The sequence below is a fragment of the Echinicola marina genome (assembly GCF_020463795.1).
Taxonomy (GTDB): Bacteria; Bacteroidota; Bacteroidia; order Cytophagales; family Cyclobacteriaceae; genus Echinicola; species Echinicola marina.
This window is the reverse complement of sequence record NZ_CP080025.1, coordinates 3,090,245-3,147,915: the sequence shown is the minus strand read 5'-3', so window position 1 is coordinate 3,147,915 and position 57,671 is coordinate 3,090,245. Positions and strand designations below refer to the sequence as shown.

Below are 57,671 nucleotides of genomic sequence, written 5' to 3'. Positions count from 1 at the left end.
ACTGCTGCCGTCATTTACATCATAACCTCGAGATCCACTGTTGTTTTCCATTTTTGATTGATTTATGATTATTATAAAAATTAAAAGGAATTGTAATTCTTAATTTCTTATACCTGTTTATCCATAATTGCTCCATCAATTGATGCCATTCAAAACACACCTTCGATATACTCGAAAAACTGATCAATATTGATCACTTAATCCTGTCCAAGGTCTGGCATATCCATGGAAATCCGCTAGAAATAAGGCTACTGATGTAAAAACCAAAATCAAATATCCTTACTTTCAAACCTCTTTAAATTAAAAATTTATACGCATTTAACCAAGTTATTGGAAGTTTTGGAAGCCTTACCAATCGGTTTTATTAAGCTGTAAAAATATTCCCTCTCATGCCTGTTAGTCAAATACCAGTATCATAAAGGAGTTTTATTGCGAAGAGGCCATAAAGAGATGTTCCATGGACTAGATTGCCTACCTCCTGCAGGCGCCGAAGTTTGACCATTAAAACTATTCTATCACTGAATAAAAGAACATAAAAATCGCCAAATAAAATTTGGACGTTCCCTAGACGTTCCCACCACGTCTCCTCGATGTTCCCTCTATATCTCCTCTTAGTCCCCTTACCGAACTCCCCTCCCAATTCACAATTCCCCAATCCCTCGATTCGACAGCCTGGCTGCCATAATCTTTTTTTAGCTGGCTATAATCCTGTACCCCCAAACAAGTTGCCACTTTATTGCTCCGGGCCGTTGCGATCAGGTTATCCATACCATTAAAATAAATGGTGGGAAATTCATCGAAAATCAGGCTGGATTTTAGTTTTCCCTTTTGGTTGACCAGCTTGGTAATCCTTGAAATATACAAACTCAACACTGCTCCATATACCTGCTGCTTTTGGGGATTGTTGCCCATGCAGACTACTTTGGGTTCCTTGGGATGATTGATATCCAGGGTAAATTCACTTTCAGAAAGCACATAATAAAGCTGTGGTGAGGAAAGCCTGGCCATGGTGATCTTGGCACTGGCAATCTGCCCTTCCAGTTGTTCGGCAGCCCCTTGGAGATAAGCCGAAACAAATGGATTGATCAGCACTTCTATTTCCGGTTCCGTTCTTAATACAGAAAACAACTTATCATAATCCACTTGCATCATTTCAATGACATGGGGCAGGGTGCAAAATTTACCCTTTTGGTATTTCTTCAAAAACCAGATGACCGCAGTCAAAAAATTGATGGGGGATTCCACAAAGAAGTCCCCCTGCTTTTTTATCCATTCCCTGTTGAGTCCCATCATAATGGTTCGGGAAGATTCACTGGCATCAGTGATATCCAGCATGGTAGAAGGTTCAAGGGGATTGCAGCGGTGACTATGTTCCAGGTCATCAAAATTGATGGTATAGAACGATGGAAGTATTTTATAGGCTCCTTTGTTTTTGATCAGTGCATTATAGGCAATCCTTGATAGGTCATCGTATTTAAAGTCATAGACGAACATGGAAAAACCCTTGGCAATATGCTGGGTTATCACATGACGGATCACAAAATAACTTTTCCCCGATCCGGGTGTCCCCAGTACCAGTAATGCACGGAAAGGGTTGATGATATTGATCCAGCTGTTTCTGATTTTATTTTTCAGTTGGTATTTGGCTGGCAGATTTATGGAATAGGCATTGACCAGCTTTCTTTCCTCTTGGGGGAAGGTTTCATTTTCCCTGTTGAAGACACCTTTGCTGCCTTGGTCTTTCAGGAATCTGGACAACCTCCCTCCTCCCCATAGCACCATCAGGTAGCCGATAATCATGGAAATACCATAAGAAAATTCCAAGGTCAAAGGATCCATTGTCAGTCTCCTCCAATAATTTGAAAACAAAAAGAGATTCCCGCCCAGAAAAAGGCAAATCAATGCAGAGGACCATTTCACCTTTATATCCTTTTTACCCTTTGCTCCCATATGACTGATAAAAAGCAGGCCCAGGGACAGGGATTTGGCATAAAGTGTATTTCCCAGAAATGGCAGCTCGCCCACTTTCTGGATAAAGTTGTCCCAAAGTGGTTTTACCAAGCCCCACCGATCAAAGAGAATGGGAAGCTCCAAATATAAATGGATCATTAATACTGCTAGACTGGCCTTTCGGGTAAGTTCCAAAATTTTACTCAACGCCTGCGTGTTTTCTCCTGTGGCCATGTCAAAGTTTTTTTCTTCGTTTTCTCCTCTTTTTCCTTTTATCAAAAGGATCGGCTAGCTCCTCCCATTCTGGACGCAAAATTGCTTCGACCTTACTTATGAAAGAAGCTAAAGCGCCCTTACCATCTTCCTTCCACAAATAAGGATCTGCATTTGGCCCATCCTTATTTGTGGAATAACGAAAAGGCCCCTTTTCATACCTAGGTGGATTAACCGTCACTTTAGTCAGTTTTTTATCCCCCTCCTTTGGATGAAGCTGGGCATAGACCTTTTGGCCACTTAGCGATCTGGATAATTCCGATGCCTTGAAAGCAGATCTATTGACATGATCTATGATAGTAAGGCCAAAAACCTTCCCATCTTTGGAATAATGAAAATCAGCTGCCAAACCAGCCATTTTAAGATTTTCCTCGAATGCCCCTTTCCCCTTCCCTTTGGAAATCTTCAGGGCTCCAAACACCTTATTTCGAGTGGTTGAAACCAAAGCCTCCTTTTTCATTTTGCTGTGCTCCATCCTCTTTTGGAGTCTGGAGAAGGTTGGTTTCGAATAAAAGGCGCTTGCTTTAATGGGGACACCAATCCGTTTTCCCTTATTATCCAATGCGCTATAGGCCAAGCCCTTATTTTCATACATCTTGGTTCCCTTTTCTCCCTGAATCAATACAATATTGAATTGCCGCAATATGGAAGCAAACTCACCAATCGAGCCATAGGAATAAGTCCTCATTACCTCCGTGATAATATTGCCTATTGCAGCTTTGCTTTCCTTCTTTCCATATTTCAGGCTTTCCAAAGGCTGGATACTTAGCACCTGTTCTTTTTGTTGTTCCGCCACCACTAAGCCCAGCTCTTTTTCCAGTTCCTTTCGGGCTTTTTCAGATTTCTCCCTTCCGAGATTATGCGTTTCTATTCGCTTTCCTTCCCGCGTAATATTGGTACTGACAATATGCAGGTGCGGGTGTCCGGCATCCATATGTTCATAGACCAAATAGGGCTGGCTTCCAAAACCGATACGATTCATATATTCCTGTGCGATAAAGGCCTTTTGGGCCTCATCCAATTGATCTTTAGGTGAAAAGTTCAGGGAAACATGAAAGGCATTCAGCTTGGCCCTGGAATTCTTTTGAGTATAGTAGAGAAACCTTTGGTTCTTATATTTCAGTGAGCCACTTTCCCCATTTGTTCCAAAACCATTGGCCATTAAAACGCTCGCCTTTTTTTCCTTCACCTTATCCTCATTATAATACAACAGGCCAAGGATATTTCTTCCCAAGCTGATCCGGGCTACCATTACCGAAAGGACTTTTGTAAAACCCTTTCGAGTTCTTCCATTTTGTTTCCTACCAAGGACAACTGCTTTTCCACTTGTTTTACCAAAGCCTTTTTCCGTAAAGGGTCTTTCAGGCTGTTGAAATATCGGGTTACCTGATTGATGTTTACTCCTATGGAATGGATCTCCATTTGAATGGATTGCATTTGATCGAGCAACAGTTCATAGGTTTCATCATGGGTTTTACAAACAATGCTTTTATTAGATAGAATATCCCTGATCAGGGCACTCATGGTAACATTTTGAGACTTAGAAAGCAGGTTGACCAATTCTTGGTACCGTTTTTCAGGTATCCTTGACTCCACCTGCTTGAGCCTTGATTTTTTCCTTGCCCCCATCACAGATCAATCTTCAAGATTGTACAACCATTCGTGAGCAGCCTCTTTCCAATTATGGATGGGGATTCCACCTTCCGTATGCCATCCCGTGGCTTGGTAATAATAGAAAAATACTTCCGCCTCTGCCACAGGAACAGCCATATCGCAAAAGAAGGTTTTGATTTCATCGAGTTGGGGCGGTACGATATGCCCAAAGCTGAACTGGGATTGAAAAGTATCCATGATTTCTTCCTTTTTGGTTCATGACCAAATTGAAAAACCATTAAAATATAAATTCACCAGTTATACCCCAGTTGGGTGAAATAACCAGTAAGGGCAAATAAAATCAACTCCTTCCACAATTCCAGAACTCAGCCCTAAAATAGGATCTGATACAACAATTCCAGAGGAAGCGGTATCTATAGAATTAAACCATCGGTTTATAATTTAATACCCATGTACCCATAACACCTTGATGAATTCAACATCCAAGGACCCCACCTCCCCATTCACTTCTCTTGGATGCCACTTAATAACGGGAAGGAATAAAGGTCAAGGGTGCTGACGACAGGAAGCATTCACTTGCCCTTGACCATTTTCCTGACCGGAATATCTTTGCAGGAAGGGGAAGTGGATACCTATGAAATTATCCTTTAGGATATGAAATCCTTACTGCTCCAACTAACCGATTACCTGATTAAAAAATTGATCTTTTCATACGAAGATAAAAGCCAAGTTCCCACCATAAAACCAATAGTTTCCTCTCATAAAAAGGCTGCGAGTCCCGAGCACCTTTCCCCCGACTTTGGAGGCAGAAAAGATGGTTTTGTATACAAAACTACATCTTGCTGATTGCTCCACCGCAATCCATTCTAGTACTCAAATATTAATTCTAGTTTAAAAAGGTTTGATATTTACTTCCCCCAAGTAGGCTTTCTCTTTATTCATAATAGAGTTTTTCCCCTTAGCCTTTTTTATCTATGTAGAGACATACAAGAGCCAGAAGAGGAGGTTCTTATCAATGTTTGAACAACATAATGTGGATTTTCGGAGGTATCACGAAGGCTGTGGTATCAGACAACTGGAGTTACTAAAAAGACGGATGTGAAATAGGTGGTAGTTTCCTTTATGTTAAAGAAAAAAGCCAGCATTGATTTCATGAAAGTAGCTGGCTTTTTTCTGTTGAATAATTTAGAAGTTCACTCCGAAGCTGATTCCAAAGGATTTTACTGTTAATGAACGAGGCTTTTCATCGTTTGCAGGTAAACCCAGCAAAGGATTTGCTCCATCTAACTTGAAATAATTTTGTTCAAAGAAAATGTTTGCATTAAGATTAAACTGTTCCCTTTTAAGAAAAGGGAACCCTAACCCCAATCTAAGGTTGTTCCCATTTTTAAATTTTTCCTTGTTCAATGAAAAATTGTGTGCATCCTGAAGATAAATATATACGTTGTTGGGATCCACAAAATAGTACCTCAGAATTCCCCCTAGTTTCAGCATCATGTAGTCGGGGTCTGAAAGTGTCTGAAAACCTCCCAGAGCACCTATACTTAATTTTTTAAACAGTAAATAATTGTAGTCTCCATGTATTCCGAATGACTTTAGTAAAAAACCATAATTTTATAGCTCTACATCATTGATTTTATTATCACTGTCATTATAGAAAAAATCTTTTTTGTTAGGGAATACAAAATCCAATTCCACATTGGAAATCCATTTTCCCTGTGCATAGGTACAGGTGTATGCACTGCACATAAGTAGTAATGTAATAACAAATATTTTCATAGTGCTACAAAATTTATAAAGGACGTAAAATTATATTAACCGGGTAATAAAGAAAAATAGAGTTACAGTTAAATTCCAACCAGGACTAACAGCTAAACTATTTAGCAGTTTGACATGGTTTTGAATCATTATTTTTATGTTTTTACTGCAAAAATATGCCAATTTGGGTATTTCATACTCTTTTTTCAGCACTTACCTTTATTAATTAATCGTATTCAACCAGCTATGAAAAGTTCATTTTTGCCAATTATTGTACTATTCGTACTTTTATCTGAGATTGTAAATGCACAAGGCATTCAGGATCACAAAACCATTAAAGGAAACTGGTTTGCAAGATTTGGAACAACCATAAATAGTCACAGTTATTTTGACGGAGATAATAAACTATATAAGGAATTAGCTGTTGACTATGGGGTTGGTAATTTTATTTCTGTAGGTGCTTACATTGGTCATCAGCAAAGAGATTATATGTTTATATTCAGTAATGTCGAATCTGGTGTAAAACACCTAGATTACAGCCAAACATTTATTCCAATTGGCCTAAGAGGGTCTTTTGTTTTAACTCCCTTTGTCTATGATTATTTGGGGATTAAATTAGACGATAATAAATGGAATGTCTACCTAACTTATTTTTGGGGAATAACGATGAATAAGGTGAAGGATGACTTCAATAGATCAGTTTCCTCATCTGGAGAAATAATAGATTATACACATTATTTAACAGATGAGGATCTTTCGTATAAAGCCGGAATATTAACAGGCGTTTCCTATTACCCATTAAGAAATTTTGGACTATTTGTGGAAGGAGGGATAGGACCTATAGGAAATATTAATTTCGGTATCACAACTCGGTATTAACAAATATTAAAGAGCGGTCAGTGACCGCTCTTTGTTTTTTTGGAGAGGGCTATTTAAATGCTAAAAATCAAATAAGGCAAATTGTTAGATATATCTATTAATCACCCATCTCAGGAGCTTTTGAAGGCTGAAATATTACTCCATTGATCCTGCTTATTGTCCAACTATCAACTAAATAGAAATATCCCAGCAACCTGACAACATACTGTTATTATGGCCGTAAAGTATATATTATTAGTTTTTTTCCAAAGATCAAGTAAACACCTATTACTGGTAAGCCAATTATTTACTTTACCTTATAACCAAAGCTCCATGAACCCTTATTTCACGCTTCCCCAAATAAAGTATTTCCTTTTTTCATTTTTAACCGTCTTGATAATCTCTTGTCAGGAAGATACTGAAATGCCTTCTATTGCTCCATCGACAGATCTAATTGAAATGGAAGCCGAAGGTGGTCATTCCGTGGTTAATTTCCCAACCGGTAACTGGAGCATTTCCAGTATAGAAAACACCAATGGCAACAACCTCAGGATATTTGGGGATATTTATTTCTCAGAGGATAATGAACCAAAGCAGAATGTCCTGCTGGAATTAGAAGGTGAAGGAAGGTTAATAACCAATTGGACTAATAAAGGATTTACCATTAACCGAAGCGACTCAAATTCCCTAGAAATAATCCTACGGGAAAACAGCACAAATAAACAGTTTGGTTTCAGAATCCTGCTCACATCGGATTACAGCCATGCAGAAATCACTGTAATGCAAAAACCATCCCAGGGCTATTCTTTTAAAGATATCAACTACGCTGTCGATGAAGGTGATGGGGACTCTCTTTACTGGAAAAGTGGCACCACCTACCAATTCAATTTCCAATCCCAACAAGAGGTTGAATTTCAGCCCATAGGTGGTATAGATATCCATACCAGCTATTCATTTGATAGCAAGGCCCCTGATGCCTTTGTCTGGACAACATCAGACAGCCTCCGGGTAAAGATCCCTTCACATATCCAGGGACAGGAAATTTTCTTTGATACTGAAAAGGGACTCTATTCCGATCATACCCAATCCAGAAAAAGCCCCTATTCCGAAATGCGGGAATCCATCATGGTTCCATCGGGATATTCCGAACTCGGAAAGTCATTGGAAATGAGGAAAAGGACCCTGAGCTATACATTGGTGCTGACCAATAATAGGACAAATGAAGAAAAACACATTGAAGGTAAATGGATAGAAATCAGTCCTACGGGTAACTACAAAGTAAGCTGGAAAGAGTAATCCATATATTAGGCTTATTCTTTCCAGCGTCTTGCTCTCGATAAAGCCTACTAGGCAACCGGTCGAACAATTTGCTCAATAAAACAACGAAACCATCAAAACTTATTTAAGGTAAGGTTCCATTACATTTGCCCATATATCGTACCCTTTTGAATTAAGATGTACACCATCTTTTACATATATCCCCTTCATTGGGTCTCCCGCTTTGTTCAGTGTCGCAGAATTGGTATCAATATAAGAAACATGCTTTCTATCACTCAAAAACGCTTTAATAAGCGCATTGGCCTTCTCAACCTGAGGTATATACTTTGACCTTCCCGGACAAGATTTTATGGAAACAAAAGAAATTTCAACTTTTGGAAGATCCTTCCTGATGAGACTTTCTACTTCTTGAAATCGCTTTAATACTACTTCAGGACTATTTCCAGCGGCTATATCATTATCTCCTGCATAAATAACAATTTGCTTTAATTTTTTAGGGAATACAGTTTCCTCAAAATACAACTTAACATCCGGTAATTGTGATCCTCCAAACCCTCGATTGATGACAGTATGTTTTGGAAAAGCATCTTGCATATTTCTCCATTTGGTAAAAGTAGAACTACCTACAAATAATATGGCCTTTTTTGGAGGAGTATGTAAACTGTCTTGTTTCTTAAACCCTTGAATTGTATTCCAATAATTGGGCAAATTTTGTGCTAGGCTCACTGATGAAATTGTCAATATCAATAACAGTGTGTGGATTATAATCTTATATTTCATTGCTATATCTTTTATTTTTTTGATTTCACTTTATTAAATTGATTTTTCTTTCTAACCAGTTCAATACTTCCTATAACAGATTCAAAGAAACCTCTTGCTTTATTTCTTGGGACGATGAACCGATAAGTACTTTGAAAAGGCCAGGTTCATAAATCCACTTCTTTTCTTTTTCACTGTAAAATTCAAAGGCTTCTCTGGGAAGTTCAAAAACAACTATTTCCTCATCCCCAGGCTCAAGGAAAACCTTCGTAAATGCTTTCAATTCTTTATAGGGTCTTTTAACCGAGGATTCTACATCATGAACATAAACCTGAACTACTTCAGCTCCTGATCTTTTCCCAATATTCTTTAAAGGAACTTTTATTATCGGATTTTCCTGAGATTTTATATTTCGCTTGACAGCACGAGCCTTTCCATAAGAAAAAGAGGTATAACTCAGTCCATGTCCAAAAGGGAAAAGAGGTTCCATTAACTTTAGGTCGTTCCACCTGTACCCAACAAAAATATCCTCCTTATATTCAACATTTTCTGAATCACCGGGAAAACTTCCCAAGGCATGGGCACTGTAGTCATCCAATGAGTGGTTTATGGTAAAAGGCAATTTTCCTGAGGGGTTAATATCTCCTGCTAAGATATTGGCCAATGCATTCCCGGCTTCAGAACCACCGTACCATGCTTGTACAATTGTAGAAACTTCAGAAGCCCAAGGCATTGCTGTCGCATTTCCGCTAAGAAGTATCACCACAATGTTCTTATTAACTTTTGCTAGGTCTACTATCAATTTATCCTGATCATAGGGTAGGCCATATTCCTTACGGTCGCGGCTCTCGCTATCTTGTCCCTTATCCTTGTTCAATCCTCCAACGAAGATGACCAAATCAGATTTAGATGCATTTTCAATGGCCTCATCATATAACACTGCGCTTTCTTTTTTTGATGAATATCCTGCACTAAACGATATTTTCATATTACCCCCAAACTTGTTTTGTAAACCTTCTAATGGGGAAATTTCCGTTTTAACTTTTAGATTAGAACTTCCTCCACCAACAGTTAATTTTTTAACAGCGTTTTCTCCAATTACTGCTATTGATTTAACTTCAGATTTTATAGGTAATACCTGATTTTTATTTTTCAGCAAAACAATTCCTTCTTCTGCTATTTTCCTTGCAGTCATCGCATGTTCTTTAGTTGCAAATGAACCCCAAGGCCGATCACTATTCATAGCGGTCTTAAAATTCAATCTGAGTATTCTTCTGACCTTGTCATCAAGCTCATCTATTGATGCCTGTCCCGATTTCAATACCTTCAGATAAGGATCTGCAAAATAAAAATCCTGATAAGATTTTCCTTTCGGGACATTAGTTCCCATTTCAATATCCAATCCATTTTTTGCAGCCAACAAAGTGTTATGGACCGCATCCCAATCTGAAATCACTACACCTTTAAAGTCCCAGCTATCTTTAAGAATATCATTTAAAAGAATATTGTTTTGGGCACACCATTCTCCTAGATACTTATTGTACCCAGCCATCACCGACCATACATTTCCATCAATGACCGCCGCTTTGAATGCTGGCAAATAAATTTCGTGTAAAGCCCTTTCTGAAACCTTTACATTAATATGATTACGATTAGTTTCTTGATTATTTAAGGCAAAGTGCTTAATACAGGCAGCTACACCATTTTCCTGGACCCCTTGGATATATGGCACTACGAGTTGAGATGCGAGATAAGGGTCTTCCCCCATATATTCAAAATTTCTACCATTTAGTGGACTTCTATATATATTAACTCCAGGTCCTAATAACACATCTTTTTTGCGATACCTTGCTTCGGCACCAATTGATTTACCATATAAGTAAGCTATATCGACATTCCATGTTGCTGCTAAAGCGGTTAACGCCGGAAAAGCGGTAGTAGAATCATTTGTCCAACCCGCTGGTTGCCATGCATTCCAAAGAAGCTCTTCTCTTATTCCATGAGGACCGTCTGCCATCCATAACTCTGGTACGCCCAAGCGAGGGACACCACGGACACTAAACTTCGATTGGGCATGAGTCAAAGCTACTTTCTCCTCAAGTGTCATCAATGAAAGGGCATGGTCTACTCTTGCTTCTAAGGACCTTGTATTATCAAGGTAGATTGGAAAATCTTCTTGCCCTAATAGGGGCAAAGCAATGCTCAACACTAATACAGAAAGACACAAAAAGAATTTGTAAAATTTAGATATCATAATTGTTAAGGGTTTTGGTTCGGTATTTATATTTAAGTACCACATCTAGCCCAATACCCTATAATTTTTTTTTAAAAAAACTCAACGAAATATTGTATTATTTAGCTTTAAAATGAAAATCTGCAAACTTAATAAAGTTCTCCCAATCATAAAGCGCTAAACTATGCTTACCCTCCTTAATATGATATCCTAAATATGAATTAATAATTGGTTCATTTAATTCAGGAAGGTTATCAGGCAAAGCGGATTTCAGCTTGTAAAGATTATAGGCAGGTTCTGCATTTTTCATGGCAAGGAATGTTCCCTTGGGATCAGCCCATAAGTCTTCAGAAGCGCTAGTTGCATATACTGGCCTTGGGGCAACCAAGGCAATAAGCATATGCTGATCTACAGGTAAAAGGTCTTCATGATCATTGAATTTCTTGTAATTATCCGTAAACCAATGAGGAAATGAAGTATTGATTTTTCTAATAGTTTCACCAAACCACCTTCGTGACAATGCAGCCCCAGTATTTCCAGAGCAATTTGTAAAACAAATGGCAAATCGCTGGTCCTGGGCAGCAGCCCATAGTGCTGTCTTTCCTCCGCGGGAATGTCCTACTACACCTACTTTTTCAGCATCAATATCCTGATCATCCATAAAATAATCCATTACCCTACTTGCTCCCCAAGCCCATGCGCCAATGGTTCTCATACCATTTTCGGCTTCCAATTGAGACGGAAAAAGTTGAAATGCACCATTCATAAAGGTGTCTTTATTATCAGGAGCTAAATCTCCAACACCAAAAGTTGCCACCGCATACCCATTGTCTATTATCTTTTCTGCAGGCCAAAAGGAACTAGGGGTGTTGTCCCAGCTTACACTTCTTTCCTTCCGTCTATTATGGATTAACAAAAAGGCAGGCACTGGATTCGTCTCCTTATTGGGAACATATAAGGATAATCGGATATCAATTGATTTGTTATGATTGAATATGGTAATCAAAACCTGCTTCAATGTGGCCTTCCCATTAAAAGCATTATGATCTATCCGATCAAGTGAAAAATTAATGCTGTCAAAACTATCAGGGGTATGGCCATATACATTCTCTTCAAAAGCACTCAAAATTTCGGGTCTTCTTTTCCCCTCCCATCTTTTGACGGTCTTAACCTGTTTATTTGAATAGGTTTTGAGAACTTCAGGTAATGTATAGGGAGGCACTTTAGACTCATCAAAATTCTGGGCACCAACTGATAATGCGCTACTGGCTAAAATTAGTACCAAATAAAATTTCCAAATCATTGTTTTTTCTATTCTCATAATCATCTATTGTTTTATTCAACTGGAGTTATAATTAGTGTACCTCCTTTATTGGTCTTTGGAAAAGTAATCTCTAGTAAACCGTCATATGGAGAATTAAAAGGTAGGACTTTACCTGAAAATATCACCTCATACTTAAATAAAGGATTCATACATAATAACATGCTTCTTGGGTGTGGTTTAGTAGTATCATCAAATGAAATTTCTGCTTGATATTTACTATCATTCTCTTCAAACTTTTGTGATTCCAACCATATTTCGAAACCAGCGGTGGCAGTCCCAGGCTGATAGTAAGCGGGGAACCAAGACAATACAGGAGATGACAAACCCGAAAACTGATGCCAACCTGCTCCCCTTCCAGTTTTCGCGAAAAAATGTTCGAAAGTATAGTATGAAGCATCCGTCTCTTTAGAATAAACTTCCAACGCCTTTTCACCAATTTTAAATGCCAGATCGGGACGGCCAATATCCAGCATCGTTTTCCACATAAACCACTGGTGAGGCATCCAAACTGACCCGTTCCAATATCCGTCCTCTCTATAATAGGGAGCTGATTGATCTACGGCAGTAATCCCTGCAGGTGTCCACATATGCTTATCCGAAAAAATTTTATTGATCAGGATCTCTTGTTGATCATTTGAACAGATACCTGAAAGAAGTGGATAAACACCATCTAATCCCATATTATATTCAGTATTCCCTCCGTAATGAAAGGGACCAACTGGATCTCCACTTTCATCATGCATCACATAACTAAAATAACCGCTTTGCTGATTCCAGGAATATTTTTGGAGCGCCTTACTCAAACGTGTAATATCTTTCTCGTAAATTGAAGCATCCAGTTCATTATTGAGCTTCAATGCAACCATTCTCAACATTTTGGCAACTCTGATACATTGGGCTGTAGTAATCACTGGAGTAACTAAAGGTCTTAGCCCATTATTATGAACACCATTTTGTGCGGGATAATCATCCCAACCTCCTGAATTATAAAAGTAGTCCCAGGTCTTCAACAAACCTGAATTAAGATCAGCCGTAGTAGAACTCCCCAAATAACCAGCTAAAAACTGATAATATCTTTTTAGCCTTGGATAAAAATAGTCCAAGAGTTCTTCTGATTGGGTTTTATTCCATAGATCATAAAACGCATACATTTGTACAGGAACTGGTGAACCATGATGAATGAAAGCCGCAGGATTTTCTGCAGTAGTTGTATAAGCATTTATACATTCTATCGCTCTGTTTACATCAATTTCAGACAATCCCAGTGCTATAAATCCTGCATCCCATGTATACAGACTGTTCCACCATTTCCCAGGAGTAAAATGCCTGATAAAGGAACGTTCATTATATACAGGATAAACCACATTTGTCAGTAAAGTTGCCTGGAGTAATTGCTGACTAAACTGGTATTTTTCGCCTTGTGGGAGAACAGGGCTTTTCATTCCATTCTTTTCAGATTTTTTTTTCTCAAAAAAATCAAAATCCCTCAAATTTTGTTCTACAGTAGATTTTGTTCCAGTAGAAATCAACACTTTTACCGACTTGCTGGAATTTGGTGCTAGCTCTATTGGGCCCAAATAAATATTCTGATAATGCCCTTTCCGATTCCCCCATAATGTCTTCCCTACATGGTTATGTACTGACTTTCTCATAAAAACATCCAGCTCATCATTCTTTACTTCACGCACTCGGAATTTTTCAGTTTCCCACTTAATTCCATAAAACTGATCTAAATCCTCATATTTTAGAATCAGCTGCCTTGTTTCTTCATCGACTAAAGTCTCTGGAACAAATGACTTTTCCTGAGATAGAATTTCAAACTCATCCCCTAATCCGGATGGAGAAAAAAGTAATCCGTTCAAATCCACTTTAGCCCCCCCCTTAGAAATGAGAACAATGCTATTACTCCTAATATCCTTAGGCAATGGGATCGTCAATTGTGTCAGACCATCACCTCCTATAAAGGTAATTTCCTTATTTAATGCTCCTTCTATTTTGAAATCAGATTCTTCCTCTTTATTCATCTTAAAAATGAAAGTGAGGAAACCACCAGAAAACTCTTCTCTATTAGGTATTTTATAAGTAAGACGATCCCCCTCATTTTTACCAAAACCATGACCTATAGCGGATGCGTCTATAAAGTTTGAACTTCTAAATTCACCTTTTCGAAGTCCATCAGGGGGTAAATTATCTTTTGCTGATTTCGCAACAGTTTTTAAATCCAAATAATCGACTGCATTTACCCATTTGCTTGACGAAGAATGTTTTAATTTTACATTGGGGTAGTAATCTGCATAATCAAGGAAGGCTACTAAATTCAATACAATATTTTGGGGTAAATCTGTATTATTTTCACACTCCACAGTAAGTAATGTACTGTTAGTATCAATCACCTTATAATTTGCGTCAGTGAAGACTTTATCCTTCCATTCTAATTCGTAACGGTAAGTCCAGGAAGTTAAATCTGAATTGGCTTTCCAAGGGAAAAATCCAGATTCAAAAAGAACATTTGGAACAAGTAACCTATTTCTATAAAAACCAGGAAGAACAGAAAAGTCAAACTTGATCCCTCTCTTATCATCCGCAATATGTGATACCCCTGCATATTTTTTCCCATATGGCCCCCATGGTGATAGGCGGAGGTCATGTGAATTATCTAAATCTGCAAAATTGGGCTGTGCGTACCTACTCTTCTGAGCCAAAAGGTCTCCAGAGAATGAGACCAAAAAGATCAAAATTATGTATGTTATTTTTTGAAATTTCATTTTTTATGTAATTCTATGTTTGTGCATTCCTTATTATTTGTCCAAGCCATCAATCATTCTCAGTAAATAATTCATACCCAGAAGGAATTCTCAGACCACATTGTCTATAATATAATTCTAGAAAGTATGGAATACCTATATTGGAACCTTGATGTTTAATACCAACATTAATATGTCAGTGATTCTTAATATTAGAGATTCCTCCTAAGCACGGCTTTTCACACCTTGAGACCTTTAGACTATTACTGATCATTTACCACCAAAAACACAGGTTTACAATAGGTTTATGGAGTAATTAAAATATTAATCAATTCCGAACCGGAATTAACTTAAAGGTATAGGTATATGCTTGATAAGGTATTCTGTATTTTTCTAAGGGCATGGCACCCCAACTATCAATACTGCCAACGCCCATTTGCAAATGGTCAATATTAACTTGCACCTGCTCTCGAGGGGTCAATTCTCCTGAATGCCTTTGGCTTTTTGCTTCTCCGTCATCCAAATCTTCTGTAAAAAAGTGAAGGGCTTTTGTATTTAATAAGCTATTTGTAGCTTCTATTTTCACTCCTCTTCCTTCCTTATTCAAAATTTTAAACCACCTGATACCTGAACGATTTCCAGTTTCTTGTGGCCTGATATAAGGATAATATTGATCATCAACGGTTTGCTTATAGATCCCTACATGAGCACTATATTTTCGATCTTCATAATTTTCATATGGTCCCCTTCCATAATATTCGACTTTTTCGAATCCACTTGGCATAATATATTTCATCCCAAATTTGGGTAGTATGGGAGCATTTTTTGTTTTGTCAATTATCAATTCCTCCCTTACTTTGAGGCTCCCGTCAAGAGAAATTTCATATTCCATGCTTAATTGTGCAGGAATATTTTCTAAGGAATACAATGCCTTTACAATATGAAAATTGGACTGGGATTTTGAAGAAAAAGACACTAATTGGAAACTATCCACTGCTGTTCTCCAAACTGCTAATTTATTTTGAAGATTTGCTCCCATATCATTATCTGTCGGTGCTCTCCAAAAATCCGGCATTAGGGAATAATTTTTTTCTATAAAATCAAGGTCTCCTACTTTATACGTTTGCAAAAAGCCTGTTTCCTTATTAAATACAAATTCAACATCAGCTACTAACACTTTATAACCTCCATCTAACGATTTGATGCTACCTAGTTTATTAAAATCATTATCACTATCAGATGCATAATCTCCTCCTAGGTATAACTGCTCTGTAGCTACAATATGCCCTGCTGGAATAGCTGATGTAGCTTTTCGCTGCGTGTAAGTAATATTCAGGAACTTTTCCCCATTATAAGCATCAGGTAATAACAAGGGGAGAATTTGGGCATCTCCTGCAGGGACTGAAAGATTTTCTACTTTACCTGTATGGAATATTTTTCCATCTACCTGCAATTCATAGTTCAATTCTAATTCAGAAAGGTCTTTGAATGCATGCTCATTTATGATTTCTATTGTGTTTTTTCCAGCAAGCCTAGTAATCACAGGTTGATATACTTTCTTCATTTCCCAAGCATGGGGATTTGGTAGCCTTTCTGGGTTAAATATGCCGTTGTTCAAAAAGTTATTATCACTAGGTGTTCCCTCTGGCCCATAATCTCCACCATATGCATATATTTGATTATCCTCCTTTGTCGTTTTTATCAAACTTTGATCAACAAAATCCCAAATAAACCCACCCTGAAGGGCATGTTTATTGGCCCTTATGATATCCCAGTAATCTTTAAAATTACCCAGTGAGTTCCCCATAGCGTGGGCGTATTCACACATGATCAAAGGTCTATTGGGATTCAGGGTTTTCTCAGCGTACCTCCTTAATCCCTCAGGACTTGGATACATTGGACAAATAATATCGGTATTCCATTCTGCATCCAGTGTAGAGTAATCCACAGTACGTTCGTACTGAATTGGTCTTGAATTATCTTTATCTTTCAACCATTGATATAGATGGTAAAAATTATAGCCATTACCTGCTTCATTTCCCAAACTCCAAATAATTACTGAAGCATGATTTTTATCCCTCTCATACATCCGTTTTACCCTCATCAAATGAGCATCATACCAATTTGGACGGTTACCAAGTGTACGGGTAAGTTTATACCCTATACCATGCGATTCAATATTAGCCTCATCTACCACATAAATCCCATACTCATCACATAATTGATACCAATACTCATCATTAGGATAATGGCTAGTTCGTACAGCATTTATATTGAATTGTTTCATCAATAAGATATCCTTTAGCATATCTTCCTTGCTAATAACCTGGCCTGTAACCGGGTGTGTTTCATGCCTATTGACCCCCTTTATCAAAACCGTTTCGCCATTGACCAGTAACTGACCATTTTTGATTTCCACTTTTCTAAATCCAATACGTTGAGGAATTACTTCCAAAATCCGACCATTCTTATTCTTCAGTCTTATGACCACATCATAAAGATTGGGGATTTCTGCACTCCAAAGGTGTGGTTTGAGGATAGTTAAAGACACCTCTTGTATCTCATGATTAACCTTAACAGACTTTTTAGCAATCATTTCATCATGAAACCTAACTTCAATCTCAATTTCTCCTGCTTTTTTGGGAACCCTATTTAATTGGAACAGTGCCTTGAGGTTTCCCTTGTTAAAATCATCTTCAAGTATTGGATTTAGAGCAAAATCAAATATATGCAGAGGCTGCCTTGCCATAAGGTAACAATCCCTGGTTACCCCACTCACTCTCCAAAAATCCTGGCCTTCTAAATAGGTACCATCACTCCACTGCATCACCTTCATCACAATTGTATTTTTTCCTGGCTTAAGGTACTCAGATACATTAAATTCAGATGCTAACTTCCCATCTTCCCCATAGCCAACATAAACCCCATTTATCCAAACTGTTAGATTGGACTTTGCAGCACCAATATGAAGAAAAACCTGTTTGTTTTCCAGCCATTCACTTTCTATATCCAGCTCCTTTCTATAAACTCCTGTAGGATTTCTATTTTCAGGTACCAAAGGAGGATTAGGCTTGAATATGTGTTGAAATTCATAGCCAATATTGACATAAACTGGATAGCCGTATCCATTAACCTCCCAATTTGCCGGAACTCGAATTTCACCCCAATTATTGTCCTGGTAATCTATAAACTCATAACCCTCTGGCAAATCCAATGGTGATTCAAAGTATTTGAATTTCCATTTTCCATTTAATGATTTATAACGACTTGATTTTTCCCAATCCGCTATATTTGCTTCCTCATTAGAGGCATATGAAAAAAAGGAAGCCCTCATTGGAAGTCTGTTATCCTCACTTTTTCCTTCATCTTGCCAGAAAGCGACTTGACCCTTTGATGATGAAATTATAAATAGAAAGGAAAATATTAATAGATATTTATTCATTAAAACTGATCGATTATAATTCAAGCTTAAATTCTTTTGCTCCGGAAGGTATATTAAAAAGCATTTTTCCTTTTTGGGGGTGATAAACTTTCAGTTGAACACCAGTTTTAATATTACTTGTCTGATTGTCACAATCGGCCATAATATATTCACCTGAGGCATCTCTTTGATAGATAAGAGAAACGAAGGCATCTCCGCACAATAGGTTTTTAATACCGTGGCTGTCTGTCCTGGATAATCTCCAACTTATCTCATGATTTGCTCCGTGAACATCTATGCCAATTATATTTTCGATCAATAATGAAATTGGTCCTAATCCAGTCCATCCAACAAAGTCCCTCGCTACTATTTCACCATTCTCCTTGGTGGCAGGCCGCGCAAAATCGGGAGAATAACACTCCCAAAAAGTACCTGTATTATTATATACTTGTTCTATACCTTTCAAATAACGCAATGCACACTCACGGGCAAAATCAGCATAACCATTTTTCTCTAGTCCCTTGATAATAGCATAATTAGTCGGGGCCCATACACTTCCTAGCCAATAGCCACCCTTTGGATTGTATTTTTCCTGATCAGCTGCCAAGCTAGGAAAGATGATTTTTCTCCAAAAACTACTAGGGTCTTTGAGGTTGGCTATTAATCTTTCATTTTGCTCTTCTGAACTTACCCCGGCAAGCATGGGCCAAAAACAGGCTACAGTTTTAATTTTCACCTGTTCACCCTCAGGACTTACATCATAATAAAGACCATCCTCTTCATTCCACATCCATTCATTGATCCTTTCGGAAATTTCTTTTGCGCTCCTTTTGAATTTTTTAGCCTTCTTTTTTTCTCCCAATTCTTCACATATAAATGCCAAATAATTATAATTCATAACCATTTGTGCACTCATATCCACCCAGCCCATAGGAGATGTACTGCTATGACCTCCGGGCCTGCCTGTATCCCTTAAAGTATTATCCATTCCTGAAGCCTGTCCATTTGACCAATACAATCGATGAGGTGTATTTTGATCAACTTTATGTTTATCTATCCATTCCACATATTTTTCCAATACAGGCAGTACCATACGAAAGCGGGTTTTATCACCAGTCACTTGATAATTAAGATATTCAGACCAAGAAAACAGTGGTGGGTTAATACTCCTTGCAAAGTTTTCTCCTCCACCCCATGGATGTTCTGCGCCGTCTTCTTCTTTATATATCCTCCAGATCAATCCATCTTTTCGTTGTCTTGCATAAAAGTTATCATTAGATTGTATTCCTGGGAAAATATGGTGTATATATCTACTGAACATCACCATAAAATTGGTGTCCCATTGGTAGATATTATCATCGAGGCCTTCATCCAAGAAATTGGAGACAAGTGGCGATCCGGGAGGAGGACTTTTCATCCTTTTAAAAGCAATTTCCCAAGCTTTCCAGTACATTTCTACCCAAACGGGGTTTTCCTCTAGAACAGGTTGTGGAATCAAAGCCCTAACCTTTTCAAACCGAGGCAAGGGTTTATCTTCGTATTGTTTTTTCGAGAAATATTCCCCATATGTTTCTTGGCTATAGGCATAGAAGCCCTGGGTCACTATAAAAATGACAATCAAATATCTCATTCGTAAACTGTTTATAGATTATTAAAACATGGTTTGGAGCCTTTCTATATCCTCTTCGAGCTTTCTTCCCTGACCAAACTTTTTACCTCCGTATCTATCAAACTCCCCAAGGAATTCCTCAACGGCAATTGAAGGGTTCTCAGGACCAAGAAAAGGCAGGTTCTTTTCTTCAGATTCTTGCTTTAATAAGGTATAAAGTTCAATCCAAGCAAGGTTTAAAGAAAGTCTTTCTTTACGCACCCGATCTAAAAGCTCATCATTGTTTTTTACAGCCTCAGAAGCCTCATTAAAAAGCGTAGTAGCTTCATTCATCACATTTAGTGAGAGAAAGGAAAATCCTTTTTCACCATTATTATAGGTAGAAAGTTTTTGCTCCTTACTCTTGAAGGATTTTTCTATCAATTCCAAATATTTGATTAATGGATCAGCTGCCTTTCCATAATATGCATGCATAAACTCAGACATCAATTCTTGTTGATCCAAATCCGGATTCCACATTAGTTTAGCTAATAGCCAAGTCCTCATATCAATAAAATCACCTATGTTATTAGTAAAATTATTTCCTTCCTCATATATACCTTGAACTTTATTTGCACGAAAAAACTGCAGATCCTCTGCAAAACTCGCCATATTCGGATGAGGCATTAAGGTGTTCTTAAAATTGGTAACGTAATTCCAAATGAAAAGCCTAGGAGAAATCTCTGACCAACTAGTAACTGCCGAACGATCCTTTTCATTCCATTCACTATCAATTGGATGCCCAAAGTCAGCTCCAATGGGAGCCAAGCGAATTACGACATTTTCGGCTGGACGTACTGTCTTTGGTGCTTTTCTGGTACCCTGAAAGGCAAGTGTCTCTATTAAGAAATCCGGGTATTTGTTTCGAATGCTCCTTGCCACTTGGTTTACACCTTTTAATAATGGCCCTGCATAAGAACCTTCAGATTCGGCAAGTTGGGAACAGTCAGTACAACTACAATAATTTCCATTATCATTTTGCGAGATAGAAATATAACCAGCAGTAGGTTCCTTTTCTATCCATTTTAAAGCAGCTTCCGTTAAAACCTTTATCACTTCGGGATTGCTCATACAAAGCTGTGTTTTATCCGCCTCCGGCATTTTGGAAGAAGTTGTACAAGGAAGATTATGGTTATCCGGATCACTGAACCATTCCGGATGCTCTTTAAAATATTCTTTGACAGGCACCAACCACATAAAGGTATGTACAAAGCCTAGTATCTTATATTTCCCCCCCCACTCTTTTGTTTGCTTTTGAAAATAGCCATTTTCACGCATTTTAGTAGCAAAAATTGGATCTTTAGCAACAGATGTAGCAAAATTTTCTCGATATTTAAAATAAGGGATATAAACCTTATCTATAAAGGAAACTTTCAGCTTATCCTTTCTAGGAACAATTTCCACCCTAGGAGTAAGCCACATACATCCTGCCGTATTTTCTAAAAACTCATAAACGGCATATAATGTTCCTCTCGATCTTCCCCCTGCAAGGATCAAATCATCTCCAACGGTTTTAATGACTATACCATCTTCTCCTAAGGCCTCCCAGTTAACATCAGAAGCTAGTTTCTTTACTTCTTTTCCTGCTCCCACCCATATTTTGGGCTTATCTCCTAACACTGTTTCTTCTTCATCAATTTTAAAAGATGCTCCAGTGATTTTATCAAGGTATTTTTTCAGCTCACCTGCTGCCGTTTTTTCTGCTGGAATGGCATCATTTGCTATAACGATCGTATAAGATGTTAATCCTTTATTAGCTATGGTTATGGAAGAGTTCTTTTCTTTCGTTCCTGAAAAGACGCTAAAAGATGAAAAGAACACCGCTATAAGAAGGAGTATATTCTGCTTGGTAATATTAATTAGCATTACTGGTCATTTTTTTTGGATTATAATAGGTGATCCCTAATCGATCCCACCTTTGAAAAAAATAAGGTAGTCCTTTTGTAAATACCTCATAGTTTTTACTTGATGAATCAGTCCAGCCCACTTCAGCAGCTGCAGCAATTCTTGGGAACACTTGTCTTCCCAATATCTCCTCATCAGGTACCCACTCACTCCACATCTGGCACCCCATGCCTAATATTTTATTGTGATATTTTGAGTCAAGCCCCTTGGGAACTGGGTTAAAGTCATATACCTTTTTTAGAGGAATCGTCTTATAGTCATAATCAAAATAAGTGTGGGCATAATAGGAGTTAACAATATCGTAACCATTTTCGGCTGCTTGAACAGCAAGATTTAGGTCCCCCTTCCAAACGTGAACAACGGTGTTGGGCGCTAGATTATCCTCAACCAAATGATCTTTTTCATCCGCTCCTGCATCCAGTTTTTTTCCCATAATTTCATTCCAGCCCATCATTCTCCGCCCTTTGGATGCAAGATAATTCGAAATGGAATTTGTAAACCAGACCTGCAATGCGGCTGGAGAAGGGAATCCCTGTTCTTCCATATATGACATTACCTTGGAAGAATTTCTCCACACATCATACTTCACCTCATCTCCTCCAATATGAATGATTTTGGACGGAAATAATGCCATTACTTCATCTAAAACATCATGTAAGAAACTTCTTACTTTTGGATCTGTCACGTTGAGTACCTTCTGAACAGCCATAGGACCACCAAATGCTACCGGCACATTTTGTGGTGTTCGATCCGTACCCAACCAAGGGTAAGCCGCAATAGCCGCTGTGGAATGACCAGGCATTTCTATTTCTGGAATGATGGTTATATGCCTGGCTGATGCATATTTAATAATGTCTTTTATCTCTTCTTGTGTATAATATCCAGAGTGGGGTTTTCCATCAAACTCGTTACTTTTCCAACCAGTTGGCCACGAACCAATTTGAGTTGAGTCTCTTTTACTTCCAATTTCCGTCAGTTTAGGATATTTTTTTATCTCTATTCTCCATCCCTGATCTTCAGTCAAGTGCCAATGAAAAGTATTCATTTTCAATAGCGCCATCTCATCCAACATTTTTTTGACTACTTTCCCACCTTTAAAATATCGACCTTCATCTAGCATAAAAGCGCGCCATTTAAATCGAGGTCTATCTTCTACATATACTCGCGGAATGCTAATGGTTAAACTATTATCATTTCTCTTAATCAGTTGACGCAATGTTTGAACACCATAAAACACACCGGCTCTTGCTGCAGCAGAGATAACAATTCCGTTATCATTGACATCCAATAAATAACCCTCCTCCCCTAATTCATTCTCCTTGTTTTTCTCTACTTTTAAGGTTATAGATTTAAACTGCCCCTTTTTCTTTTCTTGGGATACTATATTAAAATCCTCTAATAAATATCCCTTAAGGAGAGAAGCCTCTTCTGAGGCTTCTCTTTGAACTATATTCACCTTTTTTCCTAAGTCTAAAAATCCGCCTTTATTAATTAATTTGTTAGGATGAGGAATAATGTTTTGTCCCAATAGAGATATTGACTTGAAACAAAAAAGCAAACATATAAAATAAACTATTTCCAATCTTCTCATAAATATTACCAATTAGGATTTTGAACAATCTTGGGAGATTTGACTACCTCTGAAAAAGGAATAGGATATAAAAGCATCTTTTCAGAAAATACCCTAGATTCAATCGTTATTGGTTCATAATTGAATATACCTTCGCCCGTTTTCGTAATTTCTACTCCGCGCAATGGAGACTGGAATGGCTCTATTTGCTTCCATCGTCTAATATCCCAAGGACGATGTTCCTCAAAAGCCAATTCTATCCTCCGCTCATGCCTAACTTTCTCCCGAAATGTATTTTTGTTCCATTGACCAGAATTAAGTAAAGGCATTTTCACTCCTCCACGATCCCGAACCCTGTTCAAGGCTTCCAATGCTGTCATTCCATATCCATTGGGATCACTTTCAGGACCATAAGCTTCGTTCATGGCTTCAGCATAATTCAAATAAACTTCCGCCATCCTAAAAATTATCCAAGTATGAAATGCCGTTGTGCCTGTTATAAAATCCAAGTTTTCGGCAACATGTTTCTTAAGATAATATCCTGTCTTTGTGGCTCTTTCTTTGCCCTTACCATCCATACCTCCGGCCCAAATCTCTACTGCTCTTCCATTCCAGTTTGAATTATTGGTAATAACAGTCATTTCCAATCTTGGATCCCTATTCTCATAAGGATTTGCTGCATGAACAGGATTATTCCAATCAAATTCAGTCCCATCCCTCATTTCATAATCATCTACTAGGTTTTGCGATGGTGTTATCCCGCTTTGTCCTCCTTCAAACCCAATTGGATAATTTTCTCTTTCAAAACCATTACTTGCATTCATACGACGTGCAAATATGATTTCCTGCTGGGAAACACTTCTAAATAAGGCAGTATAGTCATTATGAAGGGTATTGTATTTATTCATATTAAAAACCTCTATGGCAGCTGCTGCAGCTTTGTCCCATTTTTCTAAACTATTATTAGAGTTATGCAAGGGACTTGCCGCATACAAAAGCACCCTTGCTTTCAAGGCACGAACTGTACCCTTGTCCACTCTTCCAGCATCAGCCGACCCCCAGGATACTGGAAGTGAAATATCTGAAGGAATCGATGAATCTAATACTCCATCGCATTCATTTACAATAAACTCCACACACTCCTCATAGGAATTTCGAGGTAAATTAAGATCGCTCTCTGGTGTCAAAGTGCTTAAAATAAGTGGGACATCCCCATAACGCTTAATGAGCTCGAAATAAAAGAATGCACGTAATACCCTAGCCTCTAACCGGAATTTTGCTAAATTATTAGTTTGGGTTTTATAAGTTTGTGGATCAGTGTATCGGATGTTTTCAAAGGTTACACCTTCAGTATTTTCCAAAAATCGATTACATTTTTGGATTCCGGTATACATATTTTCCCACTGATTGTCAGGATTACTAAACTGATTCCAACTCCCATTATTAAAATTTTGAATTGCAGAATTTTCTCTAGTAAATTCTGCATCATCTGTAGCACCAGCTAGCATGCTTCCATCTATTCTACTGTATCCAACAGGGATATGATTGTAAATATTATTCAAAAAATCCCTTATCCTAGCATAGCTGGAAAACACCTGATTTTCTTTTAAATCCGTTTCAATTTTACGATCCAAAAAATCTTCAACGCAGGCATTGAAAACAAGAATACTAAAGACTGAAATTATTATTGATTTTTTCATTTTGTTCACTTTATATCATTTGAATTTTCAAATAATTACTTACTAAAGTTTTATTTGTACACCAATATTGTAAGATTTTAGATTAGGATATCCACTGATATTTTCCGCATCATAATTGTCTAAATTGTCAAATGACAGCAAATTATTTCCATTCAAAAAGACCCTTCCTCCATTCAGTCCAATCTTATTTAATAGTTGTGTAGGAATCTCATATCCCACTTCAACATTTCTTAATTTAAGGAAACTTCCATTTCGTTGCCAAAATGATGAAAACCTATAATTGTTGTTATTATTAATAGTCGTTAACCTAGGATAGGTTGCATTTTCTGCAGTTTCAGGAGTCCATCTCCCCATTGCTATCGGTGCTGCATTAGCATAATCTTGGAATGCCCAAACTAGAGGACCATTTAAGTACACAGACCTATTAGCAACTCCTTGGAATAAAAAGCTTGCAAAAAATTTACCATATGAAATATTTCCATGAAACGCATAAACCAATTCTGGCAAATCTGGTCTCCCTATAGCCACCTCATCATTTTGGTCTATGATGCCATCATTATTTTGATCTTTATATTTAATATCACCAGGCTGAACCGTTCCAAATGTCTGAATAGGACTATCCTGAATTTCCTGCTCACTATTAAAAAAACCTATGGCTTCGAGTCCAAATGGCTGTCCTACAGACCTTCCCGTTCGATATTGATAAGAATTAGGTCTTACTATTTCTCCCATTTCCAGAATTTCGCTTTTTGTAAAAGCGGCCATCACACCAAAATCCACATTGATTTTATTGGAAACATGATTTCTATAGGATAATTCTGATTCTATCCCGTTATTTCTTACACTTCCGATATTTTCTGATGGCAATCCTATTCCAATGAAAGCCGGAATTACCCCTCCTCTGGTACCCAATATATCAAACCTCTTTTCACTAAATAAATCAACATTCAAATAGAATTTATTCCATAGGGATGCCTCAAGTCCAATATTCATTTCTTTAATTTTCTCCCATGAAACATCAGAAACCACAAGACTTCCCTCCGCGATACCATTCACATTACTAGTACCCAAACGGTAACCAGTAGCACTATGATAATACTGGCTGTACGGAAATCTTCTTCCACCTATACTTGCATTCCCTACCAGTCCATATGAGGCCCTTACTTTTAGGAAACTGAGTGTCGTGTTGGATTTAAGGAAATCCTCATTAGAAATTATCCAACCAGCCGATATGCTTGGGAATAAGCCAAACCTATTGCCTTTCGCAAAGTTTTCAGAGCCGCTATAGGCTAAGGTAGTCTCTCCTATGTATTTTTCTTTATAGGAATAGATCAGACGCCCTGCTAGATTTTGATTGGCAAAAGGTACATTATTCCCATTTATCACATAAGTATCCTGATGATAAAACAACTTGGAATTGATTTCATGTTCATTGAATTTTCTGTTGAAATCAACATTAAATTGAAAATTCAACCTTCTCCACTGGTCTGAAATATTATCACTGTTGGTAAGCGAGGTTTCTTGGCCAAATTGATTATAAATAATTTCACCTTCCTGGTTTCTGGACAATTCATAAACTGGGAAGTTTTTATTTTTGTCTTCATTTCCTCTGAAAGAATTACTAAAAGACACAGCTGCTGAAGCCTTCAGCCCCGGCAATAGTGCTTCAAAATCATTCGCCGCTCTAACAGTGGCCTGCAATTCTCTGGTATGTCTAAAAGCAAAGCCCTTTCCTAGGACTAACCCAACTGGATTATCTCGATATATAGCTGTTCCGCCATAAGTCCCGTCAGGATTATAAACAGGGTAGGCATTTGAGGGTGTTCGTGCCATACTTCCCCAAATTGAACTAGCACCTGAACCCGGAGAATATCGATCTTCAATTCTTCCTGCAATGTCAGTAGACACAACAAGAGATTTAGTCAAATTGATATCAACATTTGACCTGAAATTATACCTAAGAAAATTGACATTTGAATTTAATTCCCGATTGCTATCAGTGTTTTTATAATGCCCTTCATTTTTCAATACCCCCAAAAAAGTAAAGTACCTGACATTATCATTTCCTCCTGAAAAGTCTGCAGTGTAGTTTGTCAGCGGTGATGAATTCTTTAATACTTCATTGTACCAGTTCACATTAGGATATAAATAAGGATCATTTCCATTTTGATAATTTTCTAATGCTTCATCACTATATAGAGCTGGTTTATTATCATTTACCAGCGCTTCGTTATACAATTTAGCATAATCATAAGCACCAAGAAAATGTGGTATATTAACAGGCATTTGCAATCCTGTTTTAGCGCTAAATGATATTTTTGGTTTGCCATTTCTGCCCCTTTTGGTGTTTATTAAAATGACTCCATTGGCTCCTCTCATGCCAAACATTGCTGTTGATGCAGCATCCTTCAACACGGTAATACTTTCAATCTCATCGACAGATAACTGATCATATGGGTTTTCAAATCCATCAATTAATATGATTGGACTTCCTCCATTATATGAACTCTGTCCCCGAATATTCAAACCTATTGACTCATAACCGGGCTCTCCACTTGTTTGGATAACATTCAGTCCATTTACCTTACCATACAAAGCATTGCCCAGGACTGAAAGGTTAAAACGATTTATTTCCTCATTTTTAATTACACCAACTGCATTGCTCATTTTCCAAGAAGGAATTTTGCCAAAAGCAATCGGAACATTTAGTGAATCCTTAACTTGGAAAATTGAATCACCTTGGGTCTTGTTTGGTAGATCAGAAGCTAAACTTATATCCATTCCTGATATCAGGTTAACTTTGAAGAAAAAGGCAAGGGATATAATGACAATAACTTGATTCTTATATAATTTTCTCATCATTCGATTGTTGAATTTGATATTACTTTTTACCATCCAGGGTTTTGCTGTAAATACCCTTTAAAAATCTCTGAAGAGGGAAAGGGATACAAGTAATCCTTATTCGAAAAGAATCTTTCCTCAAAGACATATTGCTCAAAACTAAACTTCTCCGAATCAACAATTGGTCTTATCATTAATCCATAAAAATCTCCTTTCATTACGCCTTCATTCTCGGCAATTTTCCATCGCTTAACATCCCAAAAACGATGTTCTTCTGCGTATAACTCTATGGCTCTTTCCCTAATGATAGCAGTCCTCATTTCCTCGTGTGAGATATTTGGGGATAGCTGAGGAAGACCAGATCGCTCCCTTATCATATTTACAGCATCTATCGCGGTAAGTCCATAAGTGTGTGAATTATTAGGGCCATATGCTTCATTCATCGCCTCTGCATAATTTAGGTAAAACTCAGCCAAACGGTACACAGGCCATTCCATATTGGTAACTTTGTTCACCGCTGTCATTTCATCAGGTATGAATTTTCTCAACCATTGACCACCATTGTTCTTTCTAGCATGTTTAGATTTACTTCCATCTGGATTAGTCCAAATTTGAACCCAACCTTCATCATCATTCCAATAGGTTCCATTGACCAGTATACATTGATTGAATCTAGGTTCTAGTTGTGTATACATTGCATCAAGATCCTCCCCTGACTGGGGCCAGTCTAAGTATTCACCTTCGTTTGTTTGAAAATATTTAATAAAATTTAGGGGAACTGACACACCATACCATGACCCTCTAAACCCTGAAGGTCTCGTAAACTGGAAATACATTTCTCTCCATAAATCCATATTTGGATAAAATTTACTGCTTAAAATAATCTCGGGATTATCGGGCTCTGTACTCGCGTAAGTATAGTTAACATCAGGTCCATACTCTGTTATAAGTCTTACTCCAACAGATTCTGCCCATTTCAGCACATCATTTGCTGCTGCAGCTGCAACATCCCATCTTTCACCACTATAATTTCCATACCACCATAGTTCACTATTTTTTCCTTCTAGATATGGGGAGTTATTATTAAACAATGGACTTGCAGCATACAGAGCCATACGAGATTTTAAGGCATGGGCAGCTCCTTTTGTAATTCTTCCTGCAAGGACACCTTCCGCTGAACTCATCAAATCCGGCACAATCTCATCACATTCAGCGAGAACAAAATCAACACATTCTTTCAGGGAACTTCGGTTAATATTGAGTTCATCCTCATTGTTTAACTTTCTTTTCACTAAAGGAACACCACCGTACCTTTTTATCAATTCAAAATACTGCAAGGCACGTAGAAAACGAGCTTCAGCTTTTAATTGCAATTTATACTCCGTCGTGCCATCAGGAACGCCCTCGATGCGCTCAATAAAAATATTCGATTTACGAATGGCCTTATAGTGACCTAAAAAATTGTCTTCAGGATTTTTTACGGGAGTAACTTCTCCTTTATTAAAAATATTCGGACCGGGCCAAGAATCAGCTATATCGCCTTCATCACATGCTGCGGCTAACTGTCCAGCGGTTACACCTGATAAATAATTAAGCTCTGCATCCCAATCTTGAGTTGCCCAACCAAAGGGAATAGAGGAGGCATACACCTCCCATAGAAATGTTTCAGCATTTCTAATATTTTGGAAAATTGTTTGATCGGTTACATCAATACTCGGTGGTTTCTCCAAATAATCTTCACATCCCACAAAGAAAGTTGACAAGGATATAATAAGAATATTTATGAGGGTTTTAGGTAAATTGTATTTATATATCATTTTCAATAATATTTTTAATTGACACCTATTTTTCATGATTCAGAAAATCAAGATGTTAGGTTAAATTGATTAAGGAAACTAGAATTGAAAATTGGCTCCAAGGTTGAACACCCTCTGCACAGGATATCCCCTACCATTGCCTGAAGGAATTTCAGGATCAAAAATCCCGATTTTGGACCAAGTAAAGAGGTTAATTCCATTAACATAGACCCTGGCAGATCTTATATGAAACTTCTCAAGTAGTTCTCCTGAAAAGTTATACCCTATTTCAGCATTTTTTAATCGAACGTAACTAGCATCCTTAAGCCAATAGGAAGATACTGGAGCATAGTTGTTCCCACCTGCTGTTGAACTTCTTGACAAACGCGGGAATGATATTTTTTCTCCATTATCATATCGCTCTTGTGTCCATCTTTCCAAATGTATCTCCTTTGCATTTGAACTACCATTCAGAAAAGGCCATACAGCTTGGTCCGTTAAATAAGTAGAGACTTTTGATGCACCTTGAAACAGTATTGAAAAATCAAATCCCTTGAAAGCGCCCCCAAAAGATAATCCGAAAGAATTTTGCGGAAACCTTGAATGGCCAATAGGAACATAATCATCAGCATCAATTATCCCATCATCATTCTGATCTATATACCGGATATCTCCTGGCTGAATAGAATTGGGTGCATAGGAGGAAACTGGACGATCAGGATCATTCACTTCTTCCCATGAATTAAATAACCCATCTGCTTCTAATCCAAAAAATTGACCAACTATATTACCAGTTTCATTTTGATATGAATAAGTCTTTGGAGGCTCATCTTTAAAGATTATCTTATTTTTTGCAAGAGCATAGTTACCTTTTAACCAATAGGTTAATGTGTTATTTGCATTACTCCTGTAACTCCCTTCAACTTCAAAACCTTCATTATTTACTTTTCCTAAATTAAAAGCAGGCAAGTCTGCAGCAACAATTCCTGGCACGGAAAGACGTGGGGCTAAAATATTATTTCTTCTTTCCTTGAAATAATCACCAGTTAAAGAAATTCTATCATTTAGGAAATTTATTTCAATCCCAATATCCAGTTTCTTTGCCCGCTCCCAAGTCAAGAGTGGGTTGCCCAACTTACCTTCATATGATCTTTGATAACCAGATTTGGTTGAACCTGCCTCTCCAAAATAATAGCTCCCAGAATAAAAATATGCGTCTGGAAGATACAAAAACCTATTTCCTTGCAACTTATCGTTCCCGACTTCCCCAAATGATCCTCTAAACTTCAAAAATGATATCAGACCATTTTTGGAAAAGAAATTCTCTTCCGAGACAACCCATCCTGCAGAATACGCTGGAAAAAAACCAAATCGATTATCCTTGGGGAAATTCTCTGAACCATTATACCCCATATTAAACTCCAAATTATATTTGTTTTTATAACTATAGGTTAATCTTCCTACAACACCTTGAAGTCCCCTCGGTACCTTATATTGAAAGCCAGGATCATGTTCTTTTGATTGGTTATATAAAATAAGTCCTGTAAAATAATTGTCTCCAAATTGCCTAGAATAGTTCAATTTTAATTCAGCATATACCTTCCTTCTTTTACCAAAACCTTGCGAATAACCTAATACCCCATCTTCACCTCTAGGGATATAGAGAATATTATCAGGGTTTTCAGGATCAGGCAGAGCTGTATAAATTACAATAGGCTTACTTCTAGAAATATTATGACTATACCAGCTATCGTAGGCCATTGTACCGCCAACTGAAAGTCCTGGAGTAACAAAATCGAGCTTATGTTCAAGCGTTACAGAAGAATTGATATTACTATTAAAATTATTTCGATACCCTTGCCCCAAAAGTTCAGATAAGGGAGATGAAGTAGCTGTTCCAAGCACCACTATCCTACCATCCACCATTCCGGGAGAAACAATAGGGTTACTTCCTTGGGCTTTTGACCATAAATCAGAAGAAGATAAACCTGGGTAATTAGAGTTTGCAATTTGACTAGCAAGATTAACACGAACAGTAAATCGTTTAGTTATATTAAAATCAAGGTTAGACCTAAAATTATATCTGCGATATTTAGCATTTGTGTTAAATTCATTGTAATCATTAAATCTATAGGCAGCATTTTGATCAAATAAACCCAGAGAAACAAAGTACTTGGCAAATTCATTTCCGCCCCTTATGCCCAAATTATATTGGCTTTGAAGCGAATAGGGTTTGATGAGCATATCATACCAATCAACATCCGGATGAAGAATTGGATCCTCACCAGTTCGGTATAATTCCACTTCATCAGGAGAGAAAGGCAAATTTTCTTCCGCTATCCCGTCATTACGAGCAGCCTCATTTCTCAAAGTGACATATTCATATGCATTTACCGTTCCTGGTGGGGCCACAGCCATCTGTACTGCAGTATTGGCTGTAAAGCTAACTCTGGGAGGCCCTGAAAGTCCCCTCTTTGTAGTTATTAGTATTACACCATTGGCCCCTCTAATACCGTAAATGGCCGTTGAAGATGCATCCTTTAGTATAGATATTGTTTCTATTTCATTAGGATCAATAGAGTTGAAATCCTTTCTTTCAATTCCATCAACCATTACCAATGGGTCTGATTCCTCTCCTTCATATAATGTCCCAATACCCCTAATCTTTAAGGTAGAACCATCTGCACCTGGTTCACCACTACGTTGTACTGCCACAAGTCCTGGTAACCTTCCTGCAAGCATATTACTTACATTAGCAACAGGAGATTGCAATAACTCTTTGGTTCCAATAGAGGAAATCGCTCCTGTTACGGATATCTTTTTTTGCTCACTATAGCCTACAACCACTACTTCATTAAGGGCATTTTTTGACTCCCTTAATCTTACTTCCTTATAAAGTCCCGACCCAATGCTTATTTCCTTTGGTTCAAAAGAGACAAAAGAAATCACCAATATTCCTTTCGAATCCGGAACCTTTAATCTAAAATTACCATCAAGATCTGTAACAGTCCCTATATTGGTTCCTTTTAGTCTTACAGTGGCACCTGGAAGAGAAACACTGAGCGAATCCATTACTTTTCCAGTGATAACAGTATCCTGTCTTATTAAAGTCTGTGAAGGATTAAAGAGTGGTAATTTAACAGCTTTGGGCTGGACAATGATAGTCCTCTCATCCAAAACATATTTGAAGGGCTGATTTTCGAATACGGATTCTAAAACCTCTTCAATTCCTTTATCTTTTACCTGAATGGTAACCGGATTTGCTTGTTTTAAATAAGAAACACTACAAATAAATTCATAGCCGCTTTGTTTTCCGATTTCCGTCATTACATGCTTTAGAGAAGCTTCAGAAAACGAAAGTGTTATTCTACTTTGACGAAAAGTATTTGAGCATACCTTATGCGAAAAACTTATTATTAACGCAAAAGTAAATAAGGTGCAAAAAAACATTTTCCTTCGGCTACAAAAAGCAAGACAATCTCGCTTTTTGTATTGATTCGGATGCATGTATTTATTCATACAAATTTTATTAAGGTTGAGGTTATTTGATTAAGTTAATTTTATAAATAAGAATTTGGGCAAATAAATTAAGTACTTATGTGTCTCAGGTTTATAACAGATCACCAATGGCCTGTATAATTTGGCATTAAACCCATCACTACATTAAAACAAACTACAAAACCCACAAATACATATATTTTATATTGCACTTTATTATAAGTACCAAAAATTAAATCCTACCCTACCGTTATACACAAAAAAATTAATATTAATTTATTCCTATAGATTTTCACAAGTGTAAAACACTCATATATAAATCTAAAATTAAATAGAACAATAGCTTTAAATCTTGGTAAAGCATCACTAAAAAATATCAAATAGTAATTCTATTACTGCCATTTAAAACAATGGATATAAAAAAATCCGTTCTAACTCTTGGGAATTGCTTACTTATTTGATTGCCAAAAAACAGGAAGACCTTTGACTAATGTATACCTGAAAGTATTATTAATATGTGTATCCGTTTTACTGCACGTATGGGTAAGTTGCGGCAATAACGAGCCTTTCAAAGAGTCCTTTGCCAAAATATCTTCGGTTCAATCTGTAAACAAACTCATTTAAATAGTTCTGCAAATATTTATAAGTTATCATGTGATATACCCCCAACAGGGTTCTTTTAAGATTACTGATTGCTTTGTGTACCCATTTTAAGGTGTCGTTTACGGACCCCTTTCCCGATGGAACGGCCAAATGGGTGGCCACCACTTCCTCTATTTTCGAGTAGGCCGTGTTCTTGTCTGTAAACAGTACCACATCCCCTACGGTATTGGCCCGGATAAAGGCATTGACACTCTCGCAGTCCACTTTGTCCATGACCCTCATTTTGAAATAGCCACAGCGCTTTGTTTTCTGCCCGGAATCCAGGTCTTCCAAGGGTACCGATTCGGCCGCCACCGCTACTGCGGTCTGTTTCTGGCTGCCTTTTCCACGTTTAAGCTGACCCAAGATCTGGTTCTCCTGTACGGTTTCCATATAACACTCGTCATATTCAATCATGTCACTGAGGATATAAAGCTCATCTCGTTGTCCCATGGCTGACCGTATCCTGTGCATCAGACGGAAAGTGGTCTCATATCGGCTAAGCCCCAGTTGCCGCTGGAGCTCAAGGCAGGAAAACCCTTTCTTGGTCGCCGACATAAACAGCATGGCCAATAGCCAGATACGGAGCGGAAGCTTGCTGTTTTCCATTACCGTCCCTGATTTAAGAGAAGAACGTCTCCGACAACTGCTGCATTCGAAAAACCTGCCGTTGGCAAACCAATAGTGTCGGGTTATCTTCTCACAGTTTTTGCACCGTATACCGCTTTTCTCACGGTATTTCTTGATGTATTGTTCACAACTTTCCTCATCTGGGAAATGGCCCGTAAATTCTATAAGGTTCATAGCTTTTCTTGTTTTTATGCAAGAAAACAACTATCCTGATACCTTGAAATTTAATGACACGTATTGTCATATTTTATTACGTGCACTCTTACGGATACACATAATTATTAACTTTTATTTTTTGTTAGGGACATATCCAGCATAAAAAATGGATAAATTAAAACATCCCCATCCAAAGGAAGGGGATTTGTGATACCCCCTGTAAGGGGGGAAAACTGGGAGTGTTATCTCAACTCTGTCCTTTCCCTTCCCGGGGGCTAGCCCCCGGGAAGGGAAAAAATTCCTCACTAAATGATTAGGTTTCCGTATTGATGTCCAACCGGAGCCTCCCCTCAAATTTAATGGCCAGCTGCTGGACTGTCAAGCTCCAGTTCTGTAAAGGGGTCGTCCATTTTTTCTCGATCCGCTGCGTGGCCAGATAGACCAGCTTTAGAAGTGCCATGTCACTGGTAAATGCCCCTTTGGTCTTGGTCACCTTTCTTACCTGCCGATGGAAGCCTTCCACCGCATTGGTGGTATAGATCAGCTTCCTGATGGGCGGTGTATAGGCAAAGAAGGCACTCAGCCTCTCCCAGTTGTCGTTCCAGGAACGGATCACTATGGGGTATTTCTTCCCCCACTTTTCTTCCAGTTCCAACAATGCCGATTCGGCCAGGTCCTTTGTCTCGGCCTTATAGATCTTCTTCAGGTCACCGGCAAACTCCTTTTGGTTTTTGCTGGCCACGTACTTCAGGCTGTTCCGGATCTGGTGGACCACGCAGAGCTGGATCTCTGTTTTCGGGAAAATCGACCCGATCGCCTCGGGAAAGCCCTTAAGGTTATCGGTACAGGCGATCAGGATATCCTGTACTCCACGGTGCTGTAGATCGCTGAGTACCTGTAGCCAGAAGTTCGCCCCCTCGCTTTCGGAAAGGTACATGCCCAGTACCTCCTTCTTCCCCTCACGGTTGATCCCTAATACATTGTATAGGGCCTTATGGCGTACCTTTCCTTCCTCACGTACCTTGAAGTGCATGGCATCAAGCCATACAATGCAATAGACCTCTTCCAACGGCCTGTTCTGCCACTCCTTGACTTTCGGGACGACACGGTCGGTAATATCGCTTATCACCTGCGTGGAGACCTCCGTATCGTACATTTCCTTGATGTACCCGGAGATGTCACGTAAGCTACTGCCAAGCCAGTACATCCCTATGATCTGCTTCTCAAGGTTATCGGCAAGGATACGCTGGCGCTTCTCGACGATCTTAGGTTCAAAGCTGCTGTGACGGTCCTGGGGCGTCTCGATCTCCACTTCTCCCAAGTTGCTCTTCACACGCTTGCTGCCCTTGCCGTTACGTTTGTTGCCTGCACTGTGGCCTGCATCTTCATCCCGAAGGTGCTCGTCCATCTCAGCCTGGAGGGCTTCCTCCAAAAACTCCTTCAACATCGGAGACAGCGCACCGTTCTTGCCGAACAGGGACTCTCCTGATAAAAACTGGTCAAGTACTTTCTTCTTAAATGCTGATTCTTGTTCTTCGCTCATATCTCTCTATCTTATAAACTTTAATTGATTTTCAAAGTCTCAGACAGAGTTTAGATTACAGTCTCGGAAAACTGCCCTTGCCCCCTGAGGAGGCAAGGGCAGTTTTCCCATATGTTAACTTTATTTACCTTTCAAACTTCTTTTCTTGCTTTTCCTGATATTCCACATATCGTCTGATCAAAAGGGCAAGGTTCAGCAAGGCCTAATCATATGTAGCTAAGTGCTGACATCTTTGATTATATACTTACCCTTATAAGATTAAGCCTATAAAATTATTCATCTATTAATGTTACCAAGGTTAATCCAGGACCTGCAATAGGCACAACCAAATCCTCTGAAAAATCCTCTTGACTAAATATTATGTCCTTCCAGTCGCTTTCATACTGGGATATCTTCACAACTTTTAAGTTTTTCCTACCTAGTGTCTCAATTTTCAGATTAATTTTAGTAACCGCGTCATCAAGATTGGCGATACCGATATTCAATTGCTCTCCATCTTTGCACGCTAAAACATTGATTTTTTCAAAAGAGACCTCGCTTAGCACTCTTTGGTTTTCCCCCTTTGTAAATTGTGAAAAAGTATTAAGTGCAACATAAACATTGTTTGGCAATCCATTGAAATCAAAAGCACCCCACTCTGGGGCAGTATCACCAGTATAATGGTGAGCTTTATCTATAGGAAGGTCTTGAAACATTGATAGCAAACCGAATATAAATGGGGTTCGGGAAGCACCTAACTGAAAATCTCGAATCTTACCAAACGCTTCCCATTGCTTATTTTTTCGGGTATTAAACACATTCCTTCCTTTTTTATCTTGGGCTAAGTACGTCCATTCAGTTAAATGACTCTCAGTTTTAGAAAAACCCATCGTATCAAGTGCATATCTAACTTTTTCAGCAGAGTTGGCTACAGCTTTCCAGCTTGATGGATAGATATGCCACGAAACAAAATCAAGGGGAACTTTTTGTTGCGCACATTTTTGAAAAAAACTATGATAAGGATTATTAGTATCAAAAATAACATGAGCCCCTGCAAAAGATGCTCCACCTACCTTAAGTAAACCATTATAGTTTTTAAGGGCATTGGCAACGGCTTTATAATAAATAAAAAACTCATCTGGTGTACCGGTCCAGGTCCGTTTATCTAAATCGGGCTCATTCCAAAATTCCCAGTATTTAATTCCCCAATAGAATCCATTATTCCAACCATCATTGTAATGCCGCACAATATTTACACAGACTTTTGCAAGTTGTGAAGGATCCCATAGTTCTGGCCGGACATACTTCTTAGTTGGCTGATGTTCAATACTCTCCCCTAGACGAAAATAAATTTCAGCTCCAGTAGCTTTTACTGTTTTGAGATAATCGTCTGTTAGTGTAAAATCGTAATTATTAGGATCTTCAGGATCTGCAGAGGGATCAGGAAAAAGACAATGAAGATCAACAACATCTAATATTTTAAGCGGAGCATCATGTAAACGAACAGAAGGTATTGATGCCTCCTTAAAGTAATCTGAAAAGTCAAATAAATAGTTTCTGTCTATTGGACCACAATTCACACCATGTATTGGTTTAACAGGGCCTAATTTTTCATCAGGATAAACAATTATTTTTGGTGTAAAAGTTTTGCTTTGAGCAAGTACTAAAAGATTAAGCCCTACGGTCAGCCAGCTTAATAGAAATATAAACCTCATTTCATTTCAATAAATTTATCTAAACCAAACTTATTTTATACGATTACACGCAAGCATACCAGAATGGATAAATAGCGACAATGACGAGCCTATCTAATAGTTTTTGGCCAAAATATCATCTGTTAGGTTTATAACAGAACTCTCGAAATAGTTTTGTATCATTCGTTCACTTATCATATGGCATTTCTGCAAATGAAGAAATTGGTATAAAATATCACTATTAATTTATTTGGGGCTACAGGTGCAATTGCAGATATACATATAAGTTAATTCTAACAATAAGAATTTTCAGAAATAAATCATTTACACATCTCTGATTTTTCACACAATATTAATGGATTGAATAATTAGGCATTAAACTCCTAATTATACCTAAACAAACCACAAATACCGATCAATACAATTTTTATATCGACCTTTATTACAAGTACCAAAATTCAATCCTCACCCTACCGTAATACACAAAAAATTAATATTAATTTATTCATATAGATTTTTACAAGTTCAAAATACTTACTAATAACTGACTCTCCGGGACTTTGCACCTGCCCCCCTAGGTGTTTCTGGCATGAACGGCTACCTTTTTACCAAACACTCCTCCTATTTTATCTTACAAGAAATATTTCATTTCTAGAAAGATTCTATTTCTGCCCTAAATTTTCACAAGAAATCTTATCCCCTTTCACCACAAAGTTAACATCACTAGTTTGTTCCATTAATTTTAGTACCCTGGAAAGGGTCGAAGAACGGCTGATTTTTCCAAAAAATTCAACATCAGGGATGCTTTCATACTCTACTTCAACCCCATACCACCTTTCTATTTGTCTCATAATACTCTTCAAGTCTGTTTCATTAAAAAGAAAATAACCATCTTTCCAAGCAATACTTTCATCAACAGAAACTTCATATACAGCCAAAGAATCACGGTAAATTGCTGATTGATTACCTGGGATCAGTAATTTCGAATCATTGGTTAAAGTGTTTTTAACACTTATACTCCCCTCAACTAGGGTTGTCTTTATCGCCCCTTCTTCAGAATAGGAATTAATATTAAAATGAGTTCCGTGAACAGTCACTACTTGTCCTTCACTTTCAACAGAAAACGGCCTTTTCAAATCACTTTCTACCTCAAAATAAGCTTCACCTTTTAGCTTGACTTTTCTTTCATCTGATGAGAAGGCTATCGGATATTCAATTTCGGATGAAGAATTTAACCAAACTTTAGAGCCATCAGGTAGTATAACTTGATATTTTCCTCCAACAGGGGTGCTTATGCTATTATACCTATCCGATAAATCGTCCGTATTAGATGATGCATTATATATTACCTGACCTTCTGCACTTTTAGTAATTTTTCCTCCTTCAATATCCAAAACGTCACCCTCTTTTAAATCAAGTAAATTTATCTTTTCCCCATTTGACATTGTAAGTATGGCTTTTTCCTTACCGGGAGGAAAGTCCATATCATAAGCTAGGTTATTCCTACTAATATCCAATTGGTGGTAAAAAACGCTTCCTACAAGAAGTATCCCCAAAACGATGATCGCAGCCACCCCAGTTCTAAAGAAAATATTCTTAGTTGATTTAGTAGCATTCCGATGATTTAAGCGCACATTTTCTTCATGAATCCTATTTCTAATTTCATGCAAAATTGAAGTCCTTATGCTCTCTTCTTTCTCTTTGGAAATTTCAATATTGCCATTGATACTTAACTTCCTATAATACTCCTTAAGTAGGATATTCTCAGACTTATTTGTTTTGCCTTGCACAAATTTATCTGCTAGATGTTGAAATGTTATTTTATCCATAACTTGTAATTGCACTAATAAAATCAATTTAAACTAAAAGATACTGCCTCCATATACACAAAACATTCTAAGTTTTGACATCACTTAAAAACACAATAAATGATCCCAAGACACAATTCAATATTCAGCCCATTTCTAATATAACGGAGTGATTTTGAAATACGTTTTTCAACTGTCTTTTCCGAAACTTTTAGCTTTTGTGCAATTTGTCTATAAGTTAATCCTTCTTCCCTGCTCAACTTAAATGTATCTTTACAGTTATCTGGCAACGAATTAACTATTCTATCGAGCAATTGTTGCTGTTCTTTAAACAAATATGGGTTATCTGTTATAATTTCTACAGAAACTTGCCTTACTCTTTCATAGAATTCTGCGTCTACTTTATTTTGTCTTATAGCTTTAAAAACAGCAAAGCGTGTAGCTTGATGCAAATATGCCTTTAAAGATGATACTTCAATTTCATCTTTCCTTTGCCATAAGCTAACAAAGACATCCTGAACTATATCACTTGCAATTGATTCATCCTTAATGATCGCATTTGCTGTCTTATATAATGATTTCCAATACCGATTATATAATGCTGTAAATGCTTCATCATTTCCCTTTTTTAGTAAAATGATCAGTTTTTGGTCTTCTAATTGGCTTAATGCAATCATAACGGTTAGCAAATGGGAATATTGAAAACAAATATTTTTTTTTAATCTACAATAATTAAATGATTTTTTTTTAAAAAAATAAGATCAACATAGTCTAATTTTAGACTAAAATCATGTTTGACTTCAGAAAAAAGTAAACAGTCTAAGAGATAATATTTAGATAGTGTAAAACACACTTCAAAAAGTACCACATTTTCTTAGAATTTAGCCAAAAGTAAACGTATAGTATACTAGGGGTATACGAGGCATGGGAGCATTCAAAGGGGAACGAGCGTAAATAAAACAGTCAGTGACTGATTTAAACGAATAGCCAGCTTGCAAGGTAGTCCCTTTTTCCCCTCCAAAACCACTTAATAAAATCTGGACGTTCCCAGTACCTCTCCTCGGTATTCCCTTTATGTCTCTCCTTTGCTTATAACAACTCCCAAGAATTAAAATCTTTCAGCCTAACGGGAATTATAAATTCCAAGGATATTTGGGTACAGTGGAATACTTCACCCTTTCAAGGTTACTAGACACTTATTGGTCAAGATTTGAATTCTGGACCAATAAATTGTAGGCCTTTGGGATGTCCATATCAGACTTCAATATAGCCACAAAGCTTTGGTTAACCTCCCCAGTCATTGCCCTATTAAAATTGAGTCGCTGACTCATCAAGCTAACCCAGCCTGAGTTCTCTCATAACAAGCTCCTATTCCCAAGTCCCAGAGGACTCCCCATATCAACTCCTACAGGTTTTAATCATATAGTCTGCTAACCGATTAAACATATCCCAAAACCAATATTTCCCACCATTTACTTGTCGGGGCAGGGTTACTCTCTGATGAAATTTATTTTCTAATATCAAAAGAATGCAAGTTCCGAGCTCCAGACTTACAAGACTAAAAAGAGGTTTTTGTATAAAAAGCTACATCTTACTATAATATCAATACATCATCAGTACACCGCAGCATACTTTTTTTAAAATTCTCATTTAATTTTATGTATATCCGCGCAATTGCACCAGTAAAAGTTAAAAGCGAATCGAAATGTTCGTTTTAATTTAAATATCAACTCCTTCGGTCTTCAGTCTTCAAACTCCCGACCACTTAAGCAAAGGATTTAAGGTTACTGGCATCATTGCGGATAATCAGATTTAATTTTCTTGATAAGTAATATAAAAGGGCAATTATACGAAAACCACCTAAATCAATATGTTATTGGTCATACTTAACCCTCCCTTGGTACTTATGGAGCTTAAATAGCTGATAATTTATTTTATACAATAGAAATTAAACATATATCTCAATTGCGCGGTCCATTCTAATAAATAATTCTAAATACCAGATGCAATTAGTTTTTGTTACAGTTAACCTTTTACAGAAGATAAGTTTTTAACAATTTCCAATAATAACCATGAAATTCAAACTCCTTTTACTAATTGGAGAAATCCTCCTATTTCACTGTGTACAAGCCCAAAGGACTACCTATAATTTCAATTCAAATTGGAAAGTAGAAGTCGGTAATCCTGAAGGTGCCGAAAACCCAAAATTCAATGACAGGCAATGGAAGGAAGTAACCCTGCCTTATGCCTGGAATGAGGATGAGGCATTCAAAGTAGACATTCATAGCATGTCAACCGGTATTGCATGGTACAGAAAGAACTTTGTACTCCCAAAAGGAACCGAGGGGAAAAAAGTTTTTTTGGAATTTGAGGGGGTGCGCCAAGGTGGAGAATTTTATATCAACGGAATCCATATCGGACGGCATGAAAATGGGGCCATGGCCGTGGGGTTCGACGTTTCAGACCTATTAAAGCCATCCCCTGCTACCAATATAATTGCAGTGAGGACAGACAATGATTGGGACTATAGAGAAAAATCCACGGGTACTAAGTTCCAATGGAGCGACCGCAATTTCAATGTAAATTATGGTGGGATCCCAAAAAATGTTTACCTGCATATAACCGACAAGCTCTATCAGACTTTGCCCCTTTATGCTAACCTTGGAACCGAAGGGGTCTATATCTACGCACAGGACATCAATATTAGAGAAGGTTCTGCCTCAATAACTGCCAATAGCCAAATCAGAAATGAATATGCTTCCGCGAAGACTTTTCAATACCAAGTAGACATTAAGGAAAAAAATGGAAGTCTGTTGAAATCATTTGGAAGTACACCAACTACACTTTCTCCCGGACAAACCGACTACATATTTGCTTCGGCAAAAGTGGAAGGTCTCCATTTTTGGAGCTGGGGATATGGCTATTTGTATGATGTATACACTAAGTTATTGGTTGATGGAGAGGTCATTGATGAGGTAAAAACCACTACCGGATTCAGGAAGACGGACTTTAAAAATGGTATGGTCTATCTTAATGACCGAGTACTCCAAATTAAGGGCTATGCCCAACGGACCAGCAACGAATGGCCCGGTGTGGGCTTGTCCGTTCCAGCCTGGCTCAGTGATTTCAGCAATAGGATGATGGTAGAGGGCAATGCCAACCTAGTCCGGTGGATGCATATCACACCATGGAAACAGGATATAGCGTCCTGTGACCGTGTGGGGCTTATTCAGGCTATGCCAGCCGGCGATGCAGAAAGTGATGTACAGGACAACCGATGGGAGCAACGAAAAAACCTCATGAGGGAGGCCATCATCTACAACCGTAATAATCCCAGCATTTTATTCTATGAATGCGGAAACGACAATATCAGCGAAGAACATATGTCAGAGATGAAGCAAATCAGGGACACTTATGACCCATACGGTGGTCGTGCCATTGGAAGCCGAGAAATGCTCGATAGCAAAGTAGCCGAATACGGTGGTGAAATGCTCTATATAAATAAAAGTGCAGATCAGCCTATGTGGGCCACAGAATACTCAAGAGACGAGGGTCTTCGAAAATACTGGGACGAATACACCCCTCCTTATCATAAAGACGGTGATGGTCCTCTCTATAAAGGCAAAAATGCAAGTGCATACAACCGTAACCAAGATTCCCATGCCATTGAAAATATAATTAGATGGTATGATTATTTTCGCGAACGTCCTGGGACAGGAAGAAGGGTAAGTTCAGGTGGTGTCAACATCATCTTTTCAGACACCCAGACCCACTTTAGGGGTGCCGAAAATTACAGAAGAAGTGGAGAAGTCGATCCCATGCGCATTCCAAAAGACGGATTTTATGCCCATCAGGTCATGTGGGATGGATGGGTAGACCCCGAAAATTCCCGTACGCATATTATTGGCCATTGGAATTATGAAAAGGGTGTAGAAAAACCCATATATGTAGTATCTAATGCAGAAGAAGTAGAATTATTCATCAATAACAGATCGCTAGGCAAAGGTGTGCAGTCCCATCGCTTTCTTTTTACCTTTAAAGATGTTGCTTGGCGGCCAGGCTCCATAAAAGCGGTCAGTTATAACGAAAATGGTGAGGCTGTCAGTGAAGATGAGATACTCACTGCCGGAGAGCCAAAGTCTCTAAAATTAAGCTTAATCCAAAGACCAGAAGGAATGATAGCTAATGGACACGACCTCGGATTGATACAAGTGGAAGTGGTTGATGAAGAAGGAAACAGATGTCCTACTGCACTAGATATGATAAAATTCGAACTTAATGGTCCTGCAGAATGGAGGGGAGGAATTGCCCAAGGGCCTGAAGACAATTATGTATTATCCCAAAAGTTACCCGTGGAAGGCGGGGTGAACAGGGTATTTGTCAGAGCATGTGAGGAAGCTGGAGAGATTAGCATTTCGGCCTCAGCTGAAGGGCTTGAGTCGGCAAGTTTGAAATGGTTTTCAAAGCCCTATTTAGTAGAAAAGGGCCTATCCAAATCGCTTCCAGGACAAGGGCTTGACAGTTACCTAGGCCGTGGACCTACTCCTCAAGGAACATCCGTCCAGCCATCCAGGATAGCGGTGGAAGTAATGGCTGCAAAGACCCAGGAAAATACCGAAACAGTTGAAAATTCCTTTGACGACAATGAGCTGACAAGTTGGAAAAACGATGGGGAACGTTCATCAGGATGGATAGAATATGAATTAGAAAGAGAGGCCGAACTTAGTGAGATCACCATGAAACTGAGCAATTGGCGCAACCGGAGCTATCCCATCTCCATTAGCATTGATGGCCAGGAAGTCTATTCCGGCAATACTCCCAAAAGTCTGGGATATGTTACCTTGAAATTTCCGCCAACTAAAGGAAAAAAGGTCTTGATCAAACTTATAGGAGCCAATATTGATGGAGACGCCTTCGGAATCGTAGAGATTACCGGAAAAGTAGAACCCTCGGGTGAAGAAAAGAAATCTAAAGGTTCCCTGAACATCGTGGAGATAGAGTTTTATGAAACACTGACAAAAAATGAATGACAGTAAGTACCCCTAATATCTTAACTCAGGGCTTACAAATAATTATGCAATAATATAATCACATAAACCCCATATAAACCAAATCATGAACAATTACATAGGTTACGAAAAGACAATACTACTTATGGCATTGACGTTTCTATTAGCCTGCCATACGGCCATTGGCCAAAAACATAATATTAAGAATGATACATTTTGGGACACCCAAGATGGTGACCCCATTTATAGCCAAGGCGGTGGCATTTTTACTTTTACCGACCCTGAAGATGGGGTAGAAAAATACTATTGGTATGGTGTACATTATGAGGAAGCTGAATTGTACCAGGAGGATCCATCAGTTACCCATAAGCGTACCAATTTTAAGGCTGTCACCTGCTATACCTCTACGGATTTGGTCAACTGGGAATCCAAGGGTCCTGTACTGGATAAGGCAGAGGTTGAAGAAAATTACCAGCGTGTGTTTTGGATGGGAAGATTGGGCGTGGCCTATATAAAGGAAATGAACAAATATGCCATTTTAGTCCAGCATAACAGCAATGTGCTTATTGCCCTTTCGGACAGTCCCAATGGTCCTTTCAAATGCCATAACCGATTAGACATGACCGATAGGATCGGTACGCCCAACACAGGCGACCAAACGGTATTCACAGATCCTGACACAGGTATTTCGTATTTAGTATATTCTTATGGGAAGGGAAGACACAAGATTTATATTTCTGAAATCGGTGTAAAGGACGGCAAAGTGGATTTACTTGATGTCACCCAAATATTCAAAGGAAAGGGTCGTGAGGGAAATTGCATGGTAAAATATAACGGCAAATACTATGTTTTTGCCTCCAACTTGTACGGCTGGGACTCTTCCTTAGCTTATTATTTAGTTTCCGATGACATTCGAGGCCCATACTTGCCTGAAAATAAAATGTTGATTACTCCAGGAAGTTATGATGACTATGCCCACATTACCCAAACGGGCTTTTTTGTTAATGTAATAGGAAGCCAAAAAGAAACAGTTATTTATTGTGGAGACCGCTGGGCGGACTTTGCGGGGAACGGCTTGGGATATAACCAATGGTGTCCAATTTCATTTGACGGAGAGACACCATTCTTTAACTCCCTAAACTCTTGGAATCTGAATGAATCAACGGGAGAATGGAGCGTTGCGGAGGATAATAATTTTGTAAAAAACAGCAGTTTCGAAGCTGACAGAAAGGCCATACCTAGTGGTGTAAAACCCATACAAGAACAGTTGTTGGGATGGCATTCAGAGGTTAAACAAGGCAATACCATTGTCATTGACGATAAAGAATCACCTGTGCTAAACCATGCCAATACCAAGGAAGACAGATTACACGTAATCGGTGAAAGAAGTTTAAATATATCCGATAAGGTACCCTTCAAAAGAAAAGTCTACCAGATGATCACTTCCACACCATATGTTCCCTTGGAGGATGGCACCTACACCTTATCGTTTAAGGTCAAAAGTGCGGGGACTTTTCATCAGCTAGAGGCTTATACCGAAAGCGGAGCCTATCAAAAAACCGAAAACGTGAAGCAATCGGACAATTGGAAAACCATAAGGCTCGAAGAAGTGAATGTTACCAACGGTAAAGTTGAAATAGGATTTATTGCACATGGAGCGGCAGGCGCAAGTTGTCAAATAGACGATGTAGCGTTCGTCCCTAGCAATGTCCCGGCTTATCAGAAATAATTTGTTTGGGGCAAATTCCAAAAACAGAAAAGGCTTTCATGGACAAAATTCCATGAAAGCCTTTTTATTCAGAAAGAGCTTTTCTTTATTTTATTGCTCCCTCCGAGGACAGCCGCCATCTAAAATATTCATCCAAGACATTGAGCGCAGGTTCACTAGGAACAGGGCCTGTTCGAAGCGGATCGCTCAAGTACATTGTTTTAGGGTTTGAATGATTGAAGACCGGCCATTTTTCCAGTCCATGACCGTTTGGATCACCATGCTTGGCAAAATTTGTCCAGTAGGCAGCCATTTTATTGGAAAGCGTTATATCCGACTCATTATTTCCAGCTCCTACTTTATCCAAAGTCTGAAAGACATAGGCTACATCCTGACCATGTGGTGAACCATGGCCGTATCGAGGAGAATCTTTCGGATATTCGGGATGTTGGTCAAAGTAATATAGATAAACGTTCGAATTCCCTGTTTTGGACTGCAAGTTTGCCCAAGCCCAGGTATGCCAGCCAAAAGCTGCATCACGGTTAAGGTCCCTTGCAGACTTTGGGATATGGTTCTCTCCCACAGGATATACCTTCAATAATTCATCAGCAAATTGGCCATAGCGGTTTTTGGTATTCTTGATAAATTCCTCAGGGCTCCTTTCACGGGTAAAACTAAGTCCTTCATCAGAATTATAGCCTATGAGTACAGGGATATCATTATAATCTCCCTTTTGATAGCTATGGTATTGGTCCTCGGTAATAACATGACCATCCACTATCGGCCAAGCACCGCCCAGCCCCATTCCCAAGGGCAGTTCATCAGCGCTAAGCTCACGTAACTCTTCCAATGAGGAAGCTCCTGCCTTTTCGGCATATGCCTTCCCATCTAATTCTGCTTGGTCCAAGCTTTTCATGTTTTCACCAGGAAAAGTATGGGGGCGCGTAGGCCCAAAAGAACCTCCACTCTGTGAAATCGCCCCTTGAAACAAGCCTTTTGCCAAGGGTGATGCACAGAGCATACTTACCGATATCCCTCCTGCCGATTCTCCAAAGATGGTCACCTTATCAGGGTTGCCTCCAAAAGCCTTGATATTTTTCTGTATCCATTTCAAACCGGCAATTTGATCCAAAAGACCATAATTCCCCGAAACACCATTGGGATTTTCTGCACTCAGTTCTGGATGAGCCAAAAAACCTAACTGTCCCACCCTATAGGCAATGCTTACTACAACCACGCCTTTTTGGGCAAGGTGTTTTCCTGTAGTGACAGGATCGGCAGTAGTACCAAAACTAAAACCGCCCCCATATATCCACACCATAACAGGTAAATTATCCTCCGGTGAGCTGGCTGGAGTCCAAATGTTCAGATACAGGCAATCTTCGCTTTTTCCGGAAGCAGGGTTTCCAGGTTGATAGGGTGAAGGTGCGTAGCTAGTGGCTTCTCTGATGCCCTCCCATGATTGAGGAGGTAAAGGTGCCTTCCAACGGAGTGCTCCTATGGGAGGCTGGGCAAAGGGTACCCCCTTAAACACCGTTATGCCATTTTCTTCTTCACCCTGCAATACACCTTGCGCTACCTGTACCTGCACAAGGTCCTTATCGGGCAAAACCATCGACGTTACCAAAGTGAGCGCCAATAAGATTACCAAGCCAAATAGTTTATTGTTCATGGAATTATGGGTTAAAGTTTTTTGATTTTATTTCCCAGCCGGGGTAATTATCCAGTTCCTGTTGCAGAAATAAACCGGTCTGGTCTTCTCCTTTAAATTGCCAGTTCAGCCAATCCAAAGCCATCCTAGCAAAAGAGCCACCGTACTCTTGATTAAATGTTCCTCCATGGCCGCCTTCCAGCAGGTCTGCAAAAACTACAGGGACCTGATCGATGCGCTCATAATCCATTAATGCATTTTCGGTTGCCACATCAGATTCTCCCCCTACAATGTATATAATCTCTCCTTGTAGGAAATTCAGCGATTCCTTGCTCGCCCCAGCCATGGTCATATCCCCCATACCGGAATTAAACATCATATAGCTTTTCACCCTAGGATCATCAGCAATGGACATGACCTGGGCTCCACCGCAAGACTGACCGGCCGCCACTATTTTGTCCAAATCCAACATGTCATGGTAAACATTACCGGCTTGTTGGGACAGATTGGTCATCTCATCCAAAGCCCTTACCAATTCTTGATCCGGAGTAGGCTTATGCACTCTTTCCTCCACGGTCATCTGTAACGACCCGATGGCCACGATCACGTATCCATGGGAGGCCACTTCTGTCAAGAGGCGTTCATGATGGATGGATGAATTCATACAGCCTCCATTTGCCCAGACCATAAGCGGCAACTTTCCTTCCTCTTTGACGGCAGCAGGCAAATTCTCAGGCCGATACACCACAAAATCCGATAACGCTTTTTCGGAAACGGCTATGGCCGGATAAGGGCCACTTCCCCCATCATCTATTTCCTTCATCTTTTCCCCCTGACCGAAACTGTACCGTAGGGATATTAATAAAAGGATTGAAAGTATTAGGTGTTTTTTCATATTACTTTAATCAGTCTGTGTTATAATTTTCATAAAAGGCCGGATAGATCTCAATATTCTGATTGGCCGCTCCATTTCTGTCAAACAGATCCCCCCAGCCGGGAGAAGTGGCTTCCCAAATAAATGTTCCGAGGCCCAAACCATTGGGAAGATTTTTCACGATCTCATTAACTTCCTTTTTATATTCCTTGTACTCCACCACGATGATGGGTTTTTCATATCGATTGGCCAATTCCGTCAAGTTGGCTTCCATATTATCTAGCTCACCATGCCATTCGGGATAGTAGGATTGACCGATAATATCAAAAACCACATCCCTACTACTGATCTTATCAAAAAATTTGATGGAATTCTTCAAATCGTGGGCCTTGGCGATATGCACCATAATGTTAATATTGGGATCTACTGAACGTACAGCAGCACTTGCACACCTCAAAAGTACACAAAAAGATTCCACTTGATCCCCTTCTATCTTCCCTATAGGCCATAGCATCCCGTTATGAATCTCATTTCCAATTTGCACCATCTCGGGAGCTACGCCTTCATCAATGAATCGCTCCACGACCTCTTGGGTATAATTGTAAATTCTTCTTTCTAATGCCGAACCTTCTAAGTCTTCCCATGAGGCAGGCATAAACTGCTTCCCAGGATCTGCCCATGTGTCACTATAATGAAAATCAAGCAGAAATTTCATCCCTGATGCCTTGACCCTTTTGGCCATTTCCAATGTCTTTTCCAATCCACAATAGCCTTCTTTGGAATAGCCATTTTCTGAAGTAGGATCCACGAAAAGTCGTAACCTGATCCAGTTAAAACGATGGTCCTTCAATATCTCTACGACATCCTTTTCCTCTCCTTGGTCCGAATAACTTACTCCACGCGACTCCATTTGCGGCACAAAGGAAATATCTGCGCCAATTACGGGCCTTTGTGCTTTTACAGTTCTAGCCTGTGGCTGTTCTACTACAGGACTTTTCTCAGGATCAGCATATTGATAGTATATATTGTCATAGACCGCGAATAGCTCTCCTGCAGGTTTGCCTTCTTGGTCGAAAAGGGCACGAAGAGGTTCCCATGCCATGGTTCCATACCCCAGACCATTAGGAATCGAGCGAACGATATCATTGATGCGTTTTACATTATCCAAGTTGGTACCATATTCACAAACAGCAATCGGCTTTTTATAGGTATTGGCCAAGTCATATAAATTGGTTTTTAGATCGTTATAGGTACCGTGCCACTGCTCATAATAAGAAAGGCCAATAATATCATAAACGGCACCATGGTCCTTCATCTTATCTAAGAATTCATGGCACAATTTATTTTGGCCACCCAGTGCCAAATGGACCATTATCTTGGCATTGGGAAGGACCTCGCGGACAGCTTTTTGTCCCGATGTATAAAGCCCCATCAACGATTCCCAATCTTGATCGGTGGCATTGTCCATTACTTTTCCCTCTGGCCACACCATACCGTGATTGATTTCATTTCCTATCTGAATGACATCAGGAGCTACTCCCGCTTCCTTAAAAGTGGTTAATACCTTATGGGTATATTGATATAAGCTATCTTGAAGGGGCTTTCCAGTAGCCCCCTCCCATGCTGATGGTTTAAATTGTTTATCAGGATCTGCCCAATAGTCACTATAATGAAAATCCAGTACAAATTCCATTCCCGCCTTTTTGATGCGTTTGGCCATTTCAAGGGTACGGTCGAGACCGCAAAAACCTTCCTTGGAATAGCCTTTTTCAGCAGTCGGATCCACAAAAAGCCGCAGGCGAACAGTATTGAAATGGTGATCTGACAATAGCTCAATGGGATCTTCTTGCTCACCATTTTCATTCAGGTATGTCGCTCCCCTTGCTTCCATTTGGGGCAAAAATGAAATATCTGCTCCGATGCGGTAATCTATTTCCTTTTGACAGCTAAAGCAGAATACTGCCAAAACCATTGGTATAAATAAATTAAGAATTGTTACGTTATTTCGATTCATAATAGATGAGTTATTTGTATTGTTATGGGTTATTCAATCTACGGTCAACTATTGGCTACCATGCCATACTGTTTCCCGGACACTCGTTGTTAAATTATTAAATCGTTCTATCCGTATTCATCTCTCCTATCTCATGGAATTTTCTTCTTTTGTACCTTCCATAAGGGGGATTGGGAAAGACTGCTTGGCTTGCCCTGAAATAGTGCTGCTGCCTCCTGATCTCCCTTTAGTTGCCATAGGTACCATGCAGTAGCTACCCTAGCAAATTCACCTCCATGGGGCTGGGCATAAGTTCCGGCATGCCCCACATCCATATTCCCTACGAAAACAGGTACATGATCAATCCGCTCAAAATCATCCATTCCATTATGATAGGCGATATCGCGTTCCCCGCCCAGCAAATAGAGTGTGGGGGAATGTAGTTTTTCTAATTGTTCCTTTTTGATCTGTGGCATTCCTAGCATTCCAGCACCTGGATGGGGCAATATACCGCTATTACACACCACAGCAGTAGTCACCCTTGGGTCGGCCGCAGCCTCTAAGGTCTGTAAACCTCCACAAGACATCCCACTCACCGAAATATGGGAGGTATCCACTTTTCCATAATACGGACTGTCCTCATCTTCATTGCTAGTAATGGCCCAGTCAATGGCATCAATCAACTGGGAAGAATACGATTTACCTTTCTTTTTCTCCCCTTCAGCAGGCATTGGCCCAATGGCAATCACCAAAAAACCGTGCGAAGCTACTTCACTCAAAAAATTCACATGCTCCCATGGGGAATTGGCACAGGCCCCATTGCCCCAGGCGATGATGGGTAGTTTTTCCTCTTCACCAAAAAGAGCCATTTCTTGGGGTCTGAAAATAGTATGTGTGGGAAGCGAAGCATCCATTTCCATTATGGCAGGATATGGACCTGTGCCTCCATCTTCCACGATCCTGGATTTCACTTCCTGTCCCATAGCTGGACGAAACAGCTGTAAACCGCCTAAAATAACAGCCAGTAGGATATAACTGATAAATTTCCCTTTTCCTGAATTATGTCGAAACTCTTCTAATCTTTTTATCATGTTCATGTCATCTAATTTGTACTGGTTTTATCCTTTAAATCCTTACCAAATTACTTAGTCAATAAGTGCATAAGCCTTTTCCAAAAACAATGGATACAATGGCTCTGCTTTGTACATATTCATATAAAATAGCGCTACCAAGTCATTTTCAGGATCTATGATGTAAGCAGTGCCCAGCATCCCTCCCCATGCAAAAGCGGTATTGGAAACTGCTGGAACCGGTTTTTTCATATCATTATGGAGTTCGAAGCCCAAACCAAACTGAAATCCCTTGCCTCCTGAATTATCAGATGGAAGCTGATTTTTCGTCGTCATCAATTCTATAGTTTCCGGCTTTAAGATTCTTTTACCGTTAAATTCACCCTTGTTCAACAACATTTGACAGAACTTGGCATAATCTTCAATGGGCCCGTTCAGTCCTATAGCACCCTCACAATAAGTTTGTTGTTTACTCACCGCTCCTTCAGCGTACATCGTTAAACCAGGTTCTAACTTACCATCCACTGCGCTATAAGGTTTGACAAACCGTGACAAGCTACTGGGAGGGTAATACCAATCGGTTTCATCCATTCCCAATGGGTCCAATATGGTCTCTTTCACATACTCCCTTAATGGCTTTCCAGAAATACGCTCCACCATATACCCTAACATATTGCTGCTAACATGATAGTTCCATTCCGTTCCAGGGTCAAAACCCAGTGGGTATTCAACCAGGGCAAGCATTTCATCCTCGAGGTATTTAGATTGATAGTTTCCACCAAAGCTGTGCTGTCCATTTGGAATACGGTCGATACTCCTTCCTCCAAATCCGGGAGGCGTACCTCCTTTTTTACCTTCATTTTTGCGAATTTGTCCTACCAATCCCGCATTTAAACCTGATGAATGAGACATCAGGTGGGCAAAGGTCATCGGGTGCTTTACTGGCCTGGTTTCATAGGTACCATCTTCATGCACTTTGGTGACCACTTCATTGGGAATTTCAGGAAAATACTTGGACACAGGGTCATCTACCTTGACCAAGCCTTTTTCCACAAGGCTCATAAAAGCTACTGTGGTAATGGCCTTGGTCTGAGAAAACAATACATAGTAATCATCAATAGTAGCTGGAACTTGATTTTCAACATCCTTCATTCCAAAGGCCTTTTTGTAAACCACATCTCCTCCATTTGCTATAAATGCTGACACACAGTTCAACTTTTTATGCGCTACAAAAGCCATTAACAAGCTATCAATCTTTGTTACCTCCTCTTCATCTATTCCCATTGTAGACAAATCAGGAGATGGGTTAAAATACTCGGGAAGGCTTGTTTTTTGTGCACTTGAACAAATACTATTGGATATGCACAAGACCAATAATATTGAAATCTTAAAAATATATTTCATGGTTCTTTGGGTTGTTAATTGAGTACAATAAAACATGGTTAACCTTTTCGGGACAATATATATAAATTAGGTGTTCTTTTTACATTTAAACAATGTAAAATACTCTTACACTGCGACAAACACCTTTACTACCTGAGTAAAACCAATGATGATCTAAAAGACCTGTAAAAAGTTGGGCATCTGGTTTTGGACATAAACCATGAGCTTTCATTGACATGGAATAAGCTCTTTATATCATAGAGACTTGAAATTCAGAAATTCCATCGATACAATTAATTTATTTTAAAAAAATTACCGGCTTTTTTTATTTTTCGCCTTATTACGACCAAAGATATCCTTATAATTGAGTTTGCCAATAAGGAAAACACCCTGATATAACTTCTCCCAATAGATAAAATTATCCTTGCCTTTTAAATATCAAAAGCGCACAAGGGACTTTCCTGTACGCTTTTTTTAAAAACTTAAATTGTGGGGTTTTAATAGATCCCCATTTATTTCTCTTCTAAATATTCCTCTCGCTTACTAAAATACCCAGCCAATGCACTCCCCATAAGCAATTGCAGCGCATGGTATAACATCAGAGGTAACAGGACGATGCCCAAAACTGCTGGATCTGGAAACAGGACACTTCCCATAATGGCCCCATGGACCAATGATTTTTTTGATCCGCAGAACATCAACGTCACCCGATCTTCAAAAGGTAATTTCATTTGACGGGCAATACCTCCCATGACCGATATAACCAATAAAAACAATACAGCCATTCCTATGCCAAGAACGACTAGTATAGCAGCTGGCATCCCTTCAAACATATTGTCAAAGAAAGCATTAGAAAAAGAAGTAAATACAATGGTCAGGATCACTCCTTGATCAAATCGTTTCAAATACCCTCCATACGCTTTTGCCCATGTCTTCAATTGGCCATGCATTAACAATCCTAGAAAAAAGGGCATCAGAATTTGTATACCTAGTTTTGTAATGGTAGGTATAAAATCAAATGCTTGGCCACTCCCATCATGGTCCATAAAAAGCTCCATCCATAAAGGTGTAATTAAGATTCCCACTAAACTGGATATGCTCGCATTAAATATGGCAGCAGGGACATTTCCACGGGCAATATTGACCATAACCACCGAGGAGGATACAGTGGAAGGAAGTGCAGCAAGGTACATTACTCCCAACCATATCGCTCCAGCTGGCTTCCCCACTAAAATAAACACAAACCAAACAAGTAGCGGAAAAACCAGAAAGGTGGTCAATTGGATGACAAGATGCAGCTTCCAGTTGCCAATAGCTGCCTTCAACTGCTTTGGATCCAGCTTTACCCCATAGAAAAAGAAGATCAGGGCATTGCCTATCGCAATCATTTTGGTCCATGGAACCGGACTGTGATCGGCACCTAAACCAGGAATGAGATAAGCTATGAGGATCATGATCAAGAGTGTCAAAAAGAAACCGTTTAACCCTACTTTTTGCAACCTACTGAGCATATTTGTCATCGATATCACTTAATTATTTGTTAATTATATTGCTTATCATTCTTATAGGCCATGTAATATACCTGTGGAAGAACGGTCAGCGAAAGTAACATGCATACGATCAGCCCTCCCACGATCATGATGGCCAATGGTTTTTGGACTTCCGACCCCATCCCTGTGGACAGTGCTGCAGGCAACAGGCCCATTGCCCCCATCAATGCGATCATCAAAATCGGCCTAATCCTGGAATAAACCCCACTGGCGATGGCCTCTTTCAGTGGAACACGATCCATAAGTTGCTGCTTGATGTTACCAATGAGGACAATTCCATCAATGGTGGCCACTCCGAATAAGATGATAAACCCGATTCCAGCCGAAATCCCAAAGGTAGTTCCCGTCAACCATAGGGATAAATAACCCCCAATAAATGCAAATGGAATGGTCAAGAAAGACACCAAGGTATCCTTGATATTCCCTTGAAAATTCATGTATAGCAAAAACATGATCAAGAGAATCGAAACGGGTACGATCAAGGCCAATTGCCGGGTAGCACGCTCCTTGCTTTCGAATTCTCCCGCCCATACCGTGGTAAGGTGCGCAGGGAAATCAACTTTTTGCGCTACGCGTTGCTTGGCTTCTTGAATGGTGCTACCAAGGTCCCGCCCTTCGATACTGAATCCGATTCCAATATACCTGCTGTTATCCTCCCGATAGATAAAAGCCGGTCCCGTATGGAAATCCACCGTGGCAATTTCCTTGAGGGGAACCTTGCCTCCATCCATCGCCGGTATAAGGATTTCCCTTATCCTGTCCTCATTGTCCCGGTAATTTTCTTCATACCTGACACGGACATCAAAGATCCTTTCACCCTCGTAAAAATTGGTTGCCGCTTGTCCACCGATGGCCATGGACACCACTGCCTGGGCATCAGCCACATTTACGCCATACCTCGCCATTTTATGGTCGTGCAGTTGGATACGAAGCTCTGGCAGTCCAATATTCTTGTACACATTCAGGTCTTCAATGCCCTCTACTCCTTCCAAAGCCTTGGCCACTTGGTCAGCATATTCTTCCAGTTCGAAAAGGTCATGTCCGAATATTTTGACGACCAAAGAGCTTTTCACCCCAGCGACATATTCCTCCACGTTATCCTGAATGGGTTGACTAAAGCCGAGCACAACCCCAGGATAAATAGACAACTCTTTTCTTATTTCCCCAATCAGTTCATCTTTGGAGATGTCCCGTTCCCAATCTCCCTCAGGATACAGCTGGACATGAAACTCGATGTTAAAAAAGCCTGTAGGGTCGGTACCGTCATTTGGCCTTCCCGTCTGAGTGAGCACAAACTTCACCTCCTCAAAGGACCGCACCTTTTCCTTCATTTCCTTGGTGATCCTGACAGATTCGGTAAGGCTTACGCTGTTGGGAAGCGTGGCCCTAGCATAGATCGCTCCTTCATTCAGTTTCGGCAGGAATTCGGATCCATGCCTGGAAAAGCCTACGATACTGGCTATCAGCAGCACTCCAAATACCGCGATGGTCGCCTGTTTGTTTTTGGCACTCCATAAGTACAATCGGTACAATCCTTCCCTGCTCCCCCTGGTAATCCGGTTGTCCTTCTCCACAATGTCCTTGGTCAGCATGACCTTGCACATGTCCGGCACATAAGTAAGGCTAAGGATAAGGGAACCTAGCAGTGCAAAGCCCAAGGTATAGGCCAAAGGGGTAAACATCTTGCCTTCCACCTTCTGAAATGAGAATATGGGCATCAAGGCCACGATCAAAATGATCAGGGCAAAAAAGATGTAGGAGGCTACGCTGCCAGCACTTCTTTTGATAATTCCGGATTTCGAAATCTTATTAAACCGCTCCATGCCCAAGTGGTGTGCTTTCCGCTCCAGGCTGACGAAGACTGTTTCGGAAATCACCAATGTCCCTTCCAGCAGCAGACCAAAGTCTAGGGAGCCCATGGATATTAAATTGGCCGGCATTCCTAAGATTTTCAGCATGATGATCGCAAAGAGGAATGCCAAGGGAATAACACTAGCCACGATTACGGTCATCCGCCAATTGTACAGGAATATGAAGACTACAATGGACACCAGGATGATCCCTTCTACCAAGTTTTTGGTCACGGTATTTACCGTGATGTCCACCAGTTCTGTCCGGTCCACAAACGGTTCAATTTTCACATCTTTAGGAAGTATCCTGGAGTTGAGTTCAGTGATTTTTTCCTTCAGGCGTCCAATCACTTCATTGGGGTTTTCTCCCCTGAGCATGATCACGATCCCTTGGACCAGATCGTCTTCGTCCTGAAGCCCCACTTGCCCTAATCGGGGCTTGGCGGAGACCTCTACGGAAGCCACATGTTTGACGAGCACTGGAGTTCCTTGGTTTTCTTCGACGATGATATTGCCGATATCATCAATATGATCCAATAATCCTATCCCCCGAACCACATAAGCCTGATCGCCACGCTCGACCACATCCCCACCTACGTTCACATTACTATTGCCCACAGCTTCGAATACATCGAGCGGAGAAAGGTCGTAATTCGCCAGTTCGGTAGGATTAATCTTGATTTCATAGATTTTCTCCTCTCCTCCAAAACTCACAATGTCGGCTATTCCCGGAACCGCTAGCAATTCCCTTTCCACCACCCAATCATGCAATGCGGTGATTTCTTTGATAGGTCGATTGCTGCGCAAAACATATCGGTATATCTCTCCTGTAGCTCCAGATGGCGGCTCTATTTCAGCATCCGCCCCATCCGGAAGATTTACGGACTGTAGCTTATTGGCCACATACTGTTGGGCGTAAAAGTCATCGGATTGATCAAAACCGATGGTGACCACGGAAAGT

At 39.3% G+C, this 57,671-nt stretch carries 34 protein-coding genes and 1 pseudogene (2 of these 35 running past the window's edge); 4 read left to right on the top strand and 31 right to left on the bottom strand.

Features of this window, described 5'->3' with window-relative positions:
* The 6 genes from katG to KZP23_RS13030 all read right to left on the bottom strand — a co-directional run.
* Positions 1 to 51: the start of a catalase/peroxidase HPI gene (katG, locus tag KZP23_RS13055; protein ID WP_226332160.1), read on the bottom strand. 2,181 nt of this gene lie to the left of the window's left edge; 51 of the gene's 2,232 nt are visible here — the first part of the coding sequence; its start codon is at positions 49 to 51; its stop codon lies off the left edge, out of view.
* Positions 52 to 564: 513 nt separating this feature from the next.
* Positions 565 to 2,229: a YWFCY domain-containing protein gene (locus KZP23_RS13050; RefSeq protein WP_226332159.1), complete on the bottom strand. Its 1,665-nt coding sequence runs from the start codon at positions 2,227 to 2,229 to the stop codon at positions 565 to 567.
* The gene (locus KZP23_RS13045) at positions 2,186 to 3,475 is read right to left on the bottom strand and encodes a relaxase/mobilization nuclease domain-containing protein (protein ID WP_226332158.1); all 1,290 of its coding nucleotides are present in this window, start codon (positions 3,473 to 3,475) and stop codon (positions 2,186 to 2,188) included. Before KZP23_RS13045 ends, KZP23_RS13050 begins: the two co-directional genes overlap by 44 nt.
* Positions 3,475 to 3,852 carry a plasmid mobilization protein gene (locus KZP23_RS13040; RefSeq protein WP_226332157.1) on the bottom strand — a complete coding sequence of 126 codons (378 nt, stop codon included), beginning with the start codon at positions 3,850 to 3,852 and terminating at the stop codon, positions 3,475 to 3,477. Before KZP23_RS13040 ends, KZP23_RS13045 begins: the two co-directional genes overlap by 1 nt.
* Positions 3,853 to 3,858: 6 nt before the next feature.
* Entirely contained in the window at positions 3,859 to 4,074 is a 216-nt protein-coding gene (locus KZP23_RS13035) for a hypothetical protein (RefSeq protein ID WP_226332156.1), read from the bottom strand.
* Between the two features lie 1,377 nt (positions 4,075 to 5,451).
* A complete protein-coding gene (locus tag KZP23_RS13030; protein ID WP_226332155.1) occupies positions 5,452 to 5,616 on the bottom strand; it encodes a hypothetical protein in 165 nt (54 codons plus the stop codon).
* Positions 5,617 to 5,841: 225 nt separating this feature from the next.
* On the opposite strand from KZP23_RS13030, the gene KZP23_RS13025 reads away from it, so the two are divergent.
* Together KZP23_RS13025 and KZP23_RS13020 are read left to right on the top strand one after the other, a co-directional pair.
* Positions 5,842 to 6,474, top strand: coding sequence for a hypothetical protein (locus tag KZP23_RS13025; RefSeq protein ID WP_226332154.1), 633 nt, complete (start codon positions 5,842 to 5,844; stop codon positions 6,472 to 6,474).
* Between the two features lie 312 nt (positions 6,475 to 6,786).
* Positions 6,787 to 7,749 (top strand): hypothetical protein, encoded by a 963-nt coding sequence (locus tag KZP23_RS13020; protein ID WP_226332153.1) that lies wholly within the window; start codon positions 6,787 to 6,789, stop codon positions 7,747 to 7,749.
* A gap of 102 nt (positions 7,750 to 7,851) precedes the next feature.
* On the opposite strand, the gene KZP23_RS13015 is transcribed toward KZP23_RS13020, so the two are convergent.
* From KZP23_RS13015 to KZP23_RS12930, 18 genes and pseudogenes are all read right to left on the bottom strand, one after another.
* Complete coding sequence (locus KZP23_RS13015; protein WP_226332152.1) at positions 7,852 to 8,511, bottom strand: GDSL-type esterase/lipase family protein; 660 nt, start codon at positions 8,509 to 8,511, stop codon at positions 7,852 to 7,854.
* Between the two features lie 70 nt (positions 8,512 to 8,581).
* On the bottom strand, positions 8,582 to 10,789 hold the full coding sequence (locus KZP23_RS13010) for a beta-glucosidase (RefSeq protein ID WP_226332151.1): 2,208 nt from the start codon (positions 10,787 to 10,789) through the stop codon (positions 8,582 to 8,584).
* Positions 10,790 to 10,841: 52 nt separating this feature from the next.
* Complete coding sequence (locus KZP23_RS13005) at positions 10,842 to 12,044, bottom strand: alpha/beta hydrolase family protein (RefSeq protein WP_226332150.1); 1,203 nt, start codon at positions 12,042 to 12,044, stop codon at positions 10,842 to 10,844.
* Positions 12,045 to 12,058: 14 nt separating this feature from the next.
* Positions 12,059 to 14,812, bottom strand: coding sequence for an MGH1-like glycoside hydrolase domain-containing protein (locus KZP23_RS13000; RefSeq protein ID WP_226332149.1), 2,754 nt, complete (start codon positions 14,810 to 14,812; stop codon positions 12,059 to 12,061).
* Between the two features lie 307 nt (positions 14,813 to 15,119).
* Positions 15,120 to 18,233 carry a glycoside hydrolase family 2 TIM barrel-domain containing protein gene (locus KZP23_RS12995; protein ID WP_226332148.1) on the bottom strand — a complete coding sequence of 1,038 codons (3,114 nt, stop codon included), beginning with the start codon at positions 18,231 to 18,233 and terminating at the stop codon, positions 15,120 to 15,122.
* Positions 18,234 to 18,246: 13 nt separating this feature from the next.
* A complete protein-coding gene (locus KZP23_RS12990; RefSeq protein ID WP_226332147.1) occupies positions 18,247 to 19,842 on the bottom strand; it encodes an MGH1-like glycoside hydrolase domain-containing protein in 1,596 nt (531 codons plus the stop codon).
* A 21-nt stretch (positions 19,843 to 19,863) separates the two neighbouring features.
* Entirely contained in the window at positions 19,864 to 21,726 is a 1,863-nt protein-coding gene (locus tag KZP23_RS12985) for a DUF4838 domain-containing protein (protein ID WP_226332146.1), read from the bottom strand.
* A complete protein-coding gene (locus tag KZP23_RS12980; RefSeq protein ID WP_226332145.1) occupies positions 21,716 to 23,356 on the bottom strand; it encodes a beta-N-acetylhexosaminidase in 1,641 nt (546 codons plus the stop codon). Before KZP23_RS12980 ends, KZP23_RS12985 begins: the two co-directional genes overlap by 11 nt.
* Positions 23,357 to 23,361: 5 nt before the next feature.
* Entirely contained in the window at positions 23,362 to 25,035 is a 1,674-nt protein-coding gene (locus KZP23_RS12975; RefSeq protein WP_226332144.1) for a RagB/SusD family nutrient uptake outer membrane protein, read from the bottom strand.
* A gap of 42 nt (positions 25,036 to 25,077) precedes the next feature.
* Complete coding sequence (locus KZP23_RS12970) at positions 25,078 to 27,897, bottom strand: SusC/RagA family TonB-linked outer membrane protein (protein ID WP_226332143.1); 2,820 nt, start codon at positions 27,895 to 27,897, stop codon at positions 25,078 to 25,080.
* A gap of 26 nt (positions 27,898 to 27,923) precedes the next feature.
* The gene (locus KZP23_RS12965; RefSeq protein ID WP_226332142.1) at positions 27,924 to 29,639 is read right to left on the bottom strand and encodes a RagB/SusD family nutrient uptake outer membrane protein; all 1,716 of its coding nucleotides are present in this window, start codon (positions 29,637 to 29,639) and stop codon (positions 27,924 to 27,926) included.
* 132 nt (positions 29,640 to 29,771) lie between these two features.
* A complete protein-coding gene (locus KZP23_RS12960) occupies positions 29,772 to 32,999 on the bottom strand; it encodes a TonB-dependent receptor (protein WP_226332141.1) in 3,228 nt (1,075 codons plus the stop codon).
* A gap of 699 nt (positions 33,000 to 33,698) precedes the next feature.
* Positions 33,699 to 34,616 (bottom strand): IS1595 family transposase, encoded by a 918-nt coding sequence (locus KZP23_RS12955; RefSeq protein WP_226332140.1) that lies wholly within the window; start codon positions 34,614 to 34,616, stop codon positions 33,699 to 33,701.
* Positions 34,617 to 34,911: 295 nt separating this feature from the next.
* Positions 34,912 to 36,141, bottom strand: a complete 1,230-nt coding sequence (locus KZP23_RS12950) for an IS256 family transposase (RefSeq protein ID WP_226332139.1) — start codon at positions 36,139 to 36,141, stop codon at positions 34,912 to 34,914.
* Between the two features lie 272 nt (positions 36,142 to 36,413).
* Entirely contained in the window at positions 36,414 to 37,835 is a 1,422-nt protein-coding gene (locus KZP23_RS12945; protein WP_226332138.1) for a GH39 family glycosyl hydrolase, read from the bottom strand.
* A gap of 43 nt (positions 37,836 to 37,878) precedes the next feature.
* A pseudogene (locus KZP23_RS12940) lies at positions 37,879 to 38,030 on the bottom strand (IS1595 family transposase); the annotation flags it as partial.
* Positions 38,031 to 38,476: 446 nt separating this feature from the next.
* Positions 38,477 to 39,643: a FecR family protein gene (locus tag KZP23_RS12935; RefSeq protein ID WP_226332137.1), complete on the bottom strand. Its 1,167-nt coding sequence runs from the start codon at positions 39,641 to 39,643 to the stop codon at positions 38,477 to 38,479.
* An 80-nt stretch (positions 39,644 to 39,723) separates the two neighbouring features.
* A complete protein-coding gene (locus tag KZP23_RS12930; RefSeq protein ID WP_226332136.1) occupies positions 39,724 to 40,299 on the bottom strand; it encodes an RNA polymerase sigma factor in 576 nt (191 codons plus the stop codon).
* 1,395 nt (positions 40,300 to 41,694) lie between these two features.
* On the opposite strand from KZP23_RS12930, the gene KZP23_RS12925 reads away from it, so the two are divergent.
* Positions 41,695 to 44,652, top strand: a complete 2,958-nt coding sequence (locus KZP23_RS12925; RefSeq protein ID WP_226332135.1) for a DUF4982 domain-containing protein — start codon at positions 41,695 to 41,697, stop codon at positions 44,650 to 44,652.
* 85 nt (positions 44,653 to 44,737) lie between these two features.
* Positions 44,738 to 46,360, top strand: a complete 1,623-nt coding sequence (locus tag KZP23_RS12920) for a family 43 glycosylhydrolase (protein ID WP_226332134.1) — start codon at positions 44,738 to 44,740, stop codon at positions 46,358 to 46,360.
* 85 nt (positions 46,361 to 46,445) lie between these two features.
* Here KZP23_RS12920 and KZP23_RS12915 read toward each other — a convergent pair whose 3' ends face one another.
* From KZP23_RS12915 to KZP23_RS12885, 7 genes are all read right to left on the bottom strand, one after another.
* Complete coding sequence (locus KZP23_RS12915; RefSeq protein ID WP_226332133.1) at positions 46,446 to 48,011, bottom strand: carboxylesterase/lipase family protein; 1,566 nt, start codon at positions 48,009 to 48,011, stop codon at positions 46,446 to 46,448.
* A 4-nt stretch (positions 48,012 to 48,015) separates the two neighbouring features.
* Positions 48,016 to 48,885, bottom strand: coding sequence for an alpha/beta hydrolase (locus tag KZP23_RS12910; RefSeq protein ID WP_226332132.1), 870 nt, complete (start codon positions 48,883 to 48,885; stop codon positions 48,016 to 48,018).
* A gap of 10 nt (positions 48,886 to 48,895) precedes the next feature.
* On the bottom strand, positions 48,896 to 50,878 hold the full coding sequence (locus KZP23_RS12905; RefSeq protein WP_226332131.1) for a glycoside hydrolase family 53 protein: 1,983 nt from the start codon (positions 50,876 to 50,878) through the stop codon (positions 48,896 to 48,898).
* Between the two features lie 131 nt (positions 50,879 to 51,009).
* Positions 51,010 to 51,948 (bottom strand): alpha/beta hydrolase family protein, encoded by a 939-nt coding sequence (locus tag KZP23_RS12900; protein WP_226332130.1) that lies wholly within the window; start codon positions 51,946 to 51,948, stop codon positions 51,010 to 51,012.
* A 54-nt stretch (positions 51,949 to 52,002) separates the two neighbouring features.
* The gene (locus KZP23_RS12895; protein WP_226332129.1) at positions 52,003 to 53,331 is read right to left on the bottom strand and encodes a serine hydrolase domain-containing protein; all 1,329 of its coding nucleotides are present in this window, start codon (positions 53,329 to 53,331) and stop codon (positions 52,003 to 52,005) included.
* A gap of 491 nt (positions 53,332 to 53,822) precedes the next feature.
* Entirely contained in the window at positions 53,823 to 54,821 is a 999-nt protein-coding gene (locus tag KZP23_RS12890) for a bile acid:sodium symporter family protein (RefSeq protein WP_317197992.1), read from the bottom strand.
* Positions 54,822 to 54,850: 29 nt separating this feature from the next.
* A protein-coding gene (locus KZP23_RS12885; RefSeq protein ID WP_226332128.1) for an efflux RND transporter permease subunit crosses the window boundary here: on the bottom strand, positions 54,851 to 57,671 show its 3' portion. The gene runs 275 nt beyond the window's last position; the window shows 2,821 of its 3,096 coding nt (coding positions 276-3,096); the start codon falls outside the window, past its right edge — the gene reads right to left on this strand; it ends in the stop codon at positions 54,851 to 54,853.

Excerpts from the sequence above, each read along its gene's own strand:
- KZP23_RS13020 (WP_226332153.1), top strand. The coding sequence starts at position 6,787 with ATGAACCCTTATTTCACGCTTCCCCAAATAAAGTATTTCCTTTTTTCA.
- KZP23_RS12925 (WP_226332135.1), top strand. The coding sequence starts at position 41,695 with ATGAAATTCAAACTCCTTTTACTAATTGGAGAAATCCTCCTATTTCAC.
- KZP23_RS12910 (WP_226332132.1), bottom strand. The coding sequence starts at position 48,885 with ATGAAAAAACACCTAATACTTTCAATCCTTTTATTAATATCCCTACGG.
- KZP23_RS13035 (WP_226332156.1), bottom strand. The coding sequence starts at position 4,074 with ATGGATACTTTTCAATCCCAGTTCAGCTTTGGGCATATCGTACCGCCC.
- KZP23_RS13010 (WP_226332151.1), bottom strand. The coding sequence starts at position 10,789 with ATGTGGTACTTAAATATAAATACCGAACCAAAACCCTTAACAATTATG.
- KZP23_RS13005 (WP_226332150.1), bottom strand. The coding sequence starts at position 12,044 with ATGAGAATAGAAAAAACAATGATTTGGAAATTTTATTTGGTACTAATT.
- KZP23_RS12955 (WP_226332140.1), bottom strand. The coding sequence starts at position 34,616 with ATGAACCTTATAGAATTTACGGGCCATTTCCCAGATGAGGAAAGTTGT.
- KZP23_RS12960 (WP_226332141.1), bottom strand. The coding sequence starts at position 32,999 with ATGACGGAAATCGGAAAACAAAGCGGCTATGAATTTATTTGTAGTGTT.
- KZP23_RS12905 (WP_226332131.1), bottom strand. The coding sequence starts at position 50,878 with ATGAATCGAAATAACGTAACAATTCTTAATTTATTTATACCAATGGTT.
- KZP23_RS12970 (WP_226332143.1), bottom strand. The coding sequence starts at position 27,897 with ATGATGAGAAAATTATATAAGAATCAAGTTATTGTCATTATATCCCTT.
- KZP23_RS12950 (WP_226332139.1), bottom strand. The coding sequence starts at position 36,141 with ATGAGCGAAGAACAAGAATCAGCATTTAAGAAGAAAGTACTTGACCAG.
- KZP23_RS12915 (WP_226332133.1), bottom strand. The coding sequence starts at position 48,011 with ATGAACAATAAACTATTTGGCTTGGTAATCTTATTGGCGCTCACTTTG.
- KZP23_RS12990 (WP_226332147.1), bottom strand. The coding sequence starts at position 19,842 with ATGAGATATTTGATTGTCATTTTTATAGTGACCCAGGGCTTCTATGCC.
- KZP23_RS12980 (WP_226332145.1), bottom strand. The coding sequence starts at position 23,356 with ATGAGAAGATTGGAAATAGTTTATTTTATATGTTTGCTTTTTTGTTTC.
- KZP23_RS13000 (WP_226332149.1), bottom strand. The coding sequence starts at position 14,812 with ATGAAATTTCAAAAAATAACATACATAATTTTGATCTTTTTGGTCTCA.
- KZP23_RS12935 (WP_226332137.1), bottom strand. The coding sequence starts at position 39,643 with ATGGATAAAATAACATTTCAACATCTAGCAGATAAATTTGTGCAAGGC.
- KZP23_RS12975 (WP_226332144.1), bottom strand. The coding sequence starts at position 25,035 with ATGAAAAAATCAATAATAATTTCAGTCTTTAGTATTCTTGTTTTCAAT.
- KZP23_RS13030 (WP_226332155.1), bottom strand. The coding sequence starts at position 5,616 with ATGAAAATATTTGTTATTACATTACTACTTATGTGCAGTGCATACACC.
- KZP23_RS12900 (WP_226332130.1), bottom strand. The coding sequence starts at position 51,948 with ATGATAAAAAGATTAGAAGAGTTTCGACATAATTCAGGAAAAGGGAAA.
- KZP23_RS12895 (WP_226332129.1), bottom strand. The coding sequence starts at position 53,331 with ATGAAATATATTTTTAAGATTTCAATATTATTGGTCTTGTGCATATCC.
- KZP23_RS12890 (WP_317197992.1), bottom strand. The coding sequence starts at position 54,821 with ATGCTCAGTAGGTTGCAAAAAGTAGGGTTAAACGGTTTCTTTTTGACA.
- KZP23_RS12930 (WP_226332136.1), bottom strand. The coding sequence starts at position 40,299 with ATGATTGCATTAAGCCAATTAGAAGACCAAAAACTGATCATTTTACTA.
- KZP23_RS12920 (WP_226332134.1), top strand. The coding sequence starts at position 44,738 with ATGAACAATTACATAGGTTACGAAAAGACAATACTACTTATGGCATTG.
- KZP23_RS12995 (WP_226332148.1), bottom strand. The coding sequence starts at position 18,233 with ATGAATAAATATCTATTAATATTTTCCTTTCTATTTATAATTTCATCA.
- KZP23_RS12985 (WP_226332146.1), bottom strand. The coding sequence starts at position 21,726 with ATGCTAATTAATATTACCAAGCAGAATATACTCCTTCTTATAGCGGTG.
- KZP23_RS13015 (WP_226332152.1), bottom strand. The coding sequence starts at position 8,511 with ATGAAATATAAGATTATAATCCACACACTGTTATTGATATTGACAATT.
- KZP23_RS13045 (WP_226332158.1), bottom strand. The coding sequence starts at position 3,475 with ATGGTAGCCCGGATCAGCTTGGGAAGAAATATCCTTGGCCTGTTGTAT.
- KZP23_RS13025 (WP_226332154.1), top strand. The coding sequence starts at position 5,842 with ATGAAAAGTTCATTTTTGCCAATTATTGTACTATTCGTACTTTTATCT.
- KZP23_RS13040 (WP_226332157.1), bottom strand. The coding sequence starts at position 3,852 with ATGGGGGCAAGGAAAAAATCAAGGCTCAAGCAGGTGGAGTCAAGGATA.
- KZP23_RS12945 (WP_226332138.1), bottom strand. The coding sequence starts at position 37,835 with ATGAGGTTTATATTTCTATTAAGCTGGCTGACCGTAGGGCTTAATCTT.